Raw genomic sequence first — 55,873 nt, forward strand, 5'->3', positions numbered from 1 at the left:
CGAGCTGAAGACGGACGGGCCACTGGGCCCGGCGCTCTTCCTCGGTGCGGCGATGTCCATCACCGCCTTCCCGGTCCTCGCCCGCATTCTGGCCGAACGCGGCCTTTACAAGGACCCGTTGGGCTCGATCTCGCTCGCCTGCGCGGCCGTTCAGGACTTCCTGGCGTGGTGCATCCTGGCGGCGGTGGTCGTGGTGGTCCGCGCGAGCGGGCCGTGGCCGCTGGCCCGGATGGCCCTGGAGTCGGCACTGCTGCTCGCCGCGCTCGTCCTGCTCGTACGGCCGGGCCTCGCCTGGCTCCTCGACCCCGCCAGACCGTGGGCGGGCGGCGCCGTGCTCACCCACGCCGTCCTCGTCGTCGGGGTCCTGCTGACCGCGGCGGCCACCGACGAGATCGGCCTGCACGCGGTCTTCGGCGCGTTCGCGTTCGGCGCGGTGGTCCCGCGCGCCCGGATCGACGAGACGGCCCCGCAGGTCCCCGAACGCATCGAACAGACCAGCCTGCTGCTCCTGCCCGTCTTCTTCACCGTCACCGGCATGTCCGTGAACATCTCCGGCCTCGGCGCCCGCGGCCTGGCCATGACGGCGGCGGTCCTGGCGGCGGCCTGCGTCGGCAAGTTCACCGGCGCGTTCGGCGCGGCCCGCCTGACCGGCGCGACCCCCCGCGAGGCGACGGCCCTCGGGGTCCTCCTGAACGCCCGTGGTCTGACCGAACTGGTCATCCTCAACGTGGGTTTGGGCCTGGGCGTCATCGACACGCGTCTGTTCACGGCGATGGTGCTGATGGCGGTGGTGACGACACTGATGACGGGGCCGCTCCTTGACCGGGCGCGTCCGGCGCGCTCATCGGGTCCCGTGGACAAGCCTGTTGAGCGGCCGGTGCACGGGGCGGCGTGACGCGGCGGTATTCGGCGCTGGAGGCGCGGCGGGGACTGCCGTGAACCCGGCCTGCGGCCTCGCTCCCCATGGGGCCGCGGCCGGGTCGCCTCGACCGAGACGCTGGGCGCGGGAGGACGGCCCGGCGATGGGAGGCGCACAGTCGACCAGGGTCCGGGGCCGCTTGGTGAGCGTAGCCGCGCTGGGGGAGTGCGCACAGGGCGGTTTCACGTCGGTCAGGCTGCTGCCTGCGGTGGAAGGGGCGCGGGCAGCTGGTCCAGGATGTCGAAGTCCAGGTGCAGTGCGGGATGGTTGAGCAGGCGCAGGGTTGCGGGGCGGGTGCAGATCAGGCGCAGACGTCCGTGTCGGCCGCTGGTCCGGGTCCGGGCGCGGTCGAGGAGCCGTACGCCGGCACCGTCTATGAACTCGACCGCGCACAGGTCGATCAGCAGGTCGGCATCACCGGTGTGGGTGAGGGCGTCGAGGCGCCAGGTGATGCCCGGGACGGTGTGGATGTCGATTTCGCCGTACAGGATTACCAGGGTGCAGTCTCCGTGGGAGCGGACTTCTCGGACGCAGACCACTGCGGGGGGTGAGGTCATGGCGACCATCTTCTCCGGAGGCGGATGTCCATCAGGACCGGTCACCAACGGGATCTGGGTCGGCAATCAAAGGTAGCGAGCTGTGCCCGTCCGCTGACGGGTCGCACCGAACGGCTGCGGGCGTGAGGGCCTTGCTGCTATATGGGCTGCTATATGGCGGCAGAGCCGGACAGCGTGGGGCGGGCTCGGGAGGGCATGGCCATCAGGCACGTCAGTCGGGCGCGTCAGGGCGAGCTGTCGCCGTTGGCGTCCAGGTGCAGTTGGCGGGCCAGCACATCGCGGGCGACGTCCAGGAGCGATCTGTCGTGGCTGAAGGCGTGGCCGCGCAGCCGGATCAGGGCGTGGTCGCAGTCGGTGTCCAGTTGGGCCGCGAGCATGCCGGTGGCCTGGTGGACCTCGGCGAAGTGGAGACCGGGATCGTCCAGCAGGGGAATGTCGGGCAGCTCGGCGTGGGCGGCGGTGGCGATGATGACCTGGGCAACGGTGTCGGTCAGCCGGAAGGCGTCGGTGAGCTGGTCGGCGGACATCGGGCCGGGCCGGGTGCGGTGGCCGGTGAGGCCCCCGAGCGCGATGATCCCGATCCGGAGCGGGAAGGCGAACACCGCGCGGACGCCCAGTGCCTCGATGGCGCCCGGCAGGCCGGGCCAGCGGTCAGTGGCGAACGTGGAGGTGTCGGTCATGTCGGGGAGCAGCATCAGGGCACCGTGGCGGGCGGCCTCCAGGCTCGGCCCCTGGCCCTGGACCTTCTGCAGATCCTCCAGCGCCGTCGTGCGCTCGCCGAAGGACTGCACCAGCTCGCTCGGGCCGCCGCCGGGAGCCAGTAGCAGGCCAAGACCGTCCAGGCCCAGCATCTCGGCGCAGGCCGCGAGAGGCAGCGGTGCCAGGCCGGGGCCTGTGTGGGAGCTGAGGGTGCGCAGGTAGTCGGCCATCTTCGGATGGGTCACCGAAGTCGCCCCCTTCCGAGCCCAGTGCGGGGCAGTCGCCCGCCGGCCCACCAGTCAGCACCGATGGGCGGACGCTTCACCGATCGCGCCGCGTGAGGAGCGACGCGTCGGCCGTACCCTGCAGGATCTGGCGCGCGATCTCGGTGAGCCGCATCCGGTGATCGCGTGCGTAGCGGCGCATGAGGTTGAACGCCTCCTCGACGCCCGTGTCGCGGCGGTCCGCCAGATAGCCCTTGGCCTGCTCGATGATGATGCGGCTGTCCAGGGCGGCCTGCAGTTGTGCGGTCACCGTCATCTGCTCACTCACCGCCCGCTGTTGGAGGACCCCGATGGTGGCGGTGTCGGCCAGCGCCTGTCCGAGCCGCAACTGGGAACCGTCCAGGGGACCGGGTTGGTCCCGGAAGAGGTTGAGGGCCCCGATCACCTGGTCGTGCAGCCGGAGCGGGGCCGCCGCGACGGAGGTGAAACCCGCCTCCAGGGCTTTCGGCCCGAACCGGGGCCACCGCATCTTGGCCGCCTGCGTCGCCAGCGGTACGGCGGGAACCTGCTTCTTGGTCCGGAAGCAGTCCCGGCAGGGACCCTCGTTCCACTCGGTGCTGGCCAGCTCCAGCCGGCGGGTGCGCTCGTCAGAGGCCGCGGCGTCCACCAACTGGCCGTCAGGAGTGGCAAGCAGGACCCCGGCCGCTGCCACATCCAGCAAGGCCACGCAGTGCTCGGCGAGCGTGTGCAGGAACCCGATGACGTCGAAGTCCTGCACCAAGGTGTCGGCGAGGTCGACGAACGCGGCCGCCAACTGCTCCTCACGCGGCAGTTCGGACATGCCCCACCCACCTCCAAGAAGAGTGATCCGGGGATACCGTCGCGCAGGCCGCTGGCTCCTGCTGCCATTCAGTCTCGTCCCGATCGCCCGCTTTTGCCAGGGCCCTCTGTGCGGTGCCGCGCCGAGAGTCGAAAACCGGCCGGGGGTGCCCCGCGCACTCTTCGGGAACCGGGTCGGTGTCCATCCAGCGCACGTACGGGTGTTCTCGGCACTCGGGCCGCTGTGTACGGATGGCGGCCGTCATCGCGGACCTGCCGACAGCGGCGCGGGCGGCTGCGGGGCGGGCGGCTGTGGGGCGGGCGTGCCCGCGTCCGTGCTCGCCGGATGGCCGTTCAGCAGGAATGCGTAGCCGGTGAGGGTGAGGATCCGCCGCAGCGAGCGCGGTGGGTGGTGCAGCCGCAGGGTCCCGCCTGCCCTGGTGGCCTGCTCGGACGTACGCAGGAAGGCGTTGAGCCCGCTCACGTCGCAGAAGGTGACGGCGGTCAGGTCGACATCGATCGTGCGCACGCCCTCGTACAGACATGCGCAGAGGGACGCGCTGACCAAAGGTGCCGTTTCGAGGTCGATCTCACCGGCCAGGGTGATCAGCGTCCGGCTCAGTCTGTCGCGCCGGTAGACGTTCAGTTGGGGCAGGGACATGGCGCGCCTCCGGTTCCGGGCGGCCGGCCGGGCGGAGCCCCAGCGGTGCAGGCTGAGAGCCCGGCAGGTGTGTGCTCAGCAGCAACGCGCCGTCGGGGTCTGGAACGTCGACGTCCTGATGTGAGCGTAGCCCCGGATCCGCCGGGTCGGGAGGGCGGAAAAAGGCCCTCAATAGCCTTACTCGCCATAGGAGTTCAGGTCCGGTGGGTGGCGATGCGGTCCGGGCTGGGCCAGCGTACGTCCCGTACCAGGCCGAGGCGTTCGAGGAGGCGGATGACGGCGGCGGAGGGGTCGATCTGACCGCGGTCGACGCCGTGGCGGGCGCTGGTGGGTTCGGCGTGGTGGAGGTTGTGCCAGCTCTCGCCGAAGGAGAGCAGGGCCAGGGGCCACAGGTTGGTGGCCCGGTCGTGGCGCCGGGTGCGGAAGGGGCGCCGACCGACCACGTGGCACAGCGAGTTGACGCTCCATGTCACGTGGTGGAGCAGCGCGATGCGGACAAGCCCCGCCCACAGCAGGGCGGTGGTGGCGTGCAGCCAGGTGCCGCCGATCGCCCAGCCGAGCGCGAAGGGGAGGGCCAGGGTCAGTACGCACAGGGCTGGGAAGGCCCGGGCGACGGCGCGGATGTCCCGGTCGGCGAGCAGGTCCGGGGCGTATCTCTCGACGGGAGTGGGGTCGTTGCGGAACAGCCAGCCGACGTGGGAGTGGGCGAGGCCGCGCAGTTGGCCGCGCAGGTGGGTGCCGTAGCGGTAGGGGGAGTGCGGGTCGCCGGGGCGGTCGGTGAAGGCGTGGTGGCGGCGGTGCGTGGCGACCCAGCCGATGACGTCGCCCTGGAAACTCATCGACCCGGCCACCGCGAGCACGATCCGCACGGGGCGGCCGGCCCGGTACCCGCCGTGGGTCAGGCCGCGATGGAAGCCGACCGTGACGCCGAGCCCCGTGATCACGTACAGGGCGAGGGCGAGCAGGGCGTCGGTGGGCCGGATGAGGGTGCCCCACAGCAGCCAGGCGGCCAGGCCGAGTGCGAGAAACGGCAGGGTGACGATGAGCGCCGTCACCGCCATCTGCACCCGCTCGCCGCCACTGCGCGCCGGTGCCGGGCGGTCGCCATCGGGGAAGTCGGGGAAGGGAGCCGCCCCGTCGTACGTCTGGGATGCGGCGATGACGCCGTGCGCCGGGGCGAGGGCTTCCTCGGTAAGGCGGGTGTTGCGGGTATGGGGGGCCATGCAAGGCTCCTTTGACCTCGGTCTGGAGGGGAAGGCCGGGGTCCGGGGCCAGTGAATCCGTGGTGGGCCCGTGGTGGGCGACCTCGGGTTCAGGTCATTTCACCGACGTGGGTGCGCTGTGCCTGTGAGCGGCTCTCGGCGAGCCAGGACCTGGGTGCCGGGTCCGGCACTTGGGTGAGGAGGGTGTCCGCTGTCAGGTGGAGGCGGGTGCCGCCTCCTTCGCTGCCCGTGGGGTAGCTGCGGGGCTCGTCGCAGACGAAGAACCGGCTGAGGAGCTGTGCGACCTGCCGTGCCGCGTCGGGGTTGGCGGCGACGATACGGACCTCGACGTGTCCGTCGGCCGACTGTTCCTGGGGGTCCGCCTCGGCCGGGGCTGCGGGGTGACGGTCCAGCTCGTCGGCGATGAGAGCGCTGCCCGTACGGACGATTCGAGGATCGCAGGCGGCGGCCATGAGCCGTGCGGCGGCTGCCGCACCGGTCTCCGGGGGGATGATCAGCAGGTCCCAGCGTCCGACGTGGTAGGAGAGCACCATGAGTTGGTGCGGGTCCTGCTCGGCGCGGAACCAGCCCACTTTGACCACATGGCCGTTGACGGTGACCTTGCGCGGTGCGACTGGCCAGTACGTCGGGTTGGCCGTGACGCGCGTGATGCGGCCCCACAGCGGGTCCAATAGGTCGGTCAGAGCGGGAAGTTCACGAGCGAGGTCCCGGGAACGGGGCCACCAGGCGCCGTCGAGCAGCCCGGAGTGCGGGCCCGGAGGCCTGAGGGAGAGCCGGAACGGCGGGTGGCCGGAAGGCTGGGCGGTCAGTGCGGTCGGCGGGGTTCGTGCGGCGAGCACCGTCATGGTGTCGACCTGTCCCCGGACCGTCGTGCCCGGCCCGGTGCTGAACCGAGAGAAGTACCGACATGGAAGTCGGTCGAGGAAATGCTCCCGGAGTGGCCGAGCCTACTCCTGCGGCGGCCCCGACCACGACTGCCTGCTCCTTCCCTCTGCTGAGCGGGTCGCGCTTGCCAGGAAGAACAGCGGCCAGGAGTGGGCCGCGTCACCGAGGGCTCTGCGTACACAAGCCCCGAGCCGCGTGCCCCGAATCTCGTGTCGTTCTCGGCGAGTGACCGGATCGCGTGAAAACCCGCAGAATTACTGACTGTCACGCAGGTGAGATTTTGAGATCGTCGGGGCAGGACCACTAGCAGGGGCTTTGTGTGCCAGCCCCTCTCCATGTCCCACATTAAGTTACGGAGAGTGAGTATTTGTGTGTGGTGGCGCGGCACCCCGGCACCTGGGCAAGCGGGAGACAGGAAGGTGCGATGCGGACGCGGATGAACTTGCCTTCGGGCTGCGGACTCGCACCGTGCGCGGGACCTTCATCATAGAACTGCAGGGCGAGCTGGACATGTTGGCGTATCTGGAACTCGGCCCGCGCGTCCAGGCACTGGCCTGTCCGGCCGCTCACGACGTCGTCGTGGATCTGCGTGCGGTGACGTTCTTGGACGCCAGCGGCATCCGGCTGCTTCTGGCGGTACGCGAGCACGTGGCCCCTCAGGGAGATGAACTGCGCCTGGTGCGCGGGATACCCCGGGTGTGGAAGGTGCTGAGGATCGTCCGAGTCGACCACGCCTTCACCGTGCTCGACGCTCTTCCCCCGATCCTGCTGGGAGGCGCCGCCGCTCTACGCGACGAGAGAACCTCCGCCTAGCGCCGCTGTCTCGGCTCGTACCGACAGCACGCGGAGGCGGGCCGGTCCTGGCGGGGAGTGCCTCGTTCTGTTGTGCGCTGTCGTGCCAACTCCTGGGCGCAGGAGGTCAACGCGGTCGGTCGGGTCGCTCGTAGCTTGAAGAAGTGCCGAGCCGCGGACGCGGCGGGCACGTTATCGATTGCTTCGAGAGGACCCCTCATGTTCGACATCGACAAGGTGCAGGCCGCCCCGAGCAAGGACCTGCTCACGCCCGACAACGCGGTCATGCTCTTCGTGGACCACCAGCCGCAGATGTTCTTCGGCACCGGCAGCGGCGATCGCGCCGCGATCATCAACAGCACCGTGGGTCTCGCCAAGGCGGCTCGGGCCTTCGATGTGCCGGCCGTCCTGACCACGGTCGCCGCCGAGTCGTTCTCCGGGCCCCTGCTGCCCCAGCTCGCCGAGGTGTTCCCCAAGAACGAGGTCATCGACCGCACGACCATGAACGCCTGGGAGGACGAGGCGCTCGTGGCGGCGGTCAAGGCGACCGGGCGCAAGAAGATCATCCTGTCCGGCCTGTGGACCGAGGTCTGCCTCGTGCTGCCCGCGCTGTCCGCGCTGGAGCAGGGATACGAGGTGTACGTGGTTTCCGACGCCTCCGGTGGCGTCAGCCCGGCCGCCCACGAGCACGCGCTGCAGCGGATGATCGCCGCCGGCGCGGTGCCGGTGACCTGGGTGCAGGTGCTCCTGGAGCTGCAGCGCGACTGGGCGCGCCAGGAGTCGTACGGCGCGGTCATGGAGATCGTCAAGGCCCACGCCGGTGCGTACGGCCTGGGCGTCGTGTACGCGCAGAGCGTCATCGGCGCGCACGCGGCGGGCTGACCCCTGTGGACACCGGCATTCTGATCCTGCGTCTGCTGGTGGGACTGCTCGTCGCCGGCCACGGTGTGCAGAAGATCAGCTCGCATCTGGGCGGCAGGGGACTCGACGGCGGCACGGAGGAGTTCCGCGCCGACGGTTTCCGGGGCGGAACCCTCACCGCCCTGGCGGCGGGCGGTGGCCAGATCGGATCTGGTCTGCTGCTCGCAGCGGGCTTCCTGACTCCACTCGCCGCGACCGGCGCCATCGGGGTCATGACGGTCGCGCTCACCGTGAAATGGCACAACGGCCTCTGGGTGCAGAACGACGGATACGAGTACCCGCTCGTCCTCATCGGTACCGCCGCCGCCCTCGCCGCCACCGGCCCCGGCGCCTGGTCCCTCGACGCGGCCCTCGGCCTCACGCCGTACCCGCTGTGGTGGGCGGCCCTCGCGCTCGTCGCCGGTCTCGGCAGCGGACTCCTCACCCGGCTCGTCCTGCACCGGCCCCCCGCTCCGGCGATCTCCGAGCGCTGAGCGCGAGCCGCACAGACCGGGTCCGGCCGCCCGCGTACCCCCGACCGGGCGGCCGGGCCCTTCCCACCCTCTCTCCCGAACAGGAGCACCCGATGGACACCCTCACGACCCCGCACGGCGGCGGCCAGCCGCTACTGCATCAGAAGGGCGCCGAGACCCAGGCGTTCGGCACGCTCAAGCAGCTGCCGATCGGCCTCGGCCACGACACCCGCATGTACGCCTGCCAGCGGCTGAACCGCGTCCTCGCCGACACGCAGATCCTCCACTCCCTCTACAAGAAGCACCACTGGCTCATGCGCGGGGCGACCTTCTACTCGCTCCACCTGATGCTGGACAAGCACGCGGAGGCCCAACTGGACATCGTGGACGCGCTGGCCGAGCGCGTCCAGAGCCTCGGCGGCGTCGCCGTCGGGGACCCGCGCCACGTCGCGGAGCTGACGGCGATCCCCCGTCCGCCGGACGGCGTCGAGCCGGTGCCCGTCATGCTGTCGCGGCTCCTCGACGCGCACGAGCGGATCCTGATCGACGCCCGGGACGCCGCCGCCCGGCTCTCCGAGGAGGGTGACGAGGGCAGCGCCGACCTGCTCGTCTCCGATGTCATCCGCACCGGCGAGGCGCAGGTGTGGTTCCTGGCCGAGCATCTCGTGGACACCCCTCTGGTGCGCGGCTGATGGAGGACGCGTACGAGGGCACGTACGACGTCGTCGTGGTCGGCGGCGGGCCGGGCGGCGAGGTCGTCGCGGACCGGACGGTCCGGTCGGGGCTGACCGCCGTCGTCGTCGAGGCCGAGGCCGTCGGCGGCGAATGCTCCTACCGTGCCTGCGTGCCGAGCAAGGCCCTGTTGCGACCCGGCGCAGCCCGAGCGGCTGCCCGGTCGGTCGACGGGGCCCGGCAGGCGGTCACTGCGGCACTCGACCCGGCGCGCGCCCTGGCCCGCCGTGACCGTTTCACCGGGCGCGGCGACGACACCGGCCAGGCCGACTGGCTCGACGGTGCGGGCATCGCGCTCGTACGGGGGCACGGACGGCTCGCCGGTGAGCGCCGGGTGGACGTGACCGGGGCCGACGGCACGGTCCGTACCCTGCGCGCCCGGCGCGCGGTCGTGGTCTGCACCGGCACGGAGCCTGCCCTTCCGCCGGTCGAAGGGCTCGACCGGATCGGTGTGTGGACCAACCGGCAGGCCACCACGGCCGACGCGGTGCCCGAGCGGCTCGTCGTCATCGGCGGAGGAGTGGTGGCCTGCGAGATGGCCACCGCGTGGCGCTCACTCGGAGCCTCCGTCACCCTGCTCGTCCGCGACCAGGCCCTGCTGACCGGCTGGGAGCCGTGCGCGGGCGAAGAGGTCACCCGGGGGCTGAGCGATCTGGGCGTCGCGATCCGCTTCGGGGTCTCGGCCGTCCGGGTAGCCCGTGACGAGACCACCCGCACGGTGACCGTGGACACCGACGACGGCACCACCCTCGTCTGCGACGAGGTCCTCGCCGCCGTCGGCCGGCGCCCGCGCACCGCGGACCTCGGCCTGGAGACGGTCGGACTGCCGTCCGGTGACTGGCTCCCGGTCGACGACACCTGCCGCGTCACGGCGGTCGAGGGCGACTGGCTCTACGCCGTCGGCGACGTGAACCACCGTGCACCGCTGACCCACATGGCCAAGTACCAGGCCCGCGCCTGCGCGGCGGCGATCGCAGAGCGAGCAGCGGGGCGCCCGGCCGTCACCGGCGGCCGACAGCCGTGGAGCGCGGAAGCCGACCGTCTCGCCGTCCCCCAGGCCGTCTTCACCCGTCCAGAGGTCGCGAGCGTCGGTCTCACGGAACGCATGGCACGCGAATCGGGTCTCGCGGTACGCGTGGTGGAGTACCGCATCGACGACGTCGCCGGAGCCGCGCTCCACGCGGATGACTACCGCGGCCTCGCCAAGCTCGTCGTCGACGAGACCCGGGGAGTCGTCGTCGGCTGCACCCTCACCGGCCCGATGGCGACCGAACTGATCCACACGGCCACCGTGGCCATCGTGGGCGAGGTCCCCCTGGAGCACCTGTGGCACGCCGTGCCCGCCTTCCCGACGGTGAGCGAGGTCTGGCTCCGGCTCCTGGAGGCGTACGGCCTCTGAGGCGAGGCCCCGCCCGACCACCGCACCCGCCCCGCCCGACCACCGCACCCGCTCGGCCCAATCGGCGCGCCCTCCCGCCCGACCGGCGCACCCCCGCCCGACCGAGCGCACCCGAATGCTTCACCACCCGACAAGGAAACCCCCATGCATCCCAAGAGGCGCACCCTCGCCCTCGCCCTGCCGGCCACGCTGGCCGCCCTGATGGGCGCCGCACCTGCCGCACCCGCCGCACCCGCGAGCGGCCCGGTCGTCGCCCGCGCCGACCGGCACGGACCCAAGCCCACGATCGTCCTGGTCCACGGGGCGTTCGCCGACGCCTCCAGCTGGAGCGGCACGATCAGGCGGCTGCAGCGCGCCGGCTACCCCGTCCTTGCCCCCGCCAACCCGCTGCGCGGTCTCGCCGCGGACACCGCCTACCTGCGCAGCGTGCTGGCTGCCGTCGAGGGACCCGTCGTCCTGGTCGGCCACTCCTACGGCGGCGCCGTCATCAGTGGCGCCGCGCTGGGCGACAGCCGGGTGAAGGCCCTCGTCTACATCGCCGCGTTCACCCCGGACAAGGGCGAGAGCGCGGCCCAGCTCGCCGCCAAGTTCCCCGGCTCCACCCTCGGTGACACGGTGAACCCGCGGTCGTACCCGCTGCCCGGCGGTGGCAACGGCACCGAACTCGTCATCCAACGGGCCAAGTTCCACCGGCAGTTCGCCGCCGACGTCCCCGCCGCCGACGCGGCCGTCATGGCCGCGACCCAGCGCCCGGTCGCCACCGCCGCGCTGGAGGAGAAGGCCGGGGAAGCGGCCTGGAAGACGATCCCGTCCTGGGCGCTGATCGCCACCGCCGACAAGAACATCCCGCCGGCCGCCGAACGGTGGATGGCCCGGCGCGCCGGCTCGCACATCACCGAAGTGGACGCGTCGCACGCCGTGGCCGTCTCCCGTCCGGCCGTGGTCACCGACGTGATCCTCGACGCCGTACGGGCGACCCGCTGACCCGCAGAACTGCTGCCCCATCCCGTACATCCCCACAAGGAGAACCCCTCATGACCGCCCGGCCGACCCTCGAACCCGCCGCCCAGGCCTTCGCCGACGCCACCGCCCAGCCGCCGTACCTCTACCAGATCCCCGTCGCCGAAGGCCGTAAGGCCGTGGACGGCGTCCAGAGCGGTGAGGGTGTTCCCCTGCCCGAGGTCGACGAGGAGTGGATCACCGTCCACGGCGGCCCGACCGGCGACGTCCGCGCCCGGATCGTCCGCCCCCGCGGCGCGACGGGCCCTCTCCCCGTCATCCTCTACATCCACGGCGCGGGCTGGGTGTTCGGCAACGCCCACACCCACGACCGGCTCGTCCGCGAACTCGCCGTCGGCACCCGGGCGGCCGTGGTGTTCCCCGAGTACGACCTCTCGCCCGAGGCGCGTTACCCCGTCGCGATCGAGCAGAACTACAGCGTCGCCCAGTGGGTCGCCCGCGAGGGCCACCACAAGGACCTCGACGGCACGCGGATCGCCGTCGCGGGCGACTCGGTCGGGGGCAACATGAGCGCCGCCCTCACCCTCATGGCCAAGCAGCGCGGTGACGTGACCCTCGTCCAGCAGGTCCTCTTCTACCCGGTCACGGACGCGAGCTTCGACACCGACTCGTACCACCGGTTCGGTGAGGGCTACTTCCTGCGCCGCGACGCCATGAAGTGGTTCTGGGACCAGTACACGACCGACGAGGCCGAGCGCGCCCAGATCACCGCCTCCCCGCTGCGCGCCTCCACCGAGCAGCTCACCGGTCTGCCGCCCGCCCTGGTGATCACCGCCGAGGCGGACGTCCTGTGCGACGAGGGCGAGGCGTACGCGGCGAAGCTCCGTGCCGCCGGAGTCCCCGTCACCGCCCTGCGTGTCCAGGGAGTCATCCACGACTTCGTCATGCTGAACGCGCTGCGCGAGACACGGGCCGCGGACCTCGCCATCGGTCTCGCCACCGACACCCTCCGCAAGGCCCTCGCATGACCGGGCCGTCGACGAGCATGCCGGTGGCGGGCCTCGTCCCCGCGCCGCGTCGGGAGCACGAGCACGCCGACCTCCTCGTCCGTAACGCCAAGGTCTTCACCGGTGACCCCGACCGGCCCGAGGCCCGTGCCGTCGCGATCCGCGACGGCAGGGTCGCGGCCCTCGGCGACGACCACGACCTCGCCCACCTCGTCGGGCCGGGCACCAAGGTCGTCGACGCCCTCGGCCGCCGGGTGATCCCCGGTCTCAACGACTCGCACCTGCACGTCATCCGGGGCGGCCTGAACTACGTCCTGGAGCTGCGCTGGGACGGGGTGCGCAGTCTGCGCCACGCCCTGGCCATGCTGCGCGAGCAGGCCGGTCGCACCCCCAAGGGACAGTGGATCCGCGTCGTGGGCGGCTGGACCGCCGAACAGTTCGTCGAGCGCAGGATGCCGACCGTCGCCGAGCTGAACGCCGCCGCCCCCGACACCCCGGTGTTCGTCCTTCACCTGTACCAGTCGGCGCTGATGAACCGGGCCGCCGTCAAGGCCGCCGGATTCACCCGGGAAACCCCCGACCCGCGTGGTGGGCAGATCGTACGCGGCCGGGACGGCGAACCCAACGGCGTGCTCCTCGCCGCCCCGAGCGCCCTCATCCTCTACTCGACCCTGGCCAAGGCGCCGGCCCTGGACGAGGCCGACAAGCGGACGTCGACGCGTCACTTCCTGCGCGAGCTGAACCGCTTCGGACTGACGTCCGCGGTCGACGCCGCCGGTGGGTTCCAGAACTTCCCCGACAACTACGCCACGGTCGTCGACCTCGCCCGGTCGGGGGAGCTGACCCTCCGGATCGCCTACCACCTCTTTCCGCAGACGGCCGGTCAGGAGCTCGCCGACCTGAAGCGGTGGACCGAGATGGTCAAGCCCGGGGACGGGGACGAGTGGCTCCGGCTCAACGGCGCGGGAGAGAACCTGACCTGGGCCGCCGCCGACTTCGAGAACTTCTCCGAGCCCCGGCCCGAGCTCGCCGCAGGGTACGAGACCGAATTCGAGAGCGCCGTCCGGCTTCTCCTTGAGAACGGCTGGGGCTTCCGGCTCCACGCGACCTACGACGAGACGATCCGCCGCGACCTGGCCGTCTTCGAGAAGCTCGCGGCCGAAGGGCTCTTCCCCGGTGGCAACCGCTGGCTCTTCGATCACGCGGAGACGGTCTCGGCCGACAGCCTGGACCGGATCGCGGCCCTCGGCGGCGCCCTCTCCGTCCAGAACCGGATGTCCTTCCAGGGCGCCGCGTTCCTCGACCGGTACGGCGCCGAGGCCGCCGCCCACACCCCGCCGGTCCGGGCCATGCTCGACCGGGGCCTGACCGTCGCCGCCGGAACCGACGCCACCCGCGTCTCCTCGTACAACCCCTGGGTCGCACTCCACTGGCTGGTCACCGGGCGCACCGTCGGCGGCACGGCCCTCTACCCGGCCGGGAACCTGATCGACCGGGAGACCGCCCTCGGCCTCTACACCCGCGGCGGGGCGGAGCTCACCGGCGAACAGGACGTCAAGGGCGTACTGCGAGAGGGGTGTTACGGCGACCTCGCGATCCTGTCGGACGACTACCTCACCGTGCCCGAGGCCGTAATCCCCGACATCGAGTCCGTCCTCACCGCCGTCGGTGGCCGCATCGTCTACGCGACCGCCGAGTACGAGGGCCTCGACGAGGCAGTCCCGCCGGTGAGCCCTGAGTGGAGCCCGGTGGCCCACTTCGGCGGCTACCAGAGCGGCGCCCGCCAGGCATCGGCCGTGGCCGAGGCCGTCGCCGAGTCCGAGCAGCACCGCCGGTGGCGCGTCGAGCGCGGCTCGGTTCCCGAGACGACGCCGTCCTTCCTCGACCCCTGCTTCGCGCACTGAAAGAGAGATCCACCCGATGTCCGCAGCCTCCCCCGCCGCCGACGGCGGCGACCCCCCGGCGACCCCGCCGGACGTTTCCCCGGGACGCCGTTTCGAACCGGACCTCCGGTCGATGACACGCATCAACCTGCGCCCCATCGCCTCACCCATGCCGCTCGGCTTCTTCACGATAGCCATCGCTTCCGTGATGACGGGGTGCCTCCAGCTCGGGCTATTCGACGAGGCGGCCCGTGCCGCCGTCGCCTTCACCGTGCTGCCGGCCTTCGTCCTCCAACTCCTGGTGAGTGTCCTGGCCTTCGGTGCCCGTGACGTGATCGCGGCGACGCTGATGGCGGTCTTCGCCGGCAGCTGGCTGCCCTACTCGCTCATCATGCTCAGCGGCGCGGCCGACGGACTTCAGGTCCTCGGCGTGTTCAACCTGGCGCTCCTCTGCTTCGGGGCCCTGATGACCGCCGTCACCCGGCTCAAGCGCGCGCTGTGGCTCGTCCTCGCGGTCTCCCTCCCTCGCTGGGCGGCCACCGGCCTCGGGGGCATCACCGGCGCCGAATGGCTGACGCGCACGTCCGGTGCGCTCGGCCTCGTGGTGGCGCTGGTCGCGATGTACACGGCGTTCGCCCTGATGCTTGAGGACATGCGCAGCGAGCAGGTCCTGCCCATCGGCCGCAGCGGCCCCGCCCACCTCGCCGTGGAAGGCGACCTGGCCGTCCAGCTCCGCAACCTGGAACGCCAGGCGGGCGTACGCCGCACGCTCTGACCGCGCCCACCCACCCCGTAACACCGCGACCGCACAGGAGCACCCATGGAACCGCAGGTGACGGACCGGCCCCAGAAGTCCCGGTACGAGATCCTCGCCGGCGACGACGGCACCGAGACCGCGGGCTTCGCCGAGTACCACCTCTCGGAGGGCGAGATCGCCTTCATCCACACCGAGATCGACAGCCGTTTCGCCGGCCAGGGCCTGGCCGGTCTCCTCGCCCGGGGAGCGCTCGACGACGTCCGGGCCCGTGGGCTGCGCGTCCTGCCGCACTGCCCTTTCATCCGGGGCTGGATCGGCAAGCACCCCGAGTACACCGACCTGGTGCCCGAGGCGAGGCGCGCCCGCTTCGGCCTGTGAAGCACCACACGAACACCACACATCCGCCTCCCGCATCCCCAGCCCCATCCCCCGTCACACACCGAGGAGTTCCCCCATGTCCCGACACGCCCGCCCCACCGTCGTCCTGGTCCACGGCGCCTTCGCCGACGCCTCCAGCTTCGCCCGCGTCATCCCCGAGCTGACCGCCGCCGGCATGGAAGTGGTGGCCCCGGCGGTGCCCAACCGCGGCCTCGTCGACGACGCCGCGTACATCGCCTCGGTTATCCGCGCCGTCGAAGGCCCCGTGATCCTGGTCGGGCACTCCTACGGCGGCGCCGTCATCACCCTCGCCGGCACGGAGGACAACGTCCGCGCACTGGTGTACCTCGCGGGATACGCGCTGGAGGAGGGCGAGAGCCTGGGCGAGCTGCAGGGCCGCTTCCCCGACTCCGGTCTTGCCGACGCTCTCGTCTACACCCCGTTCCCGGTGGCCGGCTCCACCGAGAGCGGCACCGACGTCTCGGTGGAGATCGAGAAGTTCCCCGCCCTCTTCGCCGCGGACGTCGACCCCGACCTCGCCGCGGTGCTCGCCGTCTCCCAGCGCCCCCTGGCCGCACGTGCCTTCTCGGAGGCGGCGCCTGTCGCGGCCTGGAAGACCAAGCCCTCGTGGGGCCTTGTCGCCTCCTCCGACCGCACGATCAACCCCGATGTGGAGCGCTACGGGTACGAGCGCGCCGGCATGACCACCGTCGAGGTCGACTCCTCCCACCTGGTCATGCTCGCCCAGCCCAAGGCCGTGGCGGAGCTGATCCAGGACGCGGTCCGGGCCACCGCCCACTGACCCGATCGTTCAAGATCGAACGATTAGTCGATATTGTTCGAGCGCTGGTAGCTTCTGATCGCCCCCGAGGACCCCTCGGCGGGCGATCGGAGGAGATACACCCATGAGGTTCGGCGCGAGGCTCGCGCTCGCCGTCATCGCCCTCGCCGCCCTTGCCACCGCCTGCGGTGTTCCTCAGGACAGTGGTCCGCCGTCGCACACCGCCGCGGACTGTGGGCCGTACGCCAGATACGGCAAGCACCCCGGCACCAAGGTCACCGTCTACGCGGAGAACCGGGACCGGGAGGCCGACCTGTTCGAAGAGACCTGGGCGGACTTCGCGGACTGCACGGGAATCGACGTCCAGTACGAGGGGGACGGGGAGTTCGAGGCCGAGATCCAGCTCCGGGTCGACGGCGGGAGCGCCCCTGACGTGGCGTTCTTCCCCCAGCCCGGGCTCCTGGAACGCTTCGCGCGGGCAGGGAAGCTCAAGCCCGCGAGCGCCGGGGTCGTGGCCCTCGCGAAGCAGGGCTGGTCGGCTGACTGGAACAGCTACGCGACCGTGAACGGCACCCTCTACGGCACGCCGCTGGTCGCGAACGTGAAGTCGTTCGTCTGGTACTCCCCGAAGTTCTTCCGGGACAGGGGACTGAGCGTTCCCCGCACGTGGTCCGAGCTGATGGCCGTGACGGAGAAGGTCGCGGCGTCGGGCGTGAAGCCGTGGTGCGCGGGCATCGAGTCCGCCGAGGCGACCGGCTGGCCCGTGACGGACTGGGTCGAGGACGTCCTGCTGCGCCAGCAGGGCACGGACGTCTACGACCAGTGGGTCGCCCACAAGATCCCGTTCAACGACCCGCGGGTGATCAAGGCCATGGACACCGTGGGGTCCATCCTCAAGAACGACCGGTACGCCAACGGCGGTTTCGGTCCGGCCCGGTCGATGGCGTCGATCTCCTTCCAGGAAGCCGGCACACCGATTCTCTCCGGCGACTGTGCGATGCACCGCCAGGCCTCGTTCTATGCCGGTCTGTGGCCGAAGGGCACCGAGATCGGACCGGACAAGGACGTCTACGCCTTCCTCCTGCCGGGGGCCGACCCGGCCGGCCGCCCCGTACTGGGCGGTGGGGTGTTCACCGCGGCGTTCGCCGACCGTCCCGAAGTGCGGGCCTTCCAGGAGTATCTGGCCTCCGCGGACTTCGCGAACGCGCGTATGAAGAAGGGCCCGTTCGTCTCGGCGAACAGGGGCGTGGATCCGGCGAACGCCGCGACCCCGGTCGACAGGCTCTCGATCCAGCTGCTCCAGGACCCCAGGACACAGTTCAGGTTCGACGGTTCGGACCTGATGCCCGCGTCGGTCGGCGCCGGGACGTTCTGGAAGGGAGCCGTCGACTGGATCGGCGGCGCGAGCACCCGTCAGGTCGCCGACTCCATCGAACGGTCCTGGCCGAGCCACTGATGTCGTTCGACGCCGTCGCCCAGCAGCCCAAGCTGCTGTACCTGCTCCAGGGCGTCGCCGCCTTCGCGGCGGTGGTCTCCCTGATCCTGCTGGCGCTGCACCGGGGACCGGTACGGAGGAGGGCCGCGGCCCTGATCCTGCTGGCCCCCGCGCTGCTGCTGCTCACGGTCGGTCTTCTCCTTCCAGGTCTGCGCACCCTGGTGCTGTCGTTCACCGACAGCGGGGGAGACGCGTGGGCCGGATTCGACAACTACGTGTGGATGTTCACCGATCCCCGGGCGCTGGTCGCGCTGCGCAACACCCTGGCGTGGGTGGTGCTCGTGCCGTTGCTGGCGACCTCGGTCGGTCTGCTCTACGCGGCGGCCGTCGTACGGTCGCGGTTCAGAGCGTTCGCGCTGTCCCTCGTCCTGATGCCGATGGCGATCTCCTTCGTCGGCGCGGGTGTCGTCTGGAGGTTCGTCTACGCCTACCGTCCCGCGGAGGTCGGGCAGATCGGGCTGCTGAACCAGCTCGTCGTCGCGTTCGGCGGCGAACCGAGGCAATGGCTCGTGGACTCGCCCTGGAACGTCCTGTTCCTCATCGTGGTGATGGTGTGGACACAGGCGGGCTTCGCGGCCGTCCTGCTGGCGGGCGCGATCGCGGCGGTTCCCCGTGAGATGACGGAGGCGGCCCAACTGGACGGTGCCTCCCCCCGGCAGATCTTCTGGCGGATCACCATGCCGTCGGTCAGGCCCACTCTGCTCGTCGTGGTCCTCGCCCAGGCGATCGGCACCTTCAAGGCCTTCGACATCGTCAAGACCATGACCGGCGGACAGTTCGACACGGGCGTCATCGCCCACGAGATGTACGACCAGGCCTTCCGCTACGGCGAGACGGGCCGCGGCGCGGCGCTCGCCGTGCTCCTCTTCGTCCTCGTCACCCCCTTCGTCGCCCACCAGGTCCGGGCGCAGCGGAGGGCGGGGTGAACGGCGTCCGCGAGCGTCTGGGCTCCCGCGCCTTCTCGTCGATCGCCGTGGTGATCGCGGTCCTCTGGACGACACCGACCCTCGGTCTGCTGCTCTCCTCGTTCCGCCCCGAGGAGGAGATCAAGACGACGGGCTGGTGGACCGTGTTCGGTACGCCCCACCTCACGCTCGACAACTACGGCGAGGTGCTGTCCGGCGGCGGGAACGGGTCGGGGCGGCTCGCGGAGCACTTCGTCAACTCCGTCGTCATCACCCTCCCATCGGTGCTGTTCCCGCTCGTGCTGGCGTTCTTCGCGGCGTACGCCCTGGCGTGGATCGACTTCAGGGGGCGGGACGCGCTCGTCGTCGGCATCTTCGCGCTCCAGGTCGTGCCGCTCCAGATGGCGCTCGTCCCCCTCCTGAAGCTGTTCTCCCAGGGCTGGCTGTTCCTGCCCGCCTGGAACCTCACCGGTCCCGCGCGTTTCGGCCAGGTCTGGTTCGCCCACACGGTCTTCGCGCTGCCGTTCGCGGTCTTCCTCCTGCACAACTTCCTGGCGGGGCTGCCCCGGGACCTGATCGAGGCCGCCCGCGTCGACGGCGCGTCGCACGGGACGCTGCTGCTCCGGATCGTGCTGCCCCTGGCCTGCCCGGCCCTGGTCTCCTTCGCCGTCATCCAGTTCATCTGGGTGTGGAACGACCTCCTCGTGGCACTGACGCTGTCGGGCGGAACGGCCGAGACCGCGCCGATGACGGTCAGACTGGCGAGCCTGGCCGGGACGTACGGCAACGAGTGGCAGCGGCTCACCGCGGGAGCCTTCGTGGCGGCGTTCGTCCCGCTGCTCGTCTTCTTCTCCCTCCGGCGGCACTTCGCACGGGGACTGCTCGCCGGATCGGTCAAGGGATGAGCCCCGACCGGCCCGGGGGACAAGGCATGGCGGTGTCCGGGAGCGCGGGGCTGAGTCGGCCCGGGCTGCGGGGCCGCGAAGCCGAGCTGGAGCGGCTGCGCGCCCTGGTCGAGGCGGTGCGCGACGGCGAGGGAGGAGCGATCGCGCTGCTCCTGGGCGAGTCCGGGATCGGGAAGACCGTACTGCTGCGGGAGACCGTCTCGATCGCGCGGGCTCACGGGTTCGTCGTCAGCCATGGACGCGCCGAGGAACTGCACGAGCTGGCACCGCTCGCCTCACTGGCCTCGGGCCTCCTGCACGGTGACCCGCCGCTGCTGTCCAGCACGGACTTCGCCGACCTCGCGGGCCATCACGACCAGCGCATCTGGCTCGTGGAACGACTGGCCCAGCTGATCGAGGAACGCTCGGCGGGCACGCCCGTGCTGATCGCGGTCGACGACGTCCAATGGGCCGACCCGCTGAGCCGGTTCGCCCTGAGCGTCATGCCGGCACGGCTGCTCAGCTCCCCGGTCCTCTGGCTGCTCACGGGCAGGAACGACCCGGAACTGTACGGGCAGGGGCCGCGGACGACGACCCTCCCCCTCCGGCCGCTGTCCGACACGGCCCTGGCCGAGCTGGCACGGGACGTCCTCGGCGGGGACGTGCCGACGCAGGTCGCGGAACTTCTCGACGGGGCGGGAGGCAACCCCTTCCTCGCGGCCGAGATGCTCACGGGCATCGCGGCGTCGGGCGCGGACGCGCCGGAGCCGCCGGAGCGGCTGGTCCTCGGTGTACGCGACCGGCTGGCCGACCTCCGGCCGGACACCCTCCACTTCCTGCGGATCGGCTCGGTCCTCGGTCGCGCGTTCTCGCTCGCGGACGCCGCCGCCCTGTGCGGCCGGCCCGCTTCCGGACTCAGCGCCGAAGTGGACGAGGCGATCGCCGCCGCCCTGCTCCACGACGACGGCGAACGCCTCCTGTTCCGCCACGACCTGCTCCGCCAGGCGGTGTACGCCGATCTCGCCCCCTCCGTACGCCGGGCGCTCCACCGTGAGGCCGCGAGCCGGCTCGTCGCGGCGGGCCGGAGCTCCACCGACGCGGTCCCGCATCTGCTGAAGAGCGCCGAACCCGGCGACCAGGAGGCGATCGGGCTGCTCGGCACGGCCGCCACGGATGTGATGGCCGTGATGCCCGACCTCGCCGCCGACCTGGCCGTACGCGCCCTGGAACTCGTACCGCCCCATGCGCCCATGGTGTTCGACGTGGGAGAACGGGCCATCGTCGCGCTGACCCGCGCGGGCCGGTACACCCAGGCACGGGATACCGGCGACACGCTGCTCGCCCGGCAGCCGCCCCTGGACGTCTTCGCCCGTCTGCAGTCCGTACTCGGCGACACGCTGTGGCACCTCGACGACGTCCACGAGCTGACCCGCCGCTCGACAGCCGCACTGGCAGCCGTCACCGACCCGGTGATCCGCGCCCGGCTCACCGCCCGGCAGGCCCTCGCCCGGTCCCGCGGGCGCGACCTCGGGGCCGCTCGCGAGACCGGCGAACGGGCGCTCGCCGAGGCGGAGCGGTCCGGTGACCGGGAGGCCCGTGTCCTCGCGCTGTGGGGCCTCGGCGAGATCGCCCTCAACGCGGGCGACTGCGCCGCCGCCGTCGAACACCACACGGCGCTCAGCGTGTTCGACACGGCCTTCCTTCCCGAGGAGGCCGTCGCCCGGATCCACATGGACGACTTCGACACCGTAAGGCGACTGCTCCGGACGGCGGGCGACGCTCCCCTGCGCCCCGCCATGCTGATCTGGGCCCAGGCAACCCTGAACATGGGGCTCGGCCGGCTCGACGACGCGGACGCCGACCTCGTCACCGCCGAGCGGCTCGAAGCGGACCTCCACGTGCCAGGCAACCTGGTCAACATCCGCGTCAACCGCGGCCTCCTCGCGATGCTGCGCGGTGACCGCGAAGCCGCGCGGGAACACCTGGACGTCGTGCGGGCGACCGTGGCCGAGCGGCCGAACACGGGCAACCACGCCACGCACCAGTACTTCGAGGCCGTCGTCGCCGACGCCGACGGCGACCACGCGGCAGCGGCCGAACTGGTCCGATCCGTGCAGCGTGACCATCCCTTCCTCCGCTGGCGGCTCCTGCGCCCCCATGTCGTCCAGGCCGTGCGGATCGCCCTGCGCGGCGGGGACCGGAACCTGGCCGAGGACCTCGCGGCCCAGGCGGCGGAGCACGCCACCCGCAACCCTTCCGTGCCGACCGCACAGGGGACGGCCGCCCACGCGGTCGGCCTGGTGAACGCCGACCACGGACTCCTGGAGCGATCGGTCCACGTCCTCCTCACCGGCCTCCGGCAGCTGTCCCTCGCCGCCGCATCCGCCGACCTCGGGCGCGCTCTTCTCGCGGCAGGCGACCCCGCTGCGACACCCGCCCTGACCAGGGCGCACGACATCTACGCCCAGGCGGGGGCCGACGCCGAGGCAGACCGGGTCCGGGCCGATCTGGAACGGGCCACCAGCCGCTCCGGACGGCGCACCGGAGGCCTGCGGCCGCGCCCCGGCCAGGGCTGGGACGCGCTCACGGCCTCGGAACGCAAGGTGGCCCGGCTGATCGCCGCGGGCCACACCAACCGGTCGGCCGCGGAGGCCCTCGTCGTCTCCCCGCACACGGTCAACACCCATCTGGCGTCGATCTTCCGCAAGCTCTCGGTGCGCTCCAGGGTCCACCTGGCCCGGATCGTGCTTGCGGAGGGCGACGCCGGAACAGCCACCGGCGGCTGAGTGACCTCTGCGCCCCCGTGCAAGGTGTGGTGCGCGGTACGGCAACAGGAGGTGCGGGACCGGTCCTAGCGTGACGGGCATACCGCGCCGCTTCGACGCGCGGACCAGCCGACCCGAATCGAGGAAGCATCCCCATGCCGTACATCACCGTGGGCCAGGAGAACACCAACCCCATCGAGCTGTACTTCGAGGACCAGGGTGCCGGGCAGCCCGTCGTCCTCATCCACGGCTTCCCGCTCGACGGCCACTCCTGGGAGCGCCAGAGCGCCGCTCTGCTCGATGCCGGCTACCGCGTGATCACGTACGACCGCCGCGGATTCGGGCAGTCCTCGCAGCCGACCATCGGCTACGACTACGACACCTTCGCCGCCGACCTGAACACCGTGCTGGAGACCCTCGACCTGAACGACGCCGTCCTGGTCGGCTTCTCCATGGGCACCGGCGAGGTCGCCCGCTACGTGTCCACGTACGGCTCCGGCCGCGTCGCCAAGGTCGCCTTCCTGGCCTCGCTGGAGCCCTGCCTGCTCAAGAGCGACGACAACCCGGACGGCGTCGCCCCGAAGGAGTTCTTCGACGGCGTCGTCGCCGCCGTCAAGGCCGACCGCTACGCCTACTACACGGCCTTCTTCAACGACTTCTACAACCTCGACGAGAACCTGGGCACCCGCATCAGCGAGGAGGCCGTCCGCAACAGCTGGAACACCGCGGCCCGCGGCGGCTCCTTCGCCGCGTCCGCCGCGCCGGCGACCTGGTACACCGACTTCCGCGCCGACATCCCCGCCGTCGACGTGCCGGCCCTGATCCTGCACGGCACCGCCGACCGCATCCTGCCTGCCGAGGGCACCGCGCGCCCCTTCCACAAGGCGCTCCCGTCGGCCGACTACGTCGAGATCGAGGGCGCCCCGCACGGCCTGCTGTGGACCCACGCCGAGGAGGTCAACACCGCCCTCCTCGCCTTCCTGGCGAAGTGACGCCGCACCGTTGACCCGCTGGGTGACGCCGGAGCCCCCGGCGTCACCCCGGCCCCCGGTTCCCGGCGCGGGAACCGGACGAGCTCAGGAGAGCAGATACCCCATGCAGTTCGGCATCTTCACCGTCGGGGACGTGACCCCCGACCCCACCAACGGCCGTACTCCGTCGGAACACGAGCGCATCAAGGCGATGGTCGCCATCGCCCTCAAGGCCGAGGAAGTCGGCCTGGACGTCTTCGCGACCGGCGAGCACCACAACCCGCCGTTCGTCCCGTCGTCGCCGACGACCATGCTCGGCTACATCGCCGCCCGCACCGAGAAGCTGATCCTGTCCACGTCCACGACGCTGATCACCACCAACGACCCGGTGAAGATCGCCGAGGACTACGCGATGCTCCAGCACCTGGCCGACGGCCGGGTCGACCTCATGCTGGGGCGCGGCAACACCGGTCCGGTCTACCCGTGGTTCGGACAGGACATCCGCCAGGGCATCAACCTCGCCAAGGAGAACTACACGCTGCTGCGCCGGCTGTGGCGCGAGGACGTCGTGGACTGGGAGGGCACGTTCCGTACGCCGCTCCAGGCCTTCACCTCGACACCCCGGCCCCTGGACGGCGTCCCGCCCTTCGTCTGGCACGGATCCATCAGGTCCCCCGAGATCGCGGAGCAGGCCGCCTTCTACGGCGACGGCTTCTTCCACAACAACATCTTCTGGCCGGCCGACCACACCAGGCGCATGGTGCAGCTCTACCGGCGCCGGTTCGCGCACCACGGCCACGGCCGGCCGGAGGACGCCATCGTCGGCCTGGGCGGACAGGTCTTCATGCGCAAGAACTCCCAGGACGCCGTACGGGAGTTCCGTCCCTACTTCGACAACGCTCCCGTGTACGGCCACGGCCCGTCGCTGGAGGACTTCACCGAGCAGACCCCGCTGACGGTGGGCTCTCCCCAGCAGGTCATCGAGCGGACCCTGTCGTTCCGGGAGAGCGTCGGCGACTACCAGCGCCAGCTGTTCCTGATGGACCACGCGGGCCTGCCTCTGAAGACCGTCCTTGAACAGCTGGACATCCTCGGCGAAGAGGTCGTGCCCGTCCTGCGGAGGGAATTCGCCAAGGGGCGTCCGTCCGGCGTGCCGGAGGCCCCCACGCACGCGTCCCTCCGCGCCGTCCGGGAGGTGTCCGCCGCATGAAGCTGATCGTCGTCTCCGCGGGGCTGAGCACCCCCTCCTCCACCCGCCTGCTCGCGGACCGGCTGGCCGAGTCGGCCCGCGACGAACTCGCCGCCCGGGGGCACGCGGCGTCGACCGAGGTCGTGGAGCTGCGCGAACTGGCCGGCGACATCGCCAACCATCTCGTGACCGGCTTTCCGCCGCCGCGACTGAGCGCCGCGATCGACGCGGTGACGGGGGCCGACGGCCTGATCGTCGTGACTCCCGTGTTCGCGGCTTCCTACAGCGGTCTCTTCAAGTCCTTCTTCGACGTGATCGATCCGGACGCCCTCTCCGGGAAGCCGGTCCTGATCGCGGCGACGGGCGGTACCGCCCGCCACTCCCTGGTCCTTGAGCACGCCGTGCGCCCGCTCTTCGCCTATCTCCGCGCCGTCGTCGTCCCCACCGCCGTGTACGCGGCCTCCGAGGACTGGGGCTCGGGGGGAGACGAGTACACCGACGGCCTGCCCGGCCGCGTCCGCCGGGCGGGCGTCGAACTCGCCACGCTCATGGCGGCGCGCCCGGTCGGTGAAGAGCCCGAGGACGACGTCACCGTCCTCGAACGGCAACTCGCCGACCTGCGCTTCGACTGAGACGGGCCCCTGGGCCGGGCGACTGCGGGGTGGTTCATATGGTTCATACTGTTCCGCCGTATGAGCGTGAACCGAGTGACGAAAAGGACCGTGCCCGAGGAACTCGCAGGTGTACGGACGGCCCTCCGCGGCAGGGACGCCGAACTGGCGTTCATCGCGGCGCGGCTCGACGCACTCGACCGGGGCGAAGGCGGGATCATCCGCGTCGAAGGCCCCGTCGGCATCGGCAGGTCCAGGATCCTCGCGGAGGCCGCGGCAGCCGCGAGGCGCCGCGGGACGAGGGTGTTCGAGGGAGCGGCGGACCCCGACGAGCAGTTCGTGCCGCTCGGTCCGCTCCTCGACGGTCTGCTCTCCGGCGAGGAACCGCTGTCGGGCGCCGTCCGCCTCAGGGACCTCGCTACGACGCCCGGCCAGCGCTTCTGGCTGCTCCAGGAACTGGGGGACCGCCTGCGGGAGACGGCTCGAAACGGCCCCCTGCTCGTCGTCCTCGACGACCTCCAGTGGTGCGACGACCTGACCCTTCTCACCTTCAACACCCTCGCGGCCGGACTCTCGTCGTACGCCATCCTGTGGCTGGTCGCCGTGCGCGGCGGCAGCGTGCCGTCGGGAGTGCGCACGACCCTGGACCGGATCCGGCAGGCAGGCGCACACGAGCTGGCGCTGGGAGCGCTGGACGACCAGGCCACCACACGGATCACCGAGGACGTCCTGGGCGCCGCTCCCGACCCGGACGTCCTCCGCGTCGTCCGTCGCGCCGAAGGGGTCCCGCAGCTGCTGGTCGCGCTGCTCGGCTCGCTGCGGGAGGCAGTGACGATCGAGAACGGCACGGCCAGGCTGCCGGCCGGACCCCCAGCCCCACAGGAACTCCCCTCTGTCGTGCGCCGCCTCGACCAACTGTCCGACGAGGCGCGGGAGCTGGTGCAGACGGCGGCCGCCATGGGCGGCCCGGTCACCGTCGCGCTGCTGGCCGAACTGCTCGGCAGGTCCTCGGGGGCGCTCATCACAGCGGTACGGGAATCCCTCGACGCCGATCTGCTCACCGAAAGCGGCGATCGCCTCGCCTTCCGCCACGACCTGATCCGCGAGGCGGTGGAAGCCGGCCTCCCTCTGTCCCTGCGTCAGGCCCTGCGTGGTCAAGCCGCCGAGCTGCCACCGGGGAGCGCGGCCTCCCCCGCCGAGCGTCCCGGGCCGTCGGCCGGGAGAGCACCGGCAGATGCGGCGGAGGCCGGGAGAGCGGGGCCGGGAGACGCGGCGGAGGCCGACCGGCTGCGCACCGCCGCGGCAGAACTCGCGGGCACCGCTCCCGGACCCGCCGCGGAACGCAGTCTCAAGGCCCTGGAACTCACCACGGCGGCCGCTCCGGAGCGGCCGCGGATCATCGCCGAGACGATCCCGCTGCTCTGGCAGACGGGCCGGGCCGCCCAGGCGCGTGAGCTGGGAGCCTCCGCCCTGGCGGCCGGCGGTCTCGGACCTGAGGACGAGGCGCGCATACGCCTTGCCCTGGCACGCCTCGCCGTACCGTTCGACTTCTCCGAGGCGGTCCGGCAGGCCCGCGCCGGGGCGGCACTGCCCGGGATCCCCGTGGACGTCAGGGGGCGACTGCTGGCCATGCTCGCTGTCGGCCTGTCGATGTCGGGCGAGCACTCGGCGGCCGAGCAGGTCGCCGCGGAGGCGTGGGAGACCGCGGCGGCAGCGGGGGACCGCTCCGCCGAGGCCACGTTGACGACGGTCCGCTCGGCCGTGAGTTTCCACCGCATGGACTTGACCGAGGCGTTCCGGCAGGCCGAGCGGTCCGCCGCGCTGGCCGACGCCCTGGGCGTCAGCACCTCGCTGTGGGTTCCGGAGGCCTTGTGGCACGCTCTCCTGTCGAACACCACCGGACGCTCGGCGGAGGCGCTCGCCGCCGCGGAGGACGGCATCCGGATCACCAGGGAGCAGGGGCGGACGGCGGCCACCCGTATGTGGCTCATGACCAGGTCCCGCATCCTTCTGGAGGCCGGACGGCTGACGGACGCCCGGGCGGACGCCGAAGCCGCGTCCGTGACGACCGACGATCCCGGCCCGGGAAACCTCGCCGACGTCACGCTCCGGTACGTGATGATGCGCGTCGCCCTCCACACCAACGACCAGCAGACCGCCCGAGCGTACGCGGCGGAGGCGAGGCGCATGCGGAGCGACGGCGCACCCGTCGTCCGGCACTTCGGCTCCTGGATGCTGGCGCTGATGGCCGACTTCGAAGGCCGACCCGACCGTGCCATGGCCGAACTCGACGCGGTGATGACATCGCCCGCCGCGGACCGGCCGGCCTACGCCGGCTTGGTCGACCCCGCCGACGCCCCGGTCCTCGTCCGCCTGGCGCTGCGCGGCGGCGCGCACGAACGGGCCGCGCAGGCAGTGGCCCTGGCCGAGCGACTGGCCGTGCTCAACCCCGACCTCACGTTCCTCGCCGCCACCGCCGCGCATGCCCGGGGGCTCCTCGACAACGACCTCGCCCCTCTCGTACGCGCCGTCCGGCTGTACGAGGACTGCCCTCGGCCGTTGGCCCGGGCGTCGGCACTGGAGGACGCCGGACGCAAGCTGGCGGCCACCCGCACGTCCGAAGCGGTGCCGTACTTCGACACGGCCCTCGCGCTCTACGCGCGAGCGGGCGCCGAGCGGGACGTCGCACGCGTCCGTCGGCGCCTGCGGGCCGCCGGTGTCCGCCGCCGGCCCTCGACGGCCGGACTCTCCGGTGCATGGCCCGAGCTGACGGCCGCGGAGATACGGGTGGTACGGCTCGTGGCCCGAGGGCTGACCAACCAACAGGTGGCCGAGCACCTCTCCCTCTCGCCGCACACGGTGAGTTCGCACCTGCGCCGGGCCTTCACCAAGCTGGACATCACCTCGCGCGTGGAGCTGACCCGGCTGGTGAAGCATCGCGACAGCGGAGAGTAGTCGCTTCGTATCCCCCGTGGGCTTCATGGCAATGCACGATTCGTGTGATGTGCCGACGTCGTCGCTTCCTCAGAATGATCAAGAGCCGCGGAAAGGATAGAAGTCCGCGGGGAACCGTTGGTCGAGAGAGGAACAGCGCATGACCGTAAGGCTCCAGCGAGCCCGCCCCGGCAGCCCCGAGCTCCAGGCGCTTGTCGACGAGCTCGCGGAGCGGCTCGGCCGGTCCGTCGCCGTCGACGACCCGCTGGTCCGCATGGTCTGCACGAGCCGCCACTTCGGCGACGAGGACCCGGTCCGCATCGGCACCCTGTTGCAGGGCCGCGCCGACAACGCGACCATCCGCTACGTCCTCGCCCAGGGCGTGACCCAGTGGTCCCGAGCCGGATTCATCGATGGCCGTGACGATCTCGGACTGCTGCCCCGTTACGTCGTGCCGCTGCGCGAGCGCGGGCATCTCCTCGGACTGCTCATGGTGGTCGTGCCCGAGAAGACGCTCGCAGAGCACGAGACACGTGCCATCGCCCGGGCCGCGGACGCCATGGCCACCCAGATGCACGGAGAGCACATCGCCACCGACGGCCGGAAGGCCGACGAGCGGGACCTCGTCCTCGAACTCGTCGGCACCGACGTCGCCGCCCGTACCACCGCACGGCGGCGAGGCAAGGAACTCGGACTGCTCGGAGCTGCCGAGCACGTCCTGGTCACCGTCGTCCAACTGAGCTGCGCGACCGAGCTCGTGCGGCAGTCCGAGGCTGCCCTGTGGGGGGCGCTGGAGGGGTTCCGGCAGACGCGTTCGGCCCAGGGCCTCATCGCGATCGGCAAGGAGCGGGCGACACTGCTCCAGCTGCGCGACCGCCCACCCGGTCAGGACGAGGTCACCGCACAGTCCGCTCGCATCCTGGATGAACTCCGCACCTTCCTGGGTCCGTCGGCGGACCCCGTGATCGGCGTCGGCGGCCGGCACACCGGCCTGGACGACGCATGGACGTCGTACGAGCAGGCGCTCGTGGCGGCACGCGCGGCACGCCGACTGCCCACCCTGAAGAGCGCTGGTGACTGGGAGCTGCTCGGGGAGCTCGCGGTGCTGCTCCAGCTCCCCGAGCACGTTCTGAACGCGTCCTTGGTCCCGAAGCCGCTCCGTACCCTGAGCGACACTCATGGCGGCGACCGCCTGCGGGACACCCTGCGCTGCTTCCTCGAACGCGCGGGATCGATTCCCAGGACCGCGGACACGCTGGGAATCCACCGCACCTCGCTCTACTACCGCCTGCGCCAGATCCAGGAGATCACCGGACTCGACCTCGACGACGGCGCCCACCGGCTCACTCTGCACCTCGGGCTCAGGATCGAGGAACTCCTCGCCCCGGGCGGCGGCGGGGCCGTCTGACCACGGCCCCTCCGACCACAGACGTGCTTCGACAAAGCGAGGAGGATCCACGGCCCGATTCCTACAACTCGCGGTGGTGCGGGCGGCGGGCCCCATTCGATGATGTTCGGGACGGGCGGGACCGATGTACCGCCTCTGACCAGGGGAGAGGTCATGAAGGAACTGATCACGACGGACGGCGCACGGCTCGCGTACCAGGACACCGGCGGCGAGGGCGTCCCGCTGGTGATGCTGCACGGCTGGGGGCAGACGCAGGCGATGTTCCGCCACCAGATCGAGGGGCTGGCGCCCGGTCGTCGCGTCGTCACCGTCGACCTCCGCGGCCACGGGAAGTCCGGCAAGCCGCGTCACGGCTACCGCATCGCCCGGCTCGCCCGCGATGTGCTCGAACTCGTCGACCATCTCGGTCTTGACCGTTTCGACGCACTGGGCTGGTCCATGGGCGTCTCGGTGTGGTGGAGCTTCATCGACCAGTACGGGACCGGACGGATCCGGCGCTTCGTCGCCGTCGACCAGCCCGCGGCGGTCGCCGCCGTGCCCTGGATGACCGAGCGGGAACAGCGGGACTCCGGCGCCATCTTCGATGTGTCGGGGCTGTTGTACCTGGGTGCGGCCCTCGCGGGGCCGGAGGGCGACACGGTCCGCGCCGACTTCGTGCGCGGCATGTTCTCCGGCGAGCCCGACCCCGAGGTGCTGGCCTTCGTCGGCGAGGAGATCCGGTCGACACCCGCCTACGCGGGCGTACCGCTGCTGTTCGACCACTGCGCGCAGGACTGGCGCGACGTGCTTCCCCGGATCGATGTGCCGACCCTGGTGATCGGCTGCGAGGGAAGCCATGTGCACCCCGATTCGCAGCGCTTCGTCGCCGAGCGGATTCCCGGCGCACGCCTGCACGTCTTCGCCTCCGACGTGGCGAGCTCGCACTTCCCCTTCCTGGAGAACCCGCCGGCCTTCAACGCCGTGGTGGAGAAGTTCCTGGCCGAGGAGCCGGCGAACGGGGCGTGAATCCGCCCGCCGCCCGCACGCACCTACGGCTAGGAATCCCCATGCCCCTCACACTGATGTCTCGTGCGCCCGAACGGGTGCCCAGGCAAGCGCCCGATCCGGCCTCGCCCTCCTCCCGCTCGGGGTGGCTGGTCCAGATGCTTTCCGAGATGCCGGACACGAACGACCGGAACCATGTCTACCTCGGCGTCCATGTCCGTGGGCCCGTCACCGTCGTCCAGGAGCGTGCCAAGACCCTGTTGGAGCCGAACGACCTGGTCTTCTGCGACCCGGCCCGACAGCACCTGCTGCAGTTCGGCGAGGACTGCCAGATGATCTTCTTCCGGGTGCCCCGCCACTATTTGGGCGTCACGGAGTCGGAACTGAACCAGGTGCTCGGCGTACCCGTACGCGGCGGGGAGGGAATCGGGGCGCTGGCGTCCGACTTCCTGACCGCGCTAGCCGCCGAGGCGGAGTTCCGCCGGTCCACGATCGGGGACCGGCGTGCCCGGACGGCCGTACACCTCCTCTCCGTCCTGGTCATGGAGCTCCTCGAAGCGGACACGACGGACGAGGCCGACGACGCGTCCGGGGCCGTCAACGAGATGCTGTCCCGTATCCACGGCTACATCGAAGAACATCTGATGGACCCGGACCTCTCACCGGAGTCGATCGCACGCGCCCACCACATCTCCGTCCGGTACCTGCAGAAGCTCTTCCAGAACGACGGCAGCACGGTGAGCCAATGGGTGCGGCGGCGCAGGCTCGAATTCTGCCGCCTCGAACTGGGCCGCTCCAACCGGAGGGTCACCATGGCCGCGGTGGCACACCGCTGGGGCTTCAGCAGCCCCTCGCACTTCAGCCGCACGTTCCGCGGGGCCTACGGCATGAGCCCCAGCGAATGGCAGGCGTTGGCGACCTCGGCCTTCGCATCGACGACTGCCGTCGCCCAGGACGAGCGAAGGCGCTGAGACGCGTGTGCGCTGTCATGACAGCGCGGATGCGCGCACGTACAAGAGGTGCCACTTCCATGGCTCTACCGTGCGTAACAGTCGCACGGACCTCTTGCCGCACTCCGGGCCGCGCCCTGACCGTCGTGACGACGCCCCACACGTGGCCCGACACCGAGAAGAGAACTCGCATGCCCCACCCCACGGTCGTCCTCGTGCACGGTGCCTTCGCCGACGCGACAGGCTGGATAGGCGTCATCTCGGAACTGCGGAGCAGCGGTATCCCGGTGATCGCTCCGTCGAACCCGCTGCGGGGCCTGACGTCGGACGCCGCCTACCTCGCCTCCGTCCTGGCCCAGGTCGAAGGCCCGGCCGTACTCGTCGGCCACGCGTACGGCGGTGCGCTGATCACCGTGGCCGGCGCCGCGGAGAACGTCGTCGCGCTCGTCTACGTGGCCGCCTACGTGCCCCACGAGGGCGAGAGCCTCGGCCGGCTCCAAGAGAGCTTCCCCGAGTCCCCGCTGACGGGCCACCTGAAGGAGTGGACCTACCCGCTCCTCGACGGCGACTCGGCTGTCGAGGTCACCATCGAGGAGACGGCCTTTCCCTCCGTCTTCGCGGCGGACGTGCCCGAGGACGTCGCCGCCGTCCTGGCAGCGACCCAACGCCCGCTCGCCACGGCCGCCTTCACCGAGACCGCGTCCGCGGCGGCGTGGCGGACCAAACCGTCCTGGGCCTTGGTGGCCGGGGCGGACCGCACGATCAGCCCCGAGGTCCAACGCTTCGGCGCCGCACGAGCCGGCGCCGTCGTCGTCGAACTCCCGGACGCCTCCCACGCCGTCGCCCTCTCCGAGCCCACACGGGTCGCCGACCTGATCAGGGACGCGGTACGGGCAACGAGCTGACCGCCCGACCTCGGCGACGACAGGAGCGGGACCGGGCCGGTCGGGGTGCCACGCTTCGCTCGGTCCGAGCTCGGACCGGAAGGCCTCCAGACCTGGCCGCGCGAGCGCAAGTAGCGGTAGCGGTGCCGGGACTGCGTCCACCTCAAGGCGGCGTCGTTGATCCGGGGGTTGGATCACCTCGACGAGCACCGCGGCCGAGGTGATCACCCGTAGGTCGGCGTCGCGGGCGGCGGTGAGCCACTCGTCGACCTCGCGGTCGCGCTGCACGGCCTTGGCCAGGCCCTCGCTGTCCAGGACGAGCGCGCCGCTCACGCGGCTGCCCCGGCATCGGAGGACGCACCGCCGGTGAGCTTGGCCCCTCTTGGCCGCCACGGCCTCGGGATCGGCGGGACTGTTGACTCGTGTCCTACCGGCTTGAGGCGCGGCCGGCCGCCCCCGCTACGTCCTACTTCTCCTCCGGCTCCCAGGCGCGGAGCAGGTCGAGCAGCCCTGCGTCTCCGTCAACGTGCAAGGAGTCGGCCTGGATCCGGTCGTACAGGTAGAGGACCAGCTCACTGGCCGTGCCGTGGACGGAGGCGCCGGCTGCGTCCGAGTCTTCGCCGGTCGCGGCGGTGGGCGCGGGGATGCGGGTGGTGCGTGCCCCGTCGCCGTCGACGGTGAGGCGCCAGGAGCGGCCCTCGGCGGCGTGGAAGTCGAAGGCCGTGGGCTTGTGCGGCCAGGCACTCGGCGTTGCGCAGACGGTGAACAGGAACTCCTCCACACCGTCGAGTGCCAGCTCGACCGGCAGCGGCTGCGGGGCGCCCCCGGCGAGCTGGGCGTCGTAGGTGTGCACCGCGCTCTCCTGGACCCGGTGCCGGGCGGTGCCGCCGGCGGTCTGCGGTGACTGCGACGCGGGCCACCACGTCCAGCAACCGCTCTCCGGTCCCGCCGCGCGCAGGGCGTCCAGCAGAAGCTGCGTCGACGCGGCCAGCCAGGCCAGCAGGGCCTCCCGTTCCAGCGGCACTTCCAGAGCGGCGCGCGCGGCGACGGCCTCGGCCGGGGGAGCGTCGGCAGGCCCCGCGCCGACGATGGCGGCCCAGAAGCGGTCTCCCCCACCCAGGTGCTTCACCAGATCGAACAGCGTCCAGTCGGGGCAGGTCGGCACCTGCGCGTCGAGACTGGGCGCGGCGGCCACCGTGGCGCGGAAGGTGGTCGACCGTTCATCGATCAGTCGCAGCAGGTCAGGGAACTCAAGATTCTTTTCCACGCCGGATGTCTATCACCGTGCTCCGGTGATCGGACAGCGATTTTTACAGTCGCCGCCGGTTGGCCATTGCGGAAGCCCTCGCCTCCCACCGCTCGGGTGACAAGCTGCGCACTGCTGCGAGGACGCTGGTGGTGGCGGTACGCCAGGCGTCGTGCCTGTGGGTGCTCTGGCCTCGCCGCGCGGCCGGGCACCTCGGCGACGTGACGTCCACCCGGTGTGCGCGGTCATGCTGCTGCTCGATCAGCGACGACTAGCTGAAGCCGCTCGGCTGAGCCGCGTCGTAAGGCACATGCGGAACAGCAGGTGAGGAGAGTGATGGCCCGCTCCCCAACGCCGCGCATTCTCCCCGGATTCTCCCCAGGACTCCGAAACCGACCCGCACGGTTATTCGCAGACGCGAAGTTGATCAAGTGATCCGGCTTGCCGCCTACAGCCAATCCCGCCGCTTGAAGATGAAGTACAGGCTCACGCACACCCCCGCCATCAGCAGAATCGCGAACGGATACCCGAACCCCCACCCCAACTCCGGCATGTTCTCGAAGTTCATCCCGTAGATCGTTCCCACCAGCGTCGGCGCGAACAAAATTGCCGCCCACGACGAGATCTTCTTGATCTCCTCGTTCTGTTCGAAGCCCGCCTCCGCCAACGCCCGCATTTCTGCGTTCTGTTGCTGGGTGACCAGTGTCGCGTTGACCGTGAGGATCTCTGTCAGGGCCTGGCGGAAGCCGTCTACGCGTTCGCTGGTGTGGGTTACGTGGTCGGCGACGTCTCGGAGGTAGCGCTGGAGTTCCTCGTCCGTGCCGTACTTGGCGAATCCCGCCATCAGGCCGTGCAGCATGCCGACCAGTGGGCGGGTGGCGCGCTGGAACTCGACGATTTCGCGGGAGAGTTCGTAGATGCGGCGGGACACCTCGGGGTCCCCGCGGAAGACTTCCGTCTCGATCTCGTCGATGTCGTTCTGGACGCCGGAGACGACGGGTACGTAGCCGTCCACCACCGCGTCCAGGATCGCGTACAGCACTGCCTCCGGGCCCAGGGCCATCAGCTCGGGTGTCTCCTCCATGCGGCGGCGCACCGCCGACAGGTCGGGGGCGGCGCCGTGGCGGACGGTGATGAGGAAGTCGCGGCCGATGAAGACGTGCAGCTCGCCGAAGTCGACCTCCTCCGGGGCGTCCAGATAGCGGGCCGCGCGCAGGACGACGAAGAGGGTCTCGCCGTACCGTTCGAGCTTCGGGCGCTGGTGGGCCTCCAAGGCGTCCTCCACCGCGAGCGGGTGGAGGTCGAACTCCTCGGCCAGTGAAAGCAGTTCGGCCTCGGACGGGCGGTGCAGGCCGATCCACGCCATGCCGTCGGGGGTCTCGCGCAGCCGGCGGAAGGTCTCGGCGAGGGTGTCGGGGGACGAGACGCGGCGGCCGTCCCGGTACAGTGCGGACTCCACGACACTGCGGTGGTCGTGCCGTACGGGCCCGGGGGAGGCCGGCGCTGCGGACGCCGGGGGCGTGGACGCGGGCGGGTTCGGCGGCGGGGCGATCTGGCGCCGCCAGGAGTGCTTCTTCGAGGGCGGCGGCGACTGGCCGGGGCGTGCTCCCCGCTCGGTCATGGCGTCACCAGGCCCGGGCTGACTCCTCGCTCGGTCATGGCTTCACCTCCCGCGCGCGACCGCTTCCGGCGTTGTTCCGCAGCGGGCCGGGGTGCGCCCGCCTGGTCTCGGTGCAGGATATACGGCTCAAATGGCACCGGCTCGGCGTCGTTCCGGACGCCATCCGGGTCGTTGACGTACACGCCGGACGCCACCGGGGTGCCCCGTTGCCCCGCTGTCCGTTTGCGGACGTTGCTTGCCCCGCCGCCCCCAGTACCCCCGCGCCCCCAATACTCCGCCGCCCCCCGTACCCCCATCGCGGCCAGAACCTGTCCTAGATCCGCACTACCGTGCCCCCTATGGCCCCGCAGAAAACGCGCTCCTCACGCCCCGCTTCCGCCCCCCTCCTCACCACCCGCGCCCTCAACCGCGCCACCCTCGACCGTCAGCACCTGTTGCGCCGCACCTCCGCGCTCGGGCCGAAGGACGCGGTCGCGCATCTCGTCGGGCTGCAGGCGCAGAACGTGAAGCCTCCGTACTTCGCGCTGTGGGCCCGGCTCGCCGGGTTCCGGCCGGAGCAGCTCTCCGCGCTCATCGAGGCGCGCGAGCTCGTACGGATCGTGACCCTGCGGTCCACCATCCACCTCCACACCGCCGACGACGTACTCACCCTGCGGCCGCTCGTCCAGGCGGCCCGGGACCGTGAGCTCAAGCAGTTCCGGGGGCAGCTGGAGGGTGTGGACCTGGAGCGGCTCGCCGCGACCGTGCGTGGGCTGGTGGAGGAGCGGCCGTACACCATGAAGGAGATCCGGGACGTGCTGAGCGAGCAGTGGCCCGACGCCACGCCCTTCGCGCTGTCCCTCGCCGCGCGCTGCGCGCTGCCGCTCGTGCAGGTCACGCCGCGCGGGCTGTGGGGTCGCAGCGGGCGGGTGGCGCTGACCACCGCCGAGAACTGGCTGGGGCGGGCGCCGGGGCAGGTCCCGGCGCCCGACGACACCGTGCTGCGCTATCTCGCCGCGTTCGGGCCCGCTTCGGTCAAGGACATGCAGACCTGGGCGGGACTGACCCGACTGGGTGAGGTCTTCGAGCGGCTGCGGCCCGTTCTCGTCACCTTCCGTGACGAGAACGGGGTCGAGCTCTTCGACCTGCCGGACGCGCCCCGCCCCGACGAGGGCACCCCGGCTCCGCCCCGTTTCCTGCCCGAGTTCGACAACCTGCTGCTGTCGCACGCCGACCGCACCCGGGTGATCCCGGCGGAGCACTGGGGCCGTACCTGGAAGGGCAGCCAGGCCTTCTGCACCCTCCTCGTGGACGGCTTCCTCGCCGGGGTGTGGCGCCTGGAGGAGGGGAAGGGAGCGGGGGAGGGGCACGCCGTCCTCACCGTTCAGCCGTTCGGGGACCTCGGTCGGGTCCGGCGCGACGAGGTGGCCGCCGAGGGCGAGCGGCTGCTCGCCGAGATGACCTCGGCCACCTCGTACGACGTGCGGTTCGGGGACGTCATGGGATGAGCGCCCCGGACCCCCGGACCCCCGGACCCCCGGAAGGGCGGACCCCCGGAAGGGCGGATCCCCGGAAGGGGCCGTCACACCCCCACATCCCGCGCCCGCTGGTCCTCGAACGTCTCCCGTCGCAGCAGCAGCCGCGACCGCCCCCCGGCGACCGCCACCACGGGTGGGCGGCCGGTCATGTTGTAGCCGGACGCCATCGAGACCTGGTACGCCCCGGACGCCGGTACGGCGAGGACGTCTCCGGGGCGTACGTCGTCCGGCAGTTCGACGTCCTCCGCCAGGATGTCGCCCGCCTCGCAGTGCCGCCCGACCACCGTCGTGGCGCGCATCGGCGCCGATGTCGTACGGCCGACCATGCGGACCGTGTACCGGGCCCCGTACAGCGCCGGGCGCGGGTTGTCGCTCATCCCGCCGTCGACCGCCACGAACACCTGCGCGCCGGTGCGCTTCACAGAAAGCACGCGGTACAGCGCGACCCCGGCCGGAGCCATGATCGAGCGGCCCGGCTCGACCGTGAGCCGGGGCAGTGGAAAGCTGAACTCGGCGCAGGAGCGGGCCAGTTCCTCGGTGATCCGGCGTCCGTACGCGGCCGGGGACGGCGCCGGGTCGCCCGGCAGGTACGCCGCCGCGAAGCCGCCGCCGAGGTCCAGCTCCGGGAGCGTGACGCCGTGCCGGTCGCGGATGCGGGCCAGGAACGCGACCACCCTGCGCACCGCCTCCCCGTACGGCTCGGTCGACGTGATCTGGGAGCCCAGATGGCAGTGCAGACCGACGAGTTCGAGTCCGGGCTGGCCGAGGACGCGTGCGACGGCGTCCTCCGCGTCGCCGCCCGTGATCGACAGGCCGAACTTCTGGCCCTCCGCCCCCGTCATGACCTTCCGGTGCGCGCCCGCCTCGATGCCCGGCAGCACCCGGACCAGGACCTTCTGGGCCGCGCCTTTGGGGACTTGGGCCGCGATCCGGGCTATCTCGGAGTCCGAGTCGATGACGATCCGGCCCACGCCCAGGCGCAGGGCCGTACTGAGGTCCCGCGGGGACTTGGCGTTGCCGTGCAGTACGACGCGCTCGGGCGGGAAGCCGCGGGTCGCCGCCAGCTCCAGTTCGCCCGCCGAGCAGACGTCGAGCCCGAGGCCCTCCTCGGCCATCCAGTCGACCACGGCCCGGGAGACGAAGGCCTTCGCCGCGTAGACGATCTCGGCGTCCGGCAGCGCCCGCCGCCAGGTCCGCGCCCGGGCCCGCACCTCGGTCTCGTCGAGTACGTACACCGGCGTCCCGTGCCGTTCGGCCAGCTCCGCGAGGGACACCCCGGCGAGCGACACATCGCCGCCGGGCGCGTTCACGGCGGAGTCCGGCCACACCGAGGGTGAGCTCAACTCCCGTACGAGAAAGTCTGGTTCGGTTGTCATGCGGCGAAACTCCCTGTCGTCCTGGCGGAAACCTCTGTCATCCGGGAATCCCCGGAATTCCCCATCCGGGGACTCCTCCGTCAGTCCACGAACGCGTGGATCGCGGTGACGGCGGTCCAGACGGCCGCGGCCGCGCCGGTCACCCGCAGCACGCCGACCATGTCCGGGTCCCAGTTGCCCCGGCGCGCGCACGGCTGCCCGACGGGCTCGGCGCGTACGGCGGTCGGGGCCGGGGCCGCGAGCTGCGGGTCGACCGTCACGGTGGTCACGCCGAGCGGCGCCGCCAACGACCGCAGCGCGGGCTCGGCGAGCCGGATCCAGCTCTGGTCGGGGCCGAGCACCGCGCACAGCCGCTCGGGACTGGTGAAGCCGACGGCGGTCCGTACGCCCAGCGGGGTGCGCGAGAAGCGCAACTGCTGTCCTCCGGCAGAGCCGAGCCGAACCGGCACGTAAAGGGCTGCTGCCGGGCGGCGTTCGTCGGGGTCCGCGTCGTCGATGGTGAGGCTTTCCATGGTGCTGCCCTCCGGTGGGAGTACGAGGCCGGGCGGTCGCGAGTACGAGGCCGGTCGGTGCGGCGCCGCTGTGTGCGACGCTTCGACGTTATGACGGCTCCCCGGGCCGGGAGCCGTCTCCTGACGCCGTGTTGATCCCATTCCGCCCGACTTTGATGCTCCTCTAGCGCGGCCCCGGCACCGGCCGCGCCTCATCCACCCTTGGCGACGCCCAGGGGCTGCCGCCCCTCCTCCCCGGAGGGCGGGCGGAATCCGCCGCGCGGACTTCCCCCGCACCCCCCTACGGGGGTAAAGAGGCCTGGTCACGCACCGCAGGGTGGTAGAGAGTGGCGCCAGGCAACTAGGAGGGCACATGGACGCACGTGGCGCCACACAGGAGTTCCGGGCCGGACGGGACTTCCTGCTGGAGCACCGGGAGGACTATGCGACGGCCTGCCAGGGGTTCACCTGGCCCCGTCCCGAGCGGTTCAACTGGGCGCTCGACTGGTTCGACGTCATCGCCGAGGGCAACGACGCCACCGCGCTGCACATCGTCGAGGAGGACGGCCGCGAGATCACCCTCTCGTACGCCGAGATGTCCCTGCGCTCGGACCAGGTCGCCAACTGGCTGCGCGCCCAAGGGGTACGGGCCGGGGACCGCGTCCTCGTCATGCTCGGCAACCAGCAGGAACTGTGGATGACCGCGCTGGCCGCGATGAAGCTGCGGGCGGTCGTCATCCCCGCGACCCCGCTGCTCGGCCCTGCCGACCTGCGGGACCGGATCGAGCGCGGGCGCGCCCGGCATGTCATCGTGCGGGCCGAGGACGCGGCCAAGTTCGCGGACGTGCCCGGGGAGTACACCCGGATCGCCGTCAATCCGCACGGCGCCGACCCCGTTCCCGGATGGCTGGACTTCGACGGGGCGTTCGGGGCGGACGCGCGGTTCGAGCCGGACGGTGTCACCCTGGCCGACGACCCGCTGATGCTCTACTTCACCTCCGGCACCACGGCCCGCCCCAAGCTCGTCGAGCACACCCATGTGTCGTACCCCGTGGGGCACTTGGCGACGATGTACTGGATCGGGCTCAGGCCCGGCGACGTGCATCTGAACATCTCCTCGCCCGGCTGGGCCAAGCACGCCTGGTCGAACCTCTTCGCCCCGTGGAACGCCGAGGCCACCGTCTTCATCTACAACTACACACGCTTCGACGCGGCCCGGCTCATGGCCGCCATGGACGCGGCGGGCGTCACCAGCTTCTGCGCACCGCCCACGGTGTGGCGGATGCTGATCCAGGCGGACCTGAGCGCGCTGCGGAACCCGCCCCGCGAGGTCGTCGCGGCCGGCGAGCCGCTCAACCCGGAGGTCATCGAGACCGTCCGGCGGGAGTGGGGCCGGGTCATCCGGGACGGCTTCGGGCAGACCGAGACGGCCGTCCAAGTGGCCAACACACCCGGCCAGTTGCTCAAGACAGGATCGATGGGACGGCCGAGCCCCGGCTACCAGGTGGAGCTCCTGGACCCGGTCACGGGCGAGCCGGGCGCGGCGGAGGGCGAGATCGCCCTCGACCTCTCGGCCCGGCCGGTCGGCCTGATGACCGGCTACCACGGCGACGAAGAGCGTACGGCCGAGTCGATGGCGGGCGGCTACTACCGCACCGGCGACATCGGATCCCGCGACGAGGACGGCTACATCACCTATGTGGGCCGGGCCGACGACGTCTTCAAGGCCTCCGACTACAAGATCTCGCCGTTCGAGCTGGAGAGCGCGCTCCTGGAGCACGAGGCGGTGGCCGAGGCGGCCGTCGTCCCCGCGCCCGACCCGCTGCGGCTCGCCGTGCCCAAGGCGTACATCGTGCTCGCGGCGGGCTGGGAGCCCGGCCCGGACACCGCGAAGGTGCTGTTCGAGCACTCGCGCGCGGTCCTCGCCCCGTACAAGCGCATCCGCCGGATCGAGTTCGGCGAACTGCCCAAGACGGTCTCCGGGAAGATCCGCCGCATCGAGCTGCGCGAGGCGACGGCGGCGGGTTCGAAGGCCGAGTACGACGAGGGGGACCTGCGGTGACGGACCTCTCGTACGCCCACGGCACCAGCGGCACGCCGCTGCTCGGCGACACCATCGGGGCCAGTCTGGACCGGGCGGTCGCCGCCTGGCCGGACCGCGAGGCGCTGGTCGACGTGGAGTCCGGGCGGCGCTGGACGTACACGCAGTTCGCCGCCGCCGTCGACGACTTGGCCCGCGCGCTGCTCGGCAGCGGGGTCCGCAAGGGCGACCGGGTCGGCATCTGGGCGGTGAACTGCCCGGAGTGGGTGCTCGTGCAGTACGCCACGGCCCGGATCGGCGCGGTCATGGTGAACATCAACCCGGCGTACCGGGCGCACGAGCTCGCGTACGTACTGAAGCAGGCCGGGATCTCTCTGCTGGTCGCCTCGCAGACACACCGGACGAGCGACTACCGGGCGCTGGTGGAGCAGGCGCGTCCGCAGTGCCCGCAGCTGCGGGCGGTGCACTACATCGGGGACGCGTCCTGGGAGGCGCTCCTGGCGGCGGGCGCGACGGTGACGCCCGGTCAACTGGCCGCCTGTCAGGCCGAGTTGTCGTGCGACGACCCGATCAACATCCAGTACACCTCGGGGACCACCGGCTTCCCCAAGGGGGCGACGCTCTCCCACCACAACATCCTCAACAACGGCTATTTCGTGGGCGAGTCGATCTCCTACACCGAGCGGGACCGGATCTGCGTGCCGGTGCCGTTCTACCACTGCTTCGGCATGGTCATGGGCAACCTCGCGGCCACCTCGCACGGGGCCTGCGTGGTGATCCCGGCGCCGTCCTTCGACGCGGCGGCGACCCTGCGGGCGGTGGAGCGGGAGCGGTGCACCTCGTTGTACGGCGTGCCGACGATGTTCATCGCCGAGCTGAACCTGCCGGACTTCGGCTCGTACGACCTGTCCTCGCTGCGTACCGGGATCATGGCGGGGTCGCCGTGCCCGGTCGAGGTGATGAAGCGGGTCGTCGCCGAGATGAACATGGCCGAGGTGTCCATCTGCTACGGCATGACGGAGACGTCCCCGGTCTCCACCCAGACGCGTGTCGAGGACGACCTGGAGCGCAGGACGAGCACGGTGGGGCGGGTGCTGCCGCACATCGAGGTGAAGGTGGTGGACCCGGCCACCGGCGTCACGCTGCCGCGCGGCCAGGCGGGTGAGCTGTGCACCCGCGGCTACAGCGTGATGCTCGGCTACTGGGACGAGCCGGAGCGGACCGCCGAGGTGATCGACGCGGGGCGCTGGATGCACACGGGCGATCTGGCGGTGCTGCGCGAGGACGGTTACGTCCAGATCGTCGGCCGGATCAAGGACATGATCATCCGGGGCGGCGAGAACGTCTACCCGCGCGAGATCGAGGAGTTCCTCTACGCCCACCCGAAGATCGCGGACGTCCAGGTGGTGGGCGTCCCCGACGAGAAGTACGGCGAGGAGATCCTGGCCTGCGTGATCCCGCGCGACCCCGCGGACCCGCCCACGGCAGAGGACATCGCCGCGTTCTGCCGCGACCGCCTGGCGCACTACAAGGTGCCGCGACGGCTGCGGATCCTGACGGAGTTCCCGATGACGGTGAGCGGGAAGGTGCGGAAGGTGGAGCTGAGGGAGGGGTACGGGGAGTAGGGGGCGGGGCTCGGGGCGCGGTGGGCTCCCGGCTCAGGGTCCCCGGCTTACGGCCTGTGGTTTACGGCCTGTGGCTTACGGGCCCGTCGCGACCAGCTCGTCCGCCGCGTCGTTGACCGGCTGGGGCGTGCCCGTCAGGTCCATCACGAACAGCGGGATGGACAGTTCGTCGCCGCGGGCCCGGGCGTCCTTGGTGTATCCGGCGAGTGAGAAGTAGACGCCGGTGGCCGAGCTGCTGAGCGCGTTCAGCCACAGGCACTCCACCGCGCGCAGCGACGCCGGGCGGGTCGTCGGGTCGACCTGGGCGACCAGGCCGGGGCCGCGCAGATCGATCCCGGAGGCGGGGCGCGCCTCGGACTGCAGGACGTCGCGGAAGCCGAGCCACTTCAGATAGAGCGCCGCGGCGGTCACCGCGTCCCGGGCGGTACGGATGGTCACCGGCCGGAACGCCGGGCGCGGGGGTGCGGCGGTCGGTGGAACCGGGATGTGGACCGGCAGCCGGGCGGACGGCGCGGAGACCGGCCGGACCGGAATCCGCAGCACCGTGCCGCACGAGCACCCCAGCTCCGGCTGCGGCCACTGGTCCTGCCGCCCGCACACGTCGCAGCGCACGACGACCCAGTCGTCGGTCCAGGTGCGGTGGGTGATCGGCTCGGGCGCACCCCCGCGCTGGAGCGGCGGCGCGAGCGGGGCGCCGCAGGGGCAGGGGTAGGTGGTCGCGGCGTACCGGTGCTCGCGCCGGCACATCGGGCACCGCACGACGAGAGTCTCCCGCCCGAGCCCGGCCATGGGGTACGCGGATCCGGTGTGGTGGCCGGGGCCGCCCGGGTATCCGGATCCACCCGGGCGTCCGGGGTTGTCGGCGCCGCCGGTGTGCCCGGCTCCGCTGTGGTGCCCGGGGTTGCCGGGATGTCCGGCTCCGCCGGGACTGTCGGCCCCGCCGGGGTGCCAGGCCCCGCCGAGTCCGCCCCCGGGCAGGCCGCCGCGCCGCTCCGGCCCGCCGGGTCCCGGCGCCCCGCCGTACCTGCCGCCGGCTCCGCCGGCCCCGTCGCCGATTCCGTCGATGCCCATGTCGTCCACCCCGCGCTCGCCGCCCGTACGGTCCATCGTCCCCCACCCGCGCCCGCCCGGGAGGCGTCTTCGGGGATCCCTTGACGCGCCTGCGTACGCCCCCTATGTTTCTTCCATATAGCAGAACTAAACTTCCGCATTACGGAATCAAGGCTCTCAGGTGGCGCGACAGAGCCCGATCCGCCAGGCCGAAGCAGGAGCACTCCATGCCTCGTATGACCGCTGCCCGAGCGGCAGTTGAGATCCTCAAGCGCGAAGGCGTCACCAACGCGTTCGGCGTGCCGGGCGCGGCGATCAACCCCTTCTACGCGGCCCTCAAGGCCGGTGGCGGCGTCAAGCACACGCTGGCCCGCCACGTCGAGGGCGCGTCCCACATGGCCGAGGGGTACACCCGGGCCAACGCCGGGAACATCGGCGTCTGCATCGGTACGTCCGGCCCCGCCGGCACCGACATGATCACCGGCCTGTACTCCGCGATCGCCGACTCGATCCCGATCCTCTGCATCACGGGCCAGGCGCCGGTCGCCAAGCTCCACAAGGAGGACTTCCAGGCGGTCGACATCGCCTCGATCGCCAAGCCGGTGACGAAGGCGGCGACCACGGTCCTGGAGGCCGCGCAGGTCCCCGGCGTCTTCCAGCAGGCGTTCCACCTGATGCGCTCCGGCCGCCCCGGCCCGGTCCTCATCGACCTGCCGATCGACGTCCAGCTCACCGAGATCGACTTCGACCCGGACACGTACGAGCCGCTGCCGGTCTACAAGCCGTCGGCGACCCGCGCGCAGGTCGAGAAGGCGATCGGGTTCCTCCTGGAGTCCGAGCGCCCGCTGATCGTCGCGGGCGGCGGCGTCATCAACGCCGACGCGTCCGAACTGCTCGTGGAATTCGCCGAGTTGACGGGCGTTCCGGTCATCCCGACCCTGATGGGCTGGGGCATCCTCGCCGACGACCACGAGCTGAACGCCGGCATGGTCGGCCTCCAGACCTCGCACCGCTACGGCAACGCGAACTTCCTGGAGTCCGACTTCGTCCTCGGCATCGGCAACCGCTGGGCCAACCGCCACACCGGTGAGCTGGACGTCTACACCAAGGGCCGCAAGTTCGTCCACGTCGACATCGAGCCGACCCAGATCGGCAGGATCTTCGCGCCGGACTACGGCATCGCCTCCGACGCCAAGGCCGCGCTCACGCTCTTCGTCGAGGTGGCGAAGGAGCTGAAGGCCGCGGGCAGGCTGCCCGACCGCAGCGCGTGGGCGGCCTCGACCCAGGAGCGCAAGGCGCAGCTCCAGCGCCGTACGCACTTCGACAACGTCCCGCTGAAGCCGCAGCGCGTCTACCAGGAGATGAACCGCGCCTTCGGCCCGGAGACGCGGTACGTCACCACCATCGGCCTCTCCCAGATCGCGGGCGCGCAGATGCTGCACGTCTACAAGCCGCGCCACTGGATCAACTGCGGCCAGGCGGGCCCACTCGGCTGGACCATCCCGGCCGCGCTCGGCGTCGCCACGGCGGACCCGGAGACCCCGGTCGTCGCGCTCTCCGGCGACTACGACTTCCAGTTCATGCTGGAGGAGCTGGCCGTCGGCGCGCAGCACAACATCCCGTACGTCCACGTCCTCGTGAACAACTCCTACCTGGGCCTGATCCGCCAGGCCCAGCGCGGCCTGGACATCAACTTCCAGGTCAACCTGGAGTTCGAGAACATCAACTCCCCGGAGCTGGGCGTCTACGGCGTCGACCACGTCAAGGTCGTCGAGGGCCTCGGCTGCAGGGCGATCCGGGTGACCGAGCCGGACCAGCTGCTGCCGGCCTTCGAGGAGGCCAAGAAGCTGGCCGCCGAGTACCGCGTCCCGGTCGTCGTCGAGGCGATCCTGGAGCGGATCACCAACATCTCGATGGGCGTCAAGATCGACGCGATCAACGAGTTCGAGGAGCTGGCGACGGAGCCGGGGCACGCGCCGACGGCGATCCGCCCGCTGCAGACGTCGTAGCCCGGTAGCCCGTACGAGACCGGCGGCTCCGGTGCTTCCCGTGGGGGGTGGCACCGGAGCCGTCGCCGTTCACTCGTTCGAGTTCATACGGCGGGGTTTCGGCAGGGTTTCGGCGGCGCTCCGAGGGGCTCACGGGCCAATCGTGTCGAATCCGAGACGGGCGGAGGCGGTGCGACGGGCCGCGACGGCGCATACTGGATAGACCATGACGCAGCCGTCCGCGCCGAGGCGCCACCTGCCCACCAGTCCCTTCAAAGCTCCGGTCGAGCCGCAGGCCAAGACCTTCGCCCTGGGCGACCGGGTCTCCCACGACCAGTTCGGCCTGGGCACGATCGTGGGCGTCGAGGACGGAGTCGCCATGCTCGTCGACTTCGGCTCGCGCCGCGCCCGCATCCTGAGCCCCTACACCCGCATGCACCGTCTCTGAAGACAGAGCCGCGCGCCACACACAACAGCAAGGCCCCGCCCGCGAGCCGCGGACGGGGTCTTGAACACGTCTGGCGTGGCCGGACGGAATTGGTCGCCCGTCGACTACTACAAATTGACGATGGGGCGGCAGATCCAGGGCTGGGTATTCCTGCACACCTGGTACTTGGATATGTAGTTGCCCGGCCAGACGTCACCGCAGGGTTCTTCGGCGCCGTTCGGGTCGCCGACGTATCCGTCCCGGCCGTCAATGGTCCACCAGCGGGTGAGGAACCCCTCGCCGTTGGCGTAGGTGTCGCAGGCGTAGACGCGCTGGTTGTTGCCGTTGACGCCGCCGTGGCCGCAGATCTTGCGCCCGAGGAACCCGCAGCCACCGAGCTGACTGTCACTGTCGGCGACCGCGCCCGGCGCCAGCCACAGCCCCGCACTCACGATCGCGGCCAGGGCCCCGCTGAACGCGGCCAGCCGATTCCTTTTCCCAGCTTTCATACGGATCATTCCCCCGTTTCTGGTTGGTCGAGGTTTCGCCGCTTCCTACTCCCTCCCGCCGCACAAAAACAGCCTCTTGGTTTGCCGTTCCGCTGAATGTCCGATACCGCCACATTCTGTGACCGTAATGACATTCTTGACGCGGGATATGCGGGATGAGAACGACCGCGGCGCCACCTGGGCGCGCGGGCAGGGCGGGCTCGGAAGCCGCCGTGGTCGTGATGCCGGGCGGTGTGCCGGATCGCCCAACCCTCCGGTCCCTCCGATGCGCCGGCGGGCTCGGAGGTGGCGAGACAGGTCATGCACTCCATCACGTGCACCGGGGCGAAGGCGCCCGGAGTCGTGTCCGCTCCGAGGACCCACTCCGCGTAGTGGATCACAGAGCGGGGGCTCACAGCATCCGCTCCGCAGCCGGAACGACGACCAGCCGATCCCGCCCACGCAGCACGAGTGCAGCCACGGCGCGGGCATCACAGACGTTGCCCACCGCTCGCGGGGGCAGTGCCCAGTACGGGCCGGGCCGCGAGAGCAGGTCCAGCCGTGGCACTCCCAGCCACGTCCCCGGCGTCAGGCACTCCACACCCGGCACCCGCCAGTGGGCGTACGTGCGGGGCGGGACGAGGGCGTAGTACCAGACGCCGACGCCGTACGCGTCGTGGATGACCGCCCCGCCCTTCAGTCCCTCGGCGAGGAACGCTCCAACGACCTCGGGCATCGAGCTGCCAGCGGCCGCGTGAACGACCGGGGCTGGCAGGCGGATTGCGTCGAACACGGCTCCGGTCCGCAGGAGCGCGACCCCTACGTCGAACTCGCGCCGGGCCTGCGCCGGCACGGCGTGGGCTGAGGCGAGCCATCCGGTGATTGCCTGGTCGATCATGACGAGACCACCTCGGCGCTGTTCTCGGCGGCCTGTGCGTAGGCGATGAACGCGGCAGCGGCGCGGCTGCGGAGCGGGAGCGCGACGGCGAGGTGGGCCGCCGACAGCGTCACCACCCCGCCGACCCGCCCGTCCTCCATGAGCCGTAGCGTGCGGGTGAGTCCCGGTCGCTGGTCCTTCGGTGAGTCCAGCGGGCCAACGTCGTACAGCGCCGCTGTCACGGTCCACTGCTGTGCCGTGGCGTACTCGCGCAGCGCAGCGAGAACGGCATCCGGAGTGCTGCCGTCTGAGATGCAGGCGTACAGCGCGACGCTGACACGGCTGTCGCTCCTGCCCGTTCCGATGGGGATGGCGAACACAGGTGAGCCCCTGTCGTGAGGTTCGTGGGTGCCTCAACAATCGCGCTCTGCTGGGCCCGCCGTCACGGGCAGGGATGTCCAACTTTTCTGGCGGGTCTAGAGCCTGCTGACCTGGAGCAACGCCGTTTCTTGGCTATGGAATTGGACGCAGTGTGCTCCGCGGAATCGAAGGGACGGCCACTCAGGGCTGACAGATTGACTACCGTGAGTAAGAACGTGTCGTCAGGGAGCGCGATGTCACCACCACCAAAGCCAGGAGCGAAAGCGGACCGTGACGCTCTTCGCCACGAGATGGCCGCCGTCGGATGCACCACCGCGCAGATCGCCACGGAGATGCGCGTCCGCTTCCATCTGCGTCCCCGAGAAGCATGGCGGCACGCCCTCGGGTGGACCTTGCAGGAGACCGCAGAGCGTGTGTCCTGCGCACCCGGGCATACCATCGCGGCGGACGCCTCCCTGGTGGCCAAGTGGGAGAAGTGGCCCGGCGCGAGCGCGCGACGTCCGAGCCTCCAAGTCCTCGTAGCCCTCGCCGGCATCTACGACTGTGATGTCGAGGACCTTCTCGACATCGACGACCGTCGGGCACTGCCGAACAGCGACCTGCGGATCCTTCAGCACCACGCGCCCGAGCAGTCACAGACGACACCGCACCCGCCTGCCCCGGCCGAGCCGAAGCCTGACCGCGTACTCGCAGCCGCCGCAGAATCTGCGACCTGGGCACTGTGGGCCGAGTCCACCAACGTCGGTGACATCGCCCTCGAACAGCTCTTCGTCGACGTGCAGACCCTTGCCCGGGACTACCTCACCGACGACCCCCTGCTGATGCTCCGCCGCACCTGCGACCTCCGCGACAGGGTGTTCCGCCTCCTCGAAGGGCACCAGCCGCCCCGCCAGGCCGTCGACCTGTACGTCTCGGCGGGCTACCTGTGCGGACTCCTCGCCTGGATGTCGTCCGACCTCGGCAACCTCCGCGCCGCCGACACGCACGGGCGTACCGCGTGGCTGTGCGCCGAGACCGCCGGCCACAACGGGCTGCGCGCTTGGATCTGCTCGACTCGCTCCAAGATCGCCATCTGGGACGGACGCTTGCGGGACGCGGTGAACCACGCCCGGCGGGGAGCGCTTGTCGCCGCAGACGGAACCGTGGGAGCGCTACTCGCCTGCCAGGAGGCCGATGCATGGTCCATGCTCGGCGTGCGGAGTGAAGCCCTGGGAGCCCTCGCCAGGGCAGAACACGCACGTGAGGCCATTCAGGGGACAGACGAAATCGGCGGACTCTTCTCCTGCCCGCAGGCCCGACAGGAGAACTACGCGGCCGGCGTCCACCTGCTCATTGGCCAGCCGCACGCGGCGTTGCGCGAAGCGCAGACCGCCCTCGACCTGCTCGCAACCCAACGGGTCCGCGCGTACGGCACCGAGGCGCAGATCCGAATCAGCCAGGCCGCAGCCCTGCTCGCCTGCGGCGAGCCAGACGGCGTCGTGGAGGCACTGCTGCCCGTGCTGGCCATGCCCAGGGAACGACGCATGGGTCCCGTCACCCAGCGCATGAGCGACCTCGCCACCGCCATGGGCCACGGGCCCGCCGCAGACGCGAGCGCCACAACCGTGGCACGCCGCGCGATCCTTGAGTGGTGTGCTGACTCCGCCCCGCGACACCTTGCGCTCTCGTCAGGAGACGGGCCGAACTGATTGGATTCCGGGGCATGACGACAGAACCCGAGCACATGCGTGATCACTGGTGGTGGCGGCCGGGCTGGAGCGTCGGCCGCAGTTTCTACACATGGCACCTGACGTTCGAAGGTCAGCCGGACGTCCACCGCTTCGCGGCCGATTACCGCGCGGCACTCGGGCCCGTCGGCGGCCTCGACCTCATCCCTGACGAGTGGCTGCACCTCACCATGCAGGGCCTCGGCTTCGTGGGCGAGTTCCCCGAGAGCGCCGCGACGGCCATCGAGCAGGCCGCCCGGAGGCGCCTCGCCGAAGTGCCAGCGTTCGAGGTCACCTTGAATGCTCCGATCGTCGACCCGGAGGCGATCCTCGTCCCTGTGCGGCCAGATGCGCCGGTGCGTGCCGTGCGGGACGCGATCCGTGCAGCTGTCGGTGACGTTCTACCGGAGGTCCCCGAGCGTGCTGAGGGGTTCACCCCGCACGTCTCGCTCGGGTACAGCCACGGGACCGGACCGGCGGAACCGTACGTTAAGGCGCTGGCAACGCTGGACGTCGAACCCGCACGTGCCCGCATCAGCCATGCCGAGCTGATTCTCATCAACCGAGACGACCTCATGTACGAGTGGACGCCCTTTGCCAAGGTGCCGCTCGGGTGATGCTGGCACGACGAAAGCGCCCCCTCCCGCCCGAAGGCGAGAGGGGGGCATCGGCCCGGCCGCGCTCGGGGCAGTGACCGGGCCGGGCCGATCGTTACCCGCCGAGGAGCCGGGCCTTCTGCGTCGCGAACTCCTCGGGCGTGAGAAGACCCTGCTGCACGAGCTCGTTGAGCTTCGTCAGCTCATCAGCCACCGAGAGGGGCGCGGCCGGTGCGGATTGTGGGCCGTGCTGCGCGGCGATCGCCGCGTCCAGGGCGGCGCGCAGCTTCTCGAACTCCGGCATCTGCTTCTTGGCGAAGATCACCGAGTTCTCGTCCTTGGCAGCCGTGTTGGTCTGCGTGCCGAAGCGGCCCCGGACCTCGTTGCCGCCCGGGACGGTGAACTGGATGAAGCCGTTCATCATGGGCCCGGCGGGCTTCCACTGGATGGCGCTGATTTGGCTGATGTGGAGCCGCTTCTCGCCCTTGCCGTAGGTGGCGCGGGCTACGAAGCCGTGCCGGTTGATGGTGAGGTACTGGCCGTCGAAGGTGACGGTGGTGCCGCCGTGCGCATCGATTGTGATCATGTGCCCCCTTGCTGGTGGGGGGATGGTGGCATGGTCGTGGTCGTGGTATGGAGGAAATGGCGAAGCCCCGCGCGGTGGCGGGGCTTTGTCCGGGCACGCCAGACGTGGAGCCAGGGTGCGGCATGATCCGCTGGAACGCAACCACGGATGTGGGGCGGCGTGTTGTCCGCAGGCGGGCTGAGCCCATGGCGGTTGCCGATCGACTTGGCGTCGGCCGGGCGCCGAACCCACTTCGTTGGGTCAAGGTCGTCGCGCTCCCCGGCTCATCGACGCGAACCCAGCCATGCGGCCAGCGGCCTCTGTGTCCCTCGACGAGATCGCGGAACTGTTCTGCGTCGTCCACTTCACCGAAGTTCTCGCTCTGCCACTTTCCGCTTTGGCGCCACTTCACCTGGTAGGTGACCGTGCCGCCCTTCTGAGGGCGCTTCACGATGCTCGCCATGCCGTGAAGATAGGGGAGTTTCTCATGATCGTGTTCCCACGGTGTTCCCATGCTCTTGACGCAGATCAAGGCCTCACCCAAACATGCAGGTGAGGCCTTGATCATCGAGCGCTCGATTCGGGACCGTAAACCGAACCCAGCACCCGGGCTCTGAAGTGGTGACCGCCCGACGGAACGAGGCTGGCGCGACAGGACGTTCGCACCGCCGGGCGGGGCTTGGTGGGGGAGGAGGTGCACGGACTCCCCAAAGACCGTGCCCCGGTTGCCACGGGCTCCCCCAAGCCCGTGGTGCGGGATCGCGGCGGCGGGGCGATTGGTGTGGCCCGGCGTTCCTTCTTTCAGGTCAAGAAGGGGCCGGGGCAGACCTTGACCACCGCACTGGCATCGTCCACGCCGCCGCGATCACCGAGTCGTCCGAAACCACCGGCCACCCCTCATCCGGGTCGGCGGTTCGGACAGCGTACGAGGACCTGACCTCCCGTCAGATCTCGTACGCGGTCTGGGAGGTGAGGAACCTCAGTCCTCGCGCAGGGCGCGGACCGCTTCCTCCACGCGCTTGCCGTATTCGGCGTCCGCCGCGTGGAAGTGGGCGAGGTTCTTCTCGATCACGTCGTCGCGGGAGACCTGGGAGAGGCCGCCGGCGATGTTGGCGATCAGGCGGGACTTCTCGTCGTCCGACATCAGGCGGTACAGCTCGCCCGCCTGGAAGAAGTCGTCGTCCTTGACGTGGGACGGGGCCGCGTGGGTGCCGGTCCAGCCCGCGATCGCGAGCGGGGCGGAGAGTGCCGCGTCCGTCTGGGACGGGCCCGCGTAGGAGTTGGGCTCGTAGTTCTTGTCCGAGCGGCGGCCGTTGCGGGTCGCCATCAGGCCGTCGCGGCCGTAGTTGTCGGCCTCCGTCGCCTTCGGGGCGTTCACCGCGAGCTGGGTGTGGTTGACGCCCAGGCGGTAGCGGTGCGCGTCCGCGTACGCGAAGAGGCGGCCCTGGAGCATCTTGTCGGGGGAGGGGCCGATGCCCGGAACGAAGTTGTTCGGGGAGAACGCGGCCTGCTCGACCTCCTGGAACACGTTGTCCGGGTTGCGGTCCAGGACCAGGCGGCCCACCCGCTGGAGCGGGTAGTCGCTGTGCGGCCACACCTTCGTCAGGTCGAACGGGTTGAAGCGGTAGTCGGCGGCCTCGGCGGCCGGCATGACCTGGACGTACAGGGTCCAGGACGGGTTCACGCCCCGCTCGATCGCCTGGAGGAGGTCGGTCTGGTGGCTGTTCGCGTCCTTGCCGACCAGCTCGGCGGCCTGGTCCGACGACAGGGAGCGGACGCCCTGGTTCGTCTTGAAGTGGTACTTCACGAAGAAGGCCTCGCCCGCCTCGTTCGTCCACTGGTAGGTGTGCGAGCCGTAGCCGTTCATGTGGCGGTACGACGCGGGGATGCCGCGGTCGCCCATCAGCCAGGTGATCTGGTGCGTCGCCTCGGGGGCGTGCGCCCAGAAGTCCCAGACGTTGTCCGGCTCCTGCTTGCCCGTGAACGGGTCGCGCTTCTGGGAGTGGATGAAGTCGGGGAACTTGATGGGGTCCTTGATGAAGAAGACGGGCGTGTTGTTGCCTACGAGGTCGTAGTTGCCGTCTTCCGTGTAGAACTTCAGCGCGAAGCCCCGCGGGTCGCGGACCGCGTCCGCGCCGCCGAGCGAGTCCGCCACGGTGGAGAAGCGGATGAACGTCTCGGTGCGCTTGCCGACCTGCGAGAGGAAGTCTGCCTTGGTGAGGCCGGTGACGTCGTCGGTCACCTCGAAGTAGCCGTACGCGCCGGAGCCGCGGGCGTGGACCACGCGCTCCGGGATCCGCTCACGGTTGAAGCGCGCGAGCTTCTCCAGCAGGTGCTGGTCCTGGAGGAGGATGGGGCCACCGACGCCGGCGGTGGCGGAGTTCTGGTTGTCGGCGACGGGGGCGCCGGACTCGGTCGTAAGCACGCGCTTCGACATCGTGACCTTCCGTACGGGAGCTGCACTGCTGAACGGTCTGCGGTGTCTGGAGCGTAGGTACGCCCCGAAGCGAACGTCAACAGTTTGTTGAAAATGAAGTGGGGTGTTCCGGGCGGCGGTGACGCCTGGGCGCGACAGGACAGGTGTCAGCGCCACCGCCGCCCGGAAGTCGAGAGGAGCCCGAAGGCTCAGACCTGGGCGCCCGAGAGGCGCTCGACCGCGCGCAGCAGCGCCGAGTGGTCGAGACCGCCGTCACCCTGGGCGCGCAGCGAGGCCACCAGCTGGGCGACGACCGCGCCGACCGGGAGCGCCGCACCGACGTTGCGGGCGGCGTCGGTGACGATGCCCATGTCCTTGTGGTGCAGGTCGATGCGGAAGCCCGGCGCGAAGTTCCGGTTGAGGAAGTTGTCCTTCTTGCGGGTCAGCACGGTCGAGCCGGCCAGACCGCCGTTGAGGACGTCGAGCGCCGCGGCGAGGTCCACCCCGGACTTCTCCAGGAAGACCACGGCCTCGGCGCACGCCTGGATGTTGACCGCCACGATCAGCTGGTTGGCGGCCTTCACCGTCTGGCCGGAGCCGTGCGGGCCGCAGAGCACGATGGTCTTGCCCAGCGCGTCGAAGATGCCCTTGGCCTCGTCGAAGTCGGCCTTCTCGCCGCCGACCATGATGGAGAGCACGGCCTCGATGGCGCCGGCTTCGCCGCCGGAGACCGGGGCGTCGAGGACGCGCACGCCCTTCTCCTTGGCGTTCCTGGCCAGGTCGACCGAGGTCTGCGGGGTGATCGAGGACATGTCGATCAGGAGGGCGCCCTGCTTGGCGTTGGCCAGGATGCCGGCCTCACCGTAGGCGATCGCCTCGACCTGCGGGGACGCCGGGACCATGGTGATGATCACGTCCGCGTCCTCGACCGCGTCGGCGATCGAGGCGGCCGCGGTGCCACCGGCGGCGGCCAGGCGGTCCAGCTTGTCCTGCTCCAGCGTGAAGCCGGTGACGGAGTAACCCGCCTTGATCAGGTTCTCGGCCATGGGCGAGCCCATGATGCCGAGGCCGATCCACGCGATCGCCGGGCGGGTGGGCTGGGAGGAGCCAGCAAGGTTGCTCATTGGGGTGCCTCTCTAACTGCTGTGTTACGTAAGGAAGTTCAGCGGGCCGCGCGGGCCTCGGCCGGGAGCCACTCGAAGGAGGCCGCGGCGTCGGCGGCCTTGTACTCCAGGCCCACCCAGCCGTCGTAACCGGCCTTCGCGAGCTGGTCGAGGAGGGCCTCAAGGGGCAGCGAGCCGGTGCCCGGCGCGCCGCGGCCCGGGTTGTCGGCGATCTGCACATGGCCGGTCTTGTCCGCGTAGGCCTCGATGACCTGGGAGACGTCCTCGCCGTTCATCGACAGGTGGTAGATGTCGAGGAGGAACTTGGCGTTGCCGAGGCCGGTCGCCGCGTTGACCTTGTCGACGACGTCGATCGCGGACGGGGCGCTCACCAGTGGGTAGAGCGGCGACTCCGGCTTGTTGAGGGCCTCGATCAGGAGGATCGCGCCGACCCGGTCGGCGGCGCGGGCGGCCAGCACCAGGTTCTCCAGCGCGAGCGCGTCCTGCACCTGCGGGTCGGCCCCCTCCACCCGGTTGCCGTACAGCGCGTTGAGCGCCTTGCAGCCCACCGAGGCGGCGAAGTCCGCCGCGACCTCGATGTTGGCGCGGAAGCGGTCCGACTCCTCGCCGGGTACGGAGAGGGCTCCGCGGTCGGGGCCCGGCAGGGCGCCCGCGTAGAAGTTCAGGCCCACCAGCTGGGTGCCGGCCTCGTCGAGCGCCTTCTTCAGGGCGTCGAGCTCGGCCTGCGGCGGGGTGGGGGTTTCGATCCAGGGCCACCACAGCTCGACCGCCGTGAAGCCTGCCGCGGCGGCGGCCGCGGGGCGCTCCAGGAGCGGGAGTTCCGTGAAGAGGATCGAGAGGTTCACATCGAAGCGCTGGTCCGAGCCGCGTCCATGCTCAAGAAAAGGGGCCATGAGGGTCGGCGCTCCTTCCGTATTGCGGAAGTTAGTTTCTGCTTGATGGAAGGTTGCAGGGCGAGCGGCGGGCTTGTCAAGGGGCCCCCTCCGATTGGCCTGCCGGATTCCCGAATCCGCGCAGTAGGTTGTGCGCGTGCGATTGAGAGTGGAGTTCACGACCGAGCCCTTCGACCTGGACGAGGCGCCCCCGCATGCCGTGGCCGCCCGCGAGGTCCTGCAGACGGCGGCGCTCGACGCCGTGGACGTGGGCCCCTTCGGCAACACGGCCGAGGGCGGCGCCGACCAGGTGCTCACCGCCGTCGACGCGCTGCTGCGCAAGTCCCTGGCGGCCGGTGCCACCCGGGTGTCGCTCCAGGTCAACGTGGTCGGGGAGGGCGAGAAGTGACCGAGCCTGCCGACCACCCGCTGGTCGCGGCGGTCAAGCCGCTGGTGGACGCCATGGGGGCGGAGATACTGGGGCCCGACCAGGCCGAGCCCGACGACGTGGTGCTCAGCTGGGAGGGCGAGGACGTCATCGCGGTGCGGCTGCCGCAGCTGTCGGACTCCCTCGACCACATCCTGGCCGCCATGGAGCGCCGCCACGGCCGGCCGCTGGCCGAGCTCGACCGCAGGGCCAAGCAGTCGGTCGTACGGACCCTGGAGGCGCGCGGAGCCTTCTCCGTACGCCATGGGGTGGAGACCGTCGCGTCCGCCCTCGGGGTGAGCCGGTTCACCGTGTACAACTACCTGAACAGGGAAAACGCCGCCAAAGGCGAGTAATCGCGCCCGCCTGTGAGCCGTGCTCGCGCAGCCGCCGTCCGGATCCCCGGGCGGCGGCTTTTTGTTGCTCCAAGTTTTCAACAAAGTGTTGACGGGATGTTTCCGAGGGCGTTAGCTATCCGCAGCCCGTCCAGCACCAAGGCCACGGAGGCCGTTCGTGACTTCGACCTCGACGCCGGGCCTCGCCCGGTTCAACACCTCCGACGACAGCACGGCGCTCGCCGCGCTCCACGAGGTGTGCGCCAGCTCGGTATGGGGGAGCAAGCTGCTCGCCCGGCGCCCTTACGCCACCCCCGACGAGCTCTTCACCGCCAGTGACGCCGCCATGGCCGAGCTGACCGCGGCGGACCTCGAAGAGGCGATGGCCGGGCACGCGCCGATCGGGCGGCCGAAGCCCGGCGACCCGACCTCCGCCCGCGAGCAGCGGGGGATGGCCGGCGCCACGGAGGAGCTCAAGGCCGAGATGCTCGAACTCAACCTGGCCTACCAGGACAGGTTCGGCCATGTCTTCCTGATCTGTGCCACCGGGGCCACCGGTGAGCAGATGCGCGACGCGATGAAGGCCAGGATCGGCAACACCGCCGAGGCGGAGCGCGAGATCGTGCGCGCCGAACTCGGGAAGATCAACCGAATCCGGCTGACCCGTCTCGTAGA

At 71.0% G+C, this 55,873-nt stretch carries 53 protein-coding genes and 1 pseudogene (2 of these 54 only partly in view); 35 read left to right on the plus strand and 19 right to left on the minus strand.

Translation table 11 applies throughout. From position 1 onward, the window contains the following. Positions 1-895: the 3' portion of a cation:proton antiporter gene (locus OG965_RS31220; RefSeq protein WP_371655382.1), read on the plus strand. It extends 422 nt beyond the left edge of the window; the window shows 895 of its 1,317 coding nt (coding positions 423-1,317); its start codon lies beyond the left edge, outside the window; the stop codon is at positions 893-895. A gap of 215 nt (positions 896-1,110) precedes the next feature. Here the strand turns inward: OG965_RS31220 and OG965_RS31225 are convergent, their stop codons facing one another. From OG965_RS31225 to OG965_RS31250, 6 genes are all read right to left on the minus strand, one after another. Next, positions 1,111-1,476 (minus strand): STAS domain-containing protein, encoded by a 366-nt coding sequence (locus OG965_RS31225; RefSeq protein WP_371655383.1) that lies wholly within the window; start codon positions 1,474-1,476, stop codon positions 1,111-1,113. A 224-nt stretch (positions 1,477-1,700) separates the two neighbouring features. Next, positions 1,701-2,420, minus strand: coding sequence for an ANTAR domain-containing protein (locus OG965_RS31230; RefSeq protein WP_371655384.1), 720 nt, complete (start codon positions 2,418-2,420; stop codon positions 1,701-1,703). 76 nt (positions 2,421-2,496) lie between these two features. Next, entirely contained in the window at positions 2,497-3,240 is a 744-nt protein-coding gene (locus OG965_RS31235; RefSeq protein ID WP_371655385.1) for a GAF and ANTAR domain-containing protein, read from the minus strand. Positions 3,241-3,480: 240 nt separating this feature from the next. Continuing rightward, positions 3,481-3,879 carry an STAS domain-containing protein gene (locus tag OG965_RS31240; RefSeq protein WP_371655386.1) on the minus strand — a complete coding sequence of 133 codons (399 nt, stop codon included), beginning with the start codon at positions 3,877-3,879 and terminating at the stop codon, positions 3,481-3,483. Positions 3,880-4,073: 194 nt separating this feature from the next. After that, positions 4,074-5,102 (minus strand): acyl-CoA desaturase, encoded by a 1,029-nt coding sequence (locus tag OG965_RS31245; protein WP_371655387.1) that lies wholly within the window; start codon positions 5,100-5,102, stop codon positions 4,074-4,076. 89 nt (positions 5,103-5,191) lie between these two features. Then, entirely contained in the window at positions 5,192-5,947 is a 756-nt protein-coding gene (locus OG965_RS31250) for a DUF5994 family protein (protein ID WP_371655388.1), read from the minus strand. Positions 5,948-6,455: 508 nt separating this feature from the next. On the opposite strand from OG965_RS31250, the gene OG965_RS31255 reads away from it, so the two are divergent. From OG965_RS31255 to OG965_RS31365, 23 genes are all read left to right on the plus strand, one after another. Continuing rightward, positions 6,456-6,800 (plus strand): STAS domain-containing protein, encoded by a 345-nt coding sequence (locus OG965_RS31255; RefSeq protein WP_371655389.1) that lies wholly within the window; start codon positions 6,456-6,458, stop codon positions 6,798-6,800. 198 nt (positions 6,801-6,998) lie between these two features. Then, on the plus strand, positions 6,999-7,661 hold the full coding sequence (locus tag OG965_RS31260) for a hydrolase (protein ID WP_371655390.1): 663 nt from the start codon (positions 6,999-7,001) through the stop codon (positions 7,659-7,661). Between the two features lie 5 nt (positions 7,662-7,666). Continuing rightward, a complete protein-coding gene (locus OG965_RS31265; protein WP_371655391.1) occupies positions 7,667-8,173 on the plus strand; it encodes a DoxX family protein in 507 nt (168 codons plus the stop codon). A 92-nt stretch (positions 8,174-8,265) separates the two neighbouring features. Continuing rightward, positions 8,266-8,844 (plus strand): Dps family protein, encoded by a 579-nt coding sequence (locus OG965_RS31270; RefSeq protein WP_371655392.1) that lies wholly within the window; start codon positions 8,266-8,268, stop codon positions 8,842-8,844. Beyond that, positions 8,844-10,283, plus strand: a complete 1,440-nt coding sequence (locus tag OG965_RS31275) for an NAD(P)/FAD-dependent oxidoreductase (protein WP_371655393.1) — start codon at positions 8,844-8,846, stop codon at positions 10,281-10,283. The genes OG965_RS31270 and OG965_RS31275 overlap by 1 nt, the downstream gene beginning before the upstream one ends. Before the next feature lie 144 nt (positions 10,284-10,427). Next, a complete protein-coding gene (locus OG965_RS31280; protein ID WP_371655394.1) occupies positions 10,428-11,267 on the plus strand; it encodes an alpha/beta fold hydrolase in 840 nt (279 codons plus the stop codon). A gap of 50 nt (positions 11,268-11,317) precedes the next feature. Further along, on the plus strand, positions 11,318-12,271 hold the full coding sequence (locus OG965_RS31285; protein WP_371655395.1) for an alpha/beta hydrolase: 954 nt from the start codon (positions 11,318-11,320) through the stop codon (positions 12,269-12,271). Further along, positions 12,268-14,154 (plus strand): amidohydrolase, encoded by a 1,887-nt coding sequence (locus OG965_RS31290; protein ID WP_371655396.1) that lies wholly within the window; start codon positions 12,268-12,270, stop codon positions 14,152-14,154. The genes OG965_RS31285 and OG965_RS31290 overlap by 4 nt, the downstream gene beginning before the upstream one ends. Before the next feature lie 112 nt (positions 14,155-14,266). Next, positions 14,267-14,908, plus strand: coding sequence for a GPR1/FUN34/YaaH family transporter (locus OG965_RS31295; protein WP_371655397.1), 642 nt, complete (start codon positions 14,267-14,269; stop codon positions 14,906-14,908). A gap of 45 nt (positions 14,909-14,953) precedes the next feature. After that, positions 14,954-15,268, plus strand: a complete 315-nt coding sequence (locus tag OG965_RS31300) for a GNAT family N-acetyltransferase (RefSeq protein ID WP_371655398.1) — start codon at positions 14,954-14,956, stop codon at positions 15,266-15,268. 76 nt (positions 15,269-15,344) lie between these two features. After that, positions 15,345-16,070 (plus strand): alpha/beta fold hydrolase, encoded by a 726-nt coding sequence (locus OG965_RS31305; protein WP_371655399.1) that lies wholly within the window; start codon positions 15,345-15,347, stop codon positions 16,068-16,070. 103 nt (positions 16,071-16,173) lie between these two features. Beyond that, positions 16,174-17,505 carry an ABC transporter substrate-binding protein gene (locus tag OG965_RS31310; RefSeq protein ID WP_371655400.1) on the plus strand — a complete coding sequence of 444 codons (1,332 nt, stop codon included), beginning with the start codon at positions 16,174-16,176 and terminating at the stop codon, positions 17,503-17,505. After that, complete coding sequence (locus OG965_RS31315) at positions 17,505-18,470, plus strand: carbohydrate ABC transporter permease (RefSeq protein WP_371655401.1); 966 nt, start codon at positions 17,505-17,507, stop codon at positions 18,468-18,470. The genes OG965_RS31310 and OG965_RS31315 overlap by 1 nt, the downstream gene beginning before the upstream one ends. After that, positions 18,467-19,354 carry a carbohydrate ABC transporter permease gene (locus OG965_RS31320; RefSeq protein ID WP_371655403.1) on the plus strand — a complete coding sequence of 296 codons (888 nt, stop codon included), beginning with the start codon at positions 18,467-18,469 and terminating at the stop codon, positions 19,352-19,354. The genes OG965_RS31315 and OG965_RS31320 overlap by 4 nt, the downstream gene beginning before the upstream one ends. Positions 19,355-19,380: 26 nt before the next feature. Next, the gene (locus tag OG965_RS31325) at positions 19,381-22,119 is read left to right on the plus strand and encodes an AAA family ATPase (protein WP_371655404.1); all 2,739 of its coding nucleotides are present in this window, start codon (positions 19,381-19,383) and stop codon (positions 22,117-22,119) included. A gap of 134 nt (positions 22,120-22,253) precedes the next feature. Next, positions 22,254-23,090 (plus strand): alpha/beta fold hydrolase, encoded by an 837-nt coding sequence (locus OG965_RS31330; RefSeq protein WP_371655405.1) that lies wholly within the window; start codon positions 22,254-22,256, stop codon positions 23,088-23,090. A 103-nt stretch (positions 23,091-23,193) separates the two neighbouring features. After that, the gene (locus OG965_RS31335) at positions 23,194-24,279 is read left to right on the plus strand and encodes an LLM class flavin-dependent oxidoreductase (RefSeq protein WP_371655406.1); all 1,086 of its coding nucleotides are present in this window, start codon (positions 23,194-23,196) and stop codon (positions 24,277-24,279) included. Continuing rightward, positions 24,276-24,890 carry an FMN reductase gene (locus OG965_RS31340; protein ID WP_371655407.1) on the plus strand — a complete coding sequence of 205 codons (615 nt, stop codon included), beginning with the start codon at positions 24,276-24,278 and terminating at the stop codon, positions 24,888-24,890. The genes OG965_RS31335 and OG965_RS31340 overlap by 4 nt, the downstream gene beginning before the upstream one ends. A gap of 60 nt (positions 24,891-24,950) precedes the next feature. Further along, positions 24,951-27,824: an AAA family ATPase gene (locus OG965_RS31345; RefSeq protein WP_371655408.1), complete on the plus strand. Its 2,874-nt coding sequence runs from the start codon at positions 24,951-24,953 to the stop codon at positions 27,822-27,824. A 139-nt stretch (positions 27,825-27,963) separates the two neighbouring features. Beyond that, complete coding sequence (locus tag OG965_RS31350) at positions 27,964-29,211, plus strand: PucR family transcriptional regulator (protein WP_371655409.1); 1,248 nt, start codon at positions 27,964-27,966, stop codon at positions 29,209-29,211. Between the two features lie 153 nt (positions 29,212-29,364). After that, positions 29,365-30,216 carry an alpha/beta fold hydrolase gene (locus tag OG965_RS31355; RefSeq protein WP_371655410.1) on the plus strand — a complete coding sequence of 284 codons (852 nt, stop codon included), beginning with the start codon at positions 29,365-29,367 and terminating at the stop codon, positions 30,214-30,216. A gap of 149 nt (positions 30,217-30,365) precedes the next feature. Continuing rightward, positions 30,366-31,166, plus strand: coding sequence for a helix-turn-helix domain-containing protein (locus tag OG965_RS31360; protein ID WP_371655411.1), 801 nt, complete (start codon positions 30,366-30,368; stop codon positions 31,164-31,166). A 170-nt stretch (positions 31,167-31,336) separates the two neighbouring features. Then, positions 31,337-32,050 carry an alpha/beta fold hydrolase gene (locus tag OG965_RS31365; RefSeq protein ID WP_371655412.1) on the plus strand — a complete coding sequence of 238 codons (714 nt, stop codon included), beginning with the start codon at positions 31,337-31,339 and terminating at the stop codon, positions 32,048-32,050. Between the two features lie 125 nt (positions 32,051-32,175). Here the strand turns inward: OG965_RS31365 and OG965_RS31370 are convergent. Both OG965_RS31370 and OG965_RS31375 read right to left on the minus strand, forming a co-directional pair. Beyond that, positions 32,176-32,362 (minus strand): annotated as a pseudogene (locus OG965_RS31370) (DNA-binding protein); the annotation flags it as partial. 133 nt (positions 32,363-32,495) lie between these two features. After that, positions 32,496-33,296: a maleylpyruvate isomerase family mycothiol-dependent enzyme gene (locus OG965_RS31375; RefSeq protein ID WP_371655413.1), complete on the minus strand. Its 801-nt coding sequence runs from the start codon at positions 33,294-33,296 to the stop codon at positions 32,496-32,498. A gap of 59 nt (positions 33,297-33,355) precedes the next feature. Here OG965_RS31375 and OG965_RS31380 point away from each other — a divergent pair, with 59 nt between their 5' ends. Beyond that, entirely contained in the window at positions 33,356-33,550 is a 195-nt protein-coding gene (locus OG965_RS31380) for a hypothetical protein (protein WP_371655414.1), read from the plus strand. Positions 33,551-33,723: 173 nt separating this feature from the next. On the opposite strand, the gene OG965_RS31385 is transcribed toward OG965_RS31380, so the two are convergent. Further along, positions 33,724-34,896, minus strand: coding sequence for a magnesium and cobalt transport protein CorA (locus tag OG965_RS31385; RefSeq protein WP_371655415.1), 1,173 nt, complete (start codon positions 34,894-34,896; stop codon positions 33,724-33,726). Positions 34,897-35,234: 338 nt separating this feature from the next. Here OG965_RS31385 and OG965_RS31390 point away from each other — a divergent pair, with 338 nt between their 5' ends. After that, positions 35,235-36,383 carry a winged helix DNA-binding domain-containing protein gene (locus OG965_RS31390; protein ID WP_371655416.1) on the plus strand — a complete coding sequence of 383 codons (1,149 nt, stop codon included), beginning with the start codon at positions 35,235-35,237 and terminating at the stop codon, positions 36,381-36,383. 74 nt (positions 36,384-36,457) lie between these two features. On the opposite strand, the gene lysA is transcribed toward OG965_RS31390, so the two are convergent. Together lysA and OG965_RS31400 are read right to left on the minus strand one after the other, a co-directional pair. Beyond that, positions 36,458-37,789 carry a diaminopimelate decarboxylase gene (gene lysA, locus OG965_RS31395; RefSeq protein WP_371655417.1) on the minus strand — a complete coding sequence of 444 codons (1,332 nt, stop codon included), beginning with the start codon at positions 37,787-37,789 and terminating at the stop codon, positions 36,458-36,460. Positions 37,790-37,869: 80 nt separating this feature from the next. Continuing rightward, positions 37,870-38,301 carry an SAV_915 family protein gene (locus OG965_RS31400; RefSeq protein ID WP_371655418.1) on the minus strand — a complete coding sequence of 144 codons (432 nt, stop codon included), beginning with the start codon at positions 38,299-38,301 and terminating at the stop codon, positions 37,870-37,872. Positions 38,302-38,653: 352 nt separating this feature from the next. On the opposite strand from OG965_RS31400, the gene OG965_RS31405 reads away from it, so the two are divergent. Together OG965_RS31405 and OG965_RS31410 are read left to right on the plus strand one after the other, a co-directional pair. Then, complete coding sequence (locus tag OG965_RS31405) at positions 38,654-40,342, plus strand: AMP-binding protein (RefSeq protein WP_371655419.1); 1,689 nt, start codon at positions 38,654-38,656, stop codon at positions 40,340-40,342. Further along, on the plus strand, positions 40,339-41,946 hold the full coding sequence (locus tag OG965_RS31410; protein ID WP_371655420.1) for an AMP-binding protein: 1,608 nt from the start codon (positions 40,339-40,341) through the stop codon (positions 41,944-41,946). The genes OG965_RS31405 and OG965_RS31410 overlap by 4 nt, the downstream gene beginning before the upstream one ends. 75 nt (positions 41,947-42,021) lie before the next feature. On the opposite strand, the gene OG965_RS31415 is transcribed toward OG965_RS31410, so the two are convergent. Then, positions 42,022-42,735: a hypothetical protein gene (locus tag OG965_RS31415; RefSeq protein ID WP_371657110.1), complete on the minus strand. Its 714-nt coding sequence runs from the start codon at positions 42,733-42,735 to the stop codon at positions 42,022-42,024. A gap of 488 nt (positions 42,736-43,223) precedes the next feature. Between OG965_RS31415 and gcl the strand changes: the two genes are divergently transcribed. Next, positions 43,224-45,005, plus strand: a complete 1,782-nt coding sequence (gene gcl / locus OG965_RS31420) for a glyoxylate carboligase (protein WP_371655421.1) — start codon at positions 43,224-43,226, stop codon at positions 45,003-45,005. A 205-nt stretch (positions 45,006-45,210) separates the two neighbouring features. Further along, positions 45,211-45,432 (plus strand): hypothetical protein, encoded by a 222-nt coding sequence (locus tag OG965_RS31425; RefSeq protein WP_067166032.1) that lies wholly within the window; start codon positions 45,211-45,213, stop codon positions 45,430-45,432. A 107-nt stretch (positions 45,433-45,539) separates the two neighbouring features. On the opposite strand, the gene OG965_RS31430 is transcribed toward OG965_RS31425, so the two are convergent. From OG965_RS31430 to OG965_RS31440, 3 genes are all read right to left on the minus strand, one after another. Continuing rightward, positions 45,540-45,920 (minus strand): hypothetical protein, encoded by a 381-nt coding sequence (locus tag OG965_RS31430; protein ID WP_371655422.1) that lies wholly within the window; start codon positions 45,918-45,920, stop codon positions 45,540-45,542. Between the two features lie 391 nt (positions 45,921-46,311). After that, positions 46,312-46,797, minus strand: a complete 486-nt coding sequence (locus OG965_RS31435) for a hypothetical protein (RefSeq protein ID WP_371655423.1) — start codon at positions 46,795-46,797, stop codon at positions 46,312-46,314. After that, positions 46,794-47,156 (minus strand): hypothetical protein, encoded by a 363-nt coding sequence (locus OG965_RS31440; protein ID WP_371655424.1) that lies wholly within the window; start codon positions 47,154-47,156, stop codon positions 46,794-46,796. Before OG965_RS31440 ends, OG965_RS31435 begins: the two co-directional genes overlap by 4 nt. Positions 47,157-47,447: 291 nt before the next feature. On the opposite strand from OG965_RS31440, the gene OG965_RS31445 reads away from it, so the two are divergent. Further along, on the plus strand, positions 47,448-48,845 hold the full coding sequence (locus OG965_RS31445; protein ID WP_371655425.1) for a helix-turn-helix domain-containing protein: 1,398 nt from the start codon (positions 47,448-47,450) through the stop codon (positions 48,843-48,845). Positions 48,846-48,859: 14 nt separating this feature from the next. Next, the gene (locus tag OG965_RS31450; RefSeq protein ID WP_371655426.1) at positions 48,860-49,480 is read left to right on the plus strand and encodes a 2'-5' RNA ligase family protein; all 621 of its coding nucleotides are present in this window, start codon (positions 48,860-48,862) and stop codon (positions 49,478-49,480) included. 94 nt (positions 49,481-49,574) lie between these two features. Here the strand turns inward: OG965_RS31450 and OG965_RS31455 are convergent, their stop codons facing one another. The 4 genes from OG965_RS31455 to OG965_RS31470 all read right to left on the minus strand — a co-directional run bounded on the left by OG965_RS31455 (position 49,575) and on the right by OG965_RS31470 (position 54,457). Next, the gene (locus OG965_RS31455) at positions 49,575-50,045 is read right to left on the minus strand and encodes a DUF4429 domain-containing protein (protein WP_371655427.1); all 471 of its coding nucleotides are present in this window, start codon (positions 50,043-50,045) and stop codon (positions 49,575-49,577) included. Between the two features lie 958 nt (positions 50,046-51,003). After that, positions 51,004-52,461, minus strand: coding sequence for a catalase (locus OG965_RS31460; RefSeq protein ID WP_371655428.1), 1,458 nt, complete (start codon positions 52,459-52,461; stop codon positions 51,004-51,006). Positions 52,462-52,649: 188 nt separating this feature from the next. Further along, positions 52,650-53,564: a 2-hydroxy-3-oxopropionate reductase gene (locus tag OG965_RS31465; RefSeq protein WP_371655429.1), complete on the minus strand. Its 915-nt coding sequence runs from the start codon at positions 53,562-53,564 to the stop codon at positions 52,650-52,652. 38 nt (positions 53,565-53,602) lie between these two features. Further along, complete coding sequence (locus tag OG965_RS31470; RefSeq protein WP_371655430.1) at positions 53,603-54,457, minus strand: TIM barrel protein; 855 nt, start codon at positions 54,455-54,457, stop codon at positions 53,603-53,605. A 136-nt stretch (positions 54,458-54,593) separates the two neighbouring features. Between OG965_RS31470 and OG965_RS31475 the strand changes: the two genes are divergently transcribed. From OG965_RS31475 to uraD, 3 genes are all read left to right on the plus strand, one after another. After that, the gene (locus OG965_RS31475) at positions 54,594-54,845 is read left to right on the plus strand and encodes a hypothetical protein (protein WP_101392679.1); all 252 of its coding nucleotides are present in this window, start codon (positions 54,594-54,596) and stop codon (positions 54,843-54,845) included. A gap of 53 nt (positions 54,846-54,898) precedes the next feature. Beyond that, on the plus strand, positions 54,899-55,219 hold the full coding sequence (locus OG965_RS31480) for a helix-turn-helix domain-containing protein (protein ID WP_371657111.1): 321 nt from the start codon (positions 54,899-54,901) through the stop codon (positions 55,217-55,219). 157 nt (positions 55,220-55,376) lie between these two features. Next, positions 55,377-55,873, plus strand: the 5' portion of a protein-coding gene (gene uraD / locus OG965_RS31485) for a 2-oxo-4-hydroxy-4-carboxy-5-ureidoimidazoline decarboxylase (RefSeq protein ID WP_371655431.1). Its footprint extends 28 nt past the window's final position; 497 of the gene's 525 nt are visible here — the first part of the coding sequence; it begins with the start codon at positions 55,377-55,379; its stop codon lies beyond the right edge, outside the window.

Source organism: Streptomyces sp. NBC_00224, assembly GCF_041435195.1.
Taxonomy (GTDB): Bacteria; Actinomycetota; Actinomycetes; order Streptomycetales; family Streptomycetaceae; genus Streptomyces.

Excerpts from the sequence above, each read along its gene's own strand:
- OG965_RS31445 (WP_371655425.1), top strand. The coding sequence starts at position 47,448 with ATGGCCGCCGTCGGATGCACCACCGCGCAGATCGCCACGGAGATGCGC.
- OG965_RS31400 (WP_371655418.1), bottom strand. The coding sequence starts at position 38,301 with ATGGAAAGCCTCACCATCGACGACGCGGACCCCGACGAACGCCGCCCG.
- OG965_RS31355 (WP_371655410.1), top strand. The coding sequence starts at position 29,365 with ATGAAGGAACTGATCACGACGGACGGCGCACGGCTCGCGTACCAGGAC.
- OG965_RS31235 (WP_371655385.1), bottom strand. The coding sequence starts at position 3,240 with ATGTCCGAACTGCCGCGTGAGGAGCAGTTGGCGGCCGCGTTCGTCGAC.
- OG965_RS31275 (WP_371655393.1), top strand. The coding sequence starts at position 8,844 with ATGGAGGACGCGTACGAGGGCACGTACGACGTCGTCGTGGTCGGCGGC.
- OG965_RS31305 (WP_371655399.1), top strand. The coding sequence starts at position 15,345 with ATGTCCCGACACGCCCGCCCCACCGTCGTCCTGGTCCACGGCGCCTTC.
- OG965_RS31325 (WP_371655404.1), top strand. The coding sequence starts at position 19,381 with ATGGCGGTGTCCGGGAGCGCGGGGCTGAGTCGGCCCGGGCTGCGGGGC.
- OG965_RS31390 (WP_371655416.1), top strand. The coding sequence starts at position 35,235 with ATGGCCCCGCAGAAAACGCGCTCCTCACGCCCCGCTTCCGCCCCCCTC.
- OG965_RS31240 (WP_371655386.1), bottom strand. The coding sequence starts at position 3,879 with ATGTCCCTGCCCCAACTGAACGTCTACCGGCGCGACAGACTGAGCCGG.
- OG965_RS31385 (WP_371655415.1), bottom strand. The coding sequence starts at position 34,896 with ATGACCGAGCGGGGAGCACGCCCCGGCCAGTCGCCGCCGCCCTCGAAG.
- OG965_RS31300 (WP_371655398.1), top strand. The coding sequence starts at position 14,954 with ATGGAACCGCAGGTGACGGACCGGCCCCAGAAGTCCCGGTACGAGATC.
- OG965_RS31460 (WP_371655428.1), bottom strand. The coding sequence starts at position 52,461 with ATGTCGAAGCGCGTGCTTACGACCGAGTCCGGCGCCCCCGTCGCCGAC.
- OG965_RS31315 (WP_371655401.1), top strand. The coding sequence starts at position 17,505 with ATGTCGTTCGACGCCGTCGCCCAGCAGCCCAAGCTGCTGTACCTGCTC.
- OG965_RS31405 (WP_371655419.1), top strand. The coding sequence starts at position 38,654 with ATGGACGCACGTGGCGCCACACAGGAGTTCCGGGCCGGACGGGACTTC.
- OG965_RS31470 (WP_371655430.1), bottom strand. The coding sequence starts at position 54,457 with ATGGCCCCTTTTCTTGAGCATGGACGCGGCTCGGACCAGCGCTTCGAT.
- OG965_RS31245 (WP_371655387.1), bottom strand. The coding sequence starts at position 5,102 with ATGGCCCCCCATACCCGCAACACCCGCCTTACCGAGGAAGCCCTCGCC.
- OG965_RS31260 (WP_371655390.1), top strand. The coding sequence starts at position 6,999 with ATGTTCGACATCGACAAGGTGCAGGCCGCCCCGAGCAAGGACCTGCTC.
- OG965_RS31310 (WP_371655400.1), top strand. The coding sequence starts at position 16,174 with ATGAGGTTCGGCGCGAGGCTCGCGCTCGCCGTCATCGCCCTCGCCGCC.
- OG965_RS31345 (WP_371655408.1), top strand. The coding sequence starts at position 24,951 with ATGAGCGTGAACCGAGTGACGAAAAGGACCGTGCCCGAGGAACTCGCA.
- OG965_RS31350 (WP_371655409.1), top strand. The coding sequence starts at position 27,964 with ATGACCGTAAGGCTCCAGCGAGCCCGCCCCGGCAGCCCCGAGCTCCAG.
- OG965_RS31455 (WP_371655427.1), bottom strand. The coding sequence starts at position 50,045 with ATGATCACAATCGATGCGCACGGCGGCACCACCGTCACCTTCGACGGC.
- OG965_RS31450 (WP_371655426.1), top strand. The coding sequence starts at position 48,860 with ATGACGACAGAACCCGAGCACATGCGTGATCACTGGTGGTGGCGGCCG.
- OG965_RS31465 (WP_371655429.1), bottom strand. The coding sequence starts at position 53,564 with ATGAGCAACCTTGCTGGCTCCTCCCAGCCCACCCGCCCGGCGATCGCG.
- OG965_RS31270 (WP_371655392.1), top strand. The coding sequence starts at position 8,266 with ATGGACACCCTCACGACCCCGCACGGCGGCGGCCAGCCGCTACTGCAT.
- OG965_RS31430 (WP_371655422.1), bottom strand. The coding sequence starts at position 45,920 with ATGAAAGCTGGGAAAAGGAATCGGCTGGCCGCGTTCAGCGGGGCCCTG.
- OG965_RS31365 (WP_371655412.1), top strand. The coding sequence starts at position 31,337 with ATGCCCCACCCCACGGTCGTCCTCGTGCACGGTGCCTTCGCCGACGCG.
- OG965_RS31330 (WP_371655405.1), top strand. The coding sequence starts at position 22,254 with ATGCCGTACATCACCGTGGGCCAGGAGAACACCAACCCCATCGAGCTG.
- OG965_RS31285 (WP_371655395.1), top strand. The coding sequence starts at position 11,318 with ATGACCGCCCGGCCGACCCTCGAACCCGCCGCCCAGGCCTTCGCCGAC.
- OG965_RS31225 (WP_371655383.1), bottom strand. The coding sequence starts at position 1,476 with ATGACCTCACCCCCCGCAGTGGTCTGCGTCCGAGAAGTCCGCTCCCAC.
- OG965_RS31290 (WP_371655396.1), top strand. The coding sequence starts at position 12,268 with ATGACCGGGCCGTCGACGAGCATGCCGGTGGCGGGCCTCGTCCCCGCG.
- OG965_RS31360 (WP_371655411.1), top strand. The coding sequence starts at position 30,366 with ATGCCGGACACGAACGACCGGAACCATGTCTACCTCGGCGTCCATGTC.
- OG965_RS31435 (WP_371655423.1), bottom strand. The coding sequence starts at position 46,797 with ATGATCGACCAGGCAATCACCGGATGGCTCGCCTCAGCCCACGCCGTG.
- gcl (WP_371655421.1), top strand. The coding sequence starts at position 43,224 with ATGCCTCGTATGACCGCTGCCCGAGCGGCAGTTGAGATCCTCAAGCGC.
- OG965_RS31335 (WP_371655406.1), top strand. The coding sequence starts at position 23,194 with ATGCAGTTCGGCATCTTCACCGTCGGGGACGTGACCCCCGACCCCACC.
- OG965_RS31280 (WP_371655394.1), top strand. The coding sequence starts at position 10,428 with ATGCATCCCAAGAGGCGCACCCTCGCCCTCGCCCTGCCGGCCACGCTG.
- OG965_RS31480 (WP_371657111.1), top strand. The coding sequence starts at position 54,899 with ATGGGGGCGGAGATACTGGGGCCCGACCAGGCCGAGCCCGACGACGTG.
- OG965_RS31415 (WP_371657110.1), bottom strand. The coding sequence starts at position 42,735 with ATGGCCGGGCTCGGGCGGGAGACTCTCGTCGTGCGGTGCCCGATGTGC.
- lysA (WP_371655417.1), bottom strand. The coding sequence starts at position 37,789 with ATGACAACCGAACCAGACTTTCTCGTACGGGAGTTGAGCTCACCCTCG.
- OG965_RS31340 (WP_371655407.1), top strand. The coding sequence starts at position 24,276 with ATGAAGCTGATCGTCGTCTCCGCGGGGCTGAGCACCCCCTCCTCCACC.
- OG965_RS31250 (WP_371655388.1), bottom strand. The coding sequence starts at position 5,947 with ATGACGGTGCTCGCCGCACGAACCCCGCCGACCGCACTGACCGCCCAG.
- OG965_RS31425 (WP_067166032.1), top strand. The coding sequence starts at position 45,211 with ATGACGCAGCCGTCCGCGCCGAGGCGCCACCTGCCCACCAGTCCCTTC.
- OG965_RS31295 (WP_371655397.1), top strand. The coding sequence starts at position 14,267 with ATGACACGCATCAACCTGCGCCCCATCGCCTCACCCATGCCGCTCGGC.